Source organism: Actinomyces stomatis, assembly GCF_031292835.1.
Classification (GTDB): Bacteria; Actinomycetota; Actinomycetes; order Actinomycetales; family Actinomycetaceae; genus Actinomyces; species Actinomyces stomatis.
Window position 1 is genome coordinate 1 of record NZ_JASPEP010000022.1, and the last position, 45,917, is coordinate 45,917.

The 45,917-nt window shown below is 70.1% G+C and carries 41 protein-coding genes; 14 read left to right on the forward strand and 27 right to left on the reverse strand.

The annotated features are described in order from the left end of the window. The 3 genes from RIV12_RS10445 to RIV12_RS10455 form a co-directional block, all read right to left on the reverse strand. Positions 1 to 1,430 (reverse strand): DEAD/DEAH box helicase (locus RIV12_RS10445; protein WP_309323666.1); only part of this gene is annotated, 1,430 nt, incomplete at its 3' end. A gap of 180 nt (positions 1,431 to 1,610) precedes the next feature. Beyond that, positions 1,611 to 2,546, reverse strand: a complete 936-nt coding sequence (locus RIV12_RS10450) for an EamA family transporter (protein ID WP_309323668.1) — start codon at positions 2,544 to 2,546, stop codon at positions 1,611 to 1,613. Positions 2,547 to 2,637: 91 nt separating this feature from the next. Continuing rightward, entirely contained in the window at positions 2,638 to 3,444 is an 807-nt protein-coding gene (locus RIV12_RS10455) for an isoprenyl transferase (RefSeq protein ID WP_309323670.1), read from the reverse strand. Positions 3,445 to 3,814: 370 nt separating this feature from the next. On the opposite strand from RIV12_RS10455, the gene trhA reads away from it, so the two are divergent. The 6 genes from trhA (at position 3,815) to RIV12_RS10485 (ending at position 8,842) form a co-directional block, all read left to right on the forward strand. Next, a complete protein-coding gene (gene trhA / locus RIV12_RS10460) occupies positions 3,815 to 4,525 on the forward strand; it encodes a PAQR family membrane homeostasis protein TrhA (RefSeq protein WP_309323672.1) in 711 nt (236 codons plus the stop codon). A 333-nt stretch (positions 4,526 to 4,858) separates the two neighbouring features. Next, positions 4,859 to 5,344, forward strand: a complete 486-nt coding sequence (locus RIV12_RS10465; RefSeq protein ID WP_309323674.1) for a GreA/GreB family elongation factor — start codon at positions 4,859 to 4,861, stop codon at positions 5,342 to 5,344. 307 nt (positions 5,345 to 5,651) lie between these two features. Then, positions 5,652 to 6,917, forward strand: a complete 1,266-nt coding sequence (locus tag RIV12_RS10470) for a hypothetical protein (protein WP_309323676.1) — start codon at positions 5,652 to 5,654, stop codon at positions 6,915 to 6,917. A gap of 113 nt (positions 6,918 to 7,030) precedes the next feature. Further along, positions 7,031 to 7,153, forward strand: coding sequence for a hypothetical protein (locus RIV12_RS10475; protein ID WP_309323678.1), 123 nt, complete (start codon positions 7,031 to 7,033; stop codon positions 7,151 to 7,153). Between the two features lie 90 nt (positions 7,154 to 7,243). Further along, entirely contained in the window at positions 7,244 to 7,960 is a 717-nt protein-coding gene (msrA, locus tag RIV12_RS10480; RefSeq protein ID WP_309323680.1) for a peptide-methionine (S)-S-oxide reductase MsrA, read from the forward strand. Between the two features lie 153 nt (positions 7,961 to 8,113). Then, the gene (locus RIV12_RS10485; RefSeq protein ID WP_075418814.1) at positions 8,114 to 8,842 is read left to right on the forward strand and encodes a hypothetical protein; all 729 of its coding nucleotides are present in this window, start codon (positions 8,114 to 8,116) and stop codon (positions 8,840 to 8,842) included. A 102-nt stretch (positions 8,843 to 8,944) separates the two neighbouring features. On the opposite strand, the gene RIV12_RS10490 is transcribed toward RIV12_RS10485, so the two are convergent. The 5 genes from RIV12_RS10490 to RIV12_RS10510 form a co-directional block, all read right to left on the reverse strand. Beyond that, positions 8,945 to 9,895 (reverse strand): hypothetical protein, encoded by a 951-nt coding sequence (locus RIV12_RS10490; protein WP_309323682.1) that lies wholly within the window; start codon positions 9,893 to 9,895, stop codon positions 8,945 to 8,947. 214 nt (positions 9,896 to 10,109) lie between these two features. Next, a complete protein-coding gene (locus RIV12_RS10495; protein ID WP_309323684.1) occupies positions 10,110 to 12,074 on the reverse strand; it encodes a P-loop domain-containing protein in 1,965 nt (654 codons plus the stop codon). Between the two features lie 144 nt (positions 12,075 to 12,218). Next, positions 12,219 to 12,773 (reverse strand): NADPH-dependent FMN reductase, encoded by a 555-nt coding sequence (locus RIV12_RS10500; RefSeq protein ID WP_075418817.1) that lies wholly within the window; start codon positions 12,771 to 12,773, stop codon positions 12,219 to 12,221. A 212-nt stretch (positions 12,774 to 12,985) separates the two neighbouring features. Next, complete coding sequence (gene ilvA / locus RIV12_RS10505) at positions 12,986 to 14,605, reverse strand: threonine ammonia-lyase, biosynthetic (protein WP_309323686.1); 1,620 nt, start codon at positions 14,603 to 14,605, stop codon at positions 12,986 to 12,988. Then, complete coding sequence (locus RIV12_RS10510; protein ID WP_309323688.1) at positions 14,586 to 15,485, reverse strand: LysR family transcriptional regulator; 900 nt, start codon at positions 15,483 to 15,485, stop codon at positions 14,586 to 14,588. Before RIV12_RS10510 ends, ilvA begins: the two co-directional genes overlap by 20 nt. Before the next feature lie 79 nt (positions 15,486 to 15,564). Here RIV12_RS10510 and RIV12_RS10515 point away from each other — a divergent pair, with 79 nt between their 5' ends. Beyond that, entirely contained in the window at positions 15,565 to 16,590 is a 1,026-nt protein-coding gene (locus RIV12_RS10515) for an aldo/keto reductase (protein ID WP_309323690.1), read from the forward strand. 191 nt (positions 16,591 to 16,781) lie between these two features. After that, positions 16,782 to 17,315, forward strand: coding sequence for a DUF4242 domain-containing protein (locus tag RIV12_RS10520; protein WP_309323692.1), 534 nt, complete (start codon positions 16,782 to 16,784; stop codon positions 17,313 to 17,315). Positions 17,316 to 17,441: 126 nt separating this feature from the next. Here RIV12_RS10520 and RIV12_RS10525 read toward each other — a convergent pair whose 3' ends face one another. The 8 genes from RIV12_RS10525 to RIV12_RS10560 form a co-directional block, all read right to left on the reverse strand. Continuing rightward, entirely contained in the window at positions 17,442 to 19,187 is a 1,746-nt protein-coding gene (locus RIV12_RS10525) for an ABC transporter permease subunit (RefSeq protein ID WP_309323693.1), read from the reverse strand. Next, positions 19,184 to 20,737 (reverse strand): ABC transporter substrate-binding protein, encoded by a 1,554-nt coding sequence (locus tag RIV12_RS10530; protein WP_309323694.1) that lies wholly within the window; start codon positions 20,735 to 20,737, stop codon positions 19,184 to 19,186. Before RIV12_RS10530 ends, RIV12_RS10525 begins: the two co-directional genes overlap by 4 nt. A 62-nt stretch (positions 20,738 to 20,799) precedes the next feature. Then, complete coding sequence (locus tag RIV12_RS10535) at positions 20,800 to 21,714, reverse strand: ABC transporter ATP-binding protein (RefSeq protein ID WP_309323696.1); 915 nt, start codon at positions 21,712 to 21,714, stop codon at positions 20,800 to 20,802. After that, complete coding sequence (locus tag RIV12_RS10540) at positions 21,711 to 22,562, reverse strand: ATP-binding cassette domain-containing protein (RefSeq protein ID WP_309323698.1); 852 nt, start codon at positions 22,560 to 22,562, stop codon at positions 21,711 to 21,713. Before RIV12_RS10540 ends, RIV12_RS10535 begins: the two co-directional genes overlap by 4 nt. 80 nt (positions 22,563 to 22,642) lie before the next feature. Further along, entirely contained in the window at positions 22,643 to 24,529 is a 1,887-nt protein-coding gene (gene ilvD / locus RIV12_RS10545; RefSeq protein ID WP_309323700.1) for a dihydroxy-acid dehydratase, read from the reverse strand. Between the two features lie 237 nt (positions 24,530 to 24,766). Then, the gene (locus RIV12_RS10550; protein ID WP_309323702.1) at positions 24,767 to 25,279 is read right to left on the reverse strand and encodes a YjdF family protein; all 513 of its coding nucleotides are present in this window, start codon (positions 25,277 to 25,279) and stop codon (positions 24,767 to 24,769) included. Positions 25,280 to 25,626: 347 nt separating this feature from the next. Then, positions 25,627 to 26,034 (reverse strand): FKBP-type peptidyl-prolyl cis-trans isomerase, encoded by a 408-nt coding sequence (locus RIV12_RS10555; RefSeq protein WP_309323703.1) that lies wholly within the window; start codon positions 26,032 to 26,034, stop codon positions 25,627 to 25,629. A 263-nt stretch (positions 26,035 to 26,297) separates the two neighbouring features. Beyond that, positions 26,298 to 27,251 (reverse strand): Bax inhibitor-1/YccA family protein, encoded by a 954-nt coding sequence (locus RIV12_RS10560; RefSeq protein WP_309323705.1) that lies wholly within the window; start codon positions 27,249 to 27,251, stop codon positions 26,298 to 26,300. A 439-nt stretch (positions 27,252 to 27,690) separates the two neighbouring features. On the opposite strand from RIV12_RS10560, the gene RIV12_RS10565 reads away from it, so the two are divergent. The 4 genes from RIV12_RS10565 to RIV12_RS10580 all read left to right on the forward strand — a co-directional run bounded on the left by RIV12_RS10565 (position 27,691) and on the right by RIV12_RS10580 (position 32,384). Next, positions 27,691 to 28,647, forward strand: coding sequence for an ABC transporter ATP-binding protein (locus RIV12_RS10565; protein WP_309323707.1), 957 nt, complete (start codon positions 27,691 to 27,693; stop codon positions 28,645 to 28,647). A 69-nt stretch (positions 28,648 to 28,716) separates the two neighbouring features. Then, on the forward strand, positions 28,717 to 29,604 hold the full coding sequence (locus RIV12_RS10570; RefSeq protein WP_309323709.1) for an ABC transporter permease: 888 nt from the start codon (positions 28,717 to 28,719) through the stop codon (positions 29,602 to 29,604). Between the two features lie 39 nt (positions 29,605 to 29,643). After that, entirely contained in the window at positions 29,644 to 31,665 is a 2,022-nt protein-coding gene (locus RIV12_RS10575) for a sensor histidine kinase (RefSeq protein ID WP_309323712.1), read from the forward strand. Beyond that, positions 31,647 to 32,384, forward strand: coding sequence for a response regulator (locus RIV12_RS10580; RefSeq protein WP_309323714.1), 738 nt, complete (start codon positions 31,647 to 31,649; stop codon positions 32,382 to 32,384). Before RIV12_RS10575 ends, RIV12_RS10580 begins: the two co-directional genes overlap by 19 nt. Before the next feature lie 135 nt (positions 32,385 to 32,519). On the opposite strand, the gene pth is transcribed toward RIV12_RS10580, so the two are convergent. The 3 genes from pth to RIV12_RS10595 all read right to left on the reverse strand — a co-directional run bounded on the left by pth (position 32,520) and on the right by RIV12_RS10595 (position 34,776). Beyond that, on the reverse strand, positions 32,520 to 33,122 hold the full coding sequence (pth, locus tag RIV12_RS10585) for an aminoacyl-tRNA hydrolase (RefSeq protein ID WP_075418832.1): 603 nt from the start codon (positions 33,120 to 33,122) through the stop codon (positions 32,520 to 32,522). A 99-nt stretch (positions 33,123 to 33,221) separates the two neighbouring features. Continuing rightward, complete coding sequence (locus RIV12_RS10590) at positions 33,222 to 33,833, reverse strand: 50S ribosomal protein L25/general stress protein Ctc (RefSeq protein WP_309323735.1); 612 nt, start codon at positions 33,831 to 33,833, stop codon at positions 33,222 to 33,224. A gap of 355 nt (positions 33,834 to 34,188) precedes the next feature. Further along, entirely contained in the window at positions 34,189 to 34,776 is a 588-nt protein-coding gene (locus RIV12_RS10595; RefSeq protein ID WP_309323716.1) for a hypothetical protein, read from the reverse strand. A gap of 261 nt (positions 34,777 to 35,037) precedes the next feature. Here RIV12_RS10595 and RIV12_RS10600 point away from each other — a divergent pair, with 261 nt between their 5' ends. After that, positions 35,038 to 35,535, forward strand: coding sequence for an NTP pyrophosphohydrolase (locus tag RIV12_RS10600; RefSeq protein ID WP_309323718.1), 498 nt, complete (start codon positions 35,038 to 35,040; stop codon positions 35,533 to 35,535). A gap of 85 nt (positions 35,536 to 35,620) precedes the next feature. On the opposite strand, the gene RIV12_RS10605 is transcribed toward RIV12_RS10600, so the two are convergent. Beyond that, positions 35,621 to 36,253 carry a TetR/AcrR family transcriptional regulator gene (locus RIV12_RS10605; protein ID WP_309323720.1) on the reverse strand — a complete coding sequence of 211 codons (633 nt, stop codon included), beginning with the start codon at positions 36,251 to 36,253 and terminating at the stop codon, positions 35,621 to 35,623. Positions 36,254 to 36,347: 94 nt separating this feature from the next. Here RIV12_RS10605 and RIV12_RS10610 point away from each other — a divergent pair, with 94 nt between their 5' ends. Further along, positions 36,348 to 37,565, forward strand: coding sequence for an alpha/beta fold hydrolase (locus RIV12_RS10610; RefSeq protein WP_309323722.1), 1,218 nt, complete (start codon positions 36,348 to 36,350; stop codon positions 37,563 to 37,565). Between the two features lie 103 nt (positions 37,566 to 37,668). Here RIV12_RS10610 and RIV12_RS10615 read toward each other — a convergent pair whose 3' ends face one another. The 7 genes from RIV12_RS10615 to mfd all read right to left on the reverse strand — a co-directional run. Then, a complete protein-coding gene (locus RIV12_RS10615) occupies positions 37,669 to 38,559 on the reverse strand; it encodes a type I 3-dehydroquinate dehydratase (RefSeq protein WP_309323724.1) in 891 nt (296 codons plus the stop codon). Next, the gene (locus tag RIV12_RS10620; RefSeq protein WP_309323726.1) at positions 38,556 to 39,593 is read right to left on the reverse strand and encodes a Ppx/GppA phosphatase family protein; all 1,038 of its coding nucleotides are present in this window, start codon (positions 39,591 to 39,593) and stop codon (positions 38,556 to 38,558) included. The genes RIV12_RS10615 and RIV12_RS10620 overlap by 4 nt, the downstream gene beginning before the upstream one ends. A 199-nt stretch (positions 39,594 to 39,792) precedes the next feature. Continuing rightward, positions 39,793 to 40,314 (reverse strand): DUF501 domain-containing protein, encoded by a 522-nt coding sequence (locus RIV12_RS10625; protein WP_075418838.1) that lies wholly within the window; start codon positions 40,312 to 40,314, stop codon positions 39,793 to 39,795. Then, entirely contained in the window at positions 40,311 to 41,003 is a 693-nt protein-coding gene (locus RIV12_RS10630) for an FtsB family cell division protein (protein ID WP_309323729.1), read from the reverse strand. The genes RIV12_RS10625 and RIV12_RS10630 overlap by 4 nt, the downstream gene beginning before the upstream one ends. Before the next feature lie 301 nt (positions 41,004 to 41,304). Continuing rightward, entirely contained in the window at positions 41,305 to 42,591 is a 1,287-nt protein-coding gene (gene eno / locus RIV12_RS10635; protein ID WP_075418840.1) for a phosphopyruvate hydratase, read from the reverse strand. 212 nt (positions 42,592 to 42,803) lie between these two features. Then, on the reverse strand, positions 42,804 to 43,679 hold the full coding sequence (locus tag RIV12_RS10640; protein ID WP_309323731.1) for a hypothetical protein: 876 nt from the start codon (positions 43,677 to 43,679) through the stop codon (positions 42,804 to 42,806). A 78-nt stretch (positions 43,680 to 43,757) separates the two neighbouring features. Beyond that, on the reverse strand, positions 43,758 to 45,917 hold a 2,160-nt coding region (mfd, locus tag RIV12_RS10645), incomplete at its 5' end, for a transcription-repair coupling factor (protein ID WP_309323733.1).

The window sequence follows — 45,917 nt, forward strand, 5'->3', positions numbered from 1 at the left end:
GCGTTCCCGCCGCGCCCACCGCGCGCTCCCCCGCCGCGACCTCCACGGCCGGCGTGACCGGACCGACCGCGCCCCGCTTCTCCGTGACCGTGTCCCGGCCGCCCGGTGGAGGCCCGTCCACTGGGGCTGCCGCCCTTGATGGCCACGCCCTCGGGCATGTCCTCCAGCGCGACGGCCTCGGCGACCTGCCCCACAAGGGTGTCCACGGCGGCGTCGTCGGGCCGGATGCGCTCGATGTCCGCACGAATCCGCGCCTTCTTGAGCAGGACCTGAACATCGTGCTTCTGCTCGGGCAGGACGAGGGTGATGACGCTGCCGGCGGCCCCGGCGCGGGCGGTGCGGCCCGAGCGGTGCAGGTAGGCCTTGTGCTCGGCGGGCGGGTCGACGTGGACCACGAGCTCGACGCCGGAGACGTCGATCCCCCGGGCGGCGATGTCGGTGGCGACCATGACGTGGACCTGCCCCGCGGAGAAGGCCCGCATGGCGCGCTCGCGCGCCTTCTGGCTCATGTTGCCCTGCAGCTCGACGGCGGGGATCCCGGCCTGGACGAGCTTGCGGGCCAGGCGCCGGGCGAGGTGCTTGGTGCGGGTGAACAGGATGCGCTGCCCCTCCCCGGAGGCCAGGCGCCGCACGATGCCGTCCTTGGCGGTCTTGTCCGCGACCATCCACACGCGGTGGGTCATGGCGTCCACGGGCGAGGTCGAGGGGTCCACGGAGTGCTGCAGCGGGTTGTGAAGGAACTCCTTGACCAGGGTGTCCACGCCGTTGTCCAGGGTGGCGGAGAACAGCAGGCGCTGGCCGCGCTGCGGGGTGGCGCGCAGGATGCGGCGGACATTGGGCAGGAAGCCGAGGTCGGCCATGTGGTCGGCCTCGTCCAGGACGGTGATCTCGACCTCGTCGAGGCTGACGAGCCCCTGCCCCATGAGGTCCAGGAGCCGGCCGGGACAGGCGACGACGACGTCAACGCCCGCCTTGAGGGCCTTCTCCTGGGGCTTGGCGGAGACCCCGCCGAAGATGGTGGTCACATCCATGTCGACGACGCGGGCCAGTGGCTCGATGACCTCGGCGATCTGGAGGGCGAGCTCGCGGGTGGGCGCCAGGACCAGGCCGATGGGGTGGCCGGGACGGGCCTTGTCCTGCTGCGCCAGGCGCTGAACCAGCGGCAGGCTGAAGGCCAGGGTCTTGCCCGAGCCGGTGCGGCCGCGGCCGAGCACGTCGCGCCCGGCGAGGGTGTCGGGCAGGGTGGCGGCCTGGATGGGGAAGGGCGCGGTGAAACCGCGGGCGTCGAGGTCGGCGGCGAGGTCGGAGTCCACGCCGAGGTCGGCGAAGGTGGTCTCACCCGCGGCCGGAGTCTTTCCAGAGGCGAAGCGGTGTGAGGCGGAGGTGCGGTGTGCGGCCACGAGGATCCTGTCGGTTGGGACCGCGAGCACGCCGGCGCGTGTCGCTGGCAGCGTGCGCGTCGGTGCGTGAGGTGCCGGCGTATGCGGTTCGACGGCGCAGGGCGTCAGGTGAGTCGACGCGCGCCGGGACCGGGGCACCAGCCAGGCCGGGCGGTGCCCGGACCAGGGAGCCATCCTGCCCGAGATCCCACCACGCCCCAAGGACCCCGCTCACACGCGCGTGGGGCGCGGCGCGCGGCCGTCCGCGCTGGCCAGGGCAACGGCCACCGACACCAGCCCGAGGCCGGCGACCTCCCAGCCGCTGGGCAGCTGGCCCAGCACCGCCACTCCCACCAGCATCGACGTCGCCGGCATGAGCGAGGACAGGAGCGCGAAGGTATCCGCCCCAAGACGTTTGAGCACCACTTGATCGAGTCCGTAGGGCACCGCGGTCGACAGCAGCCCAACCCCCAGTGCAATCGCTGCTGCCCTCACCGATGTCAGGGCAGCAGCCGCCGTGCCGACGGCGAAGGGAGCGTAGACCAGCGCTCCGGACACCATGCCCACAGCGAGCGAGTCGACTCCGGCCCCGGACGAGGCCACTCGCCGCCCCAGAAGGATGTATCCCGCCCAGGCCGCACCGGCCGCCAGCGCGAGCACGACCCCCGCCCTCTGACCCGGCTCACTCAGGTCGACGCCGAGCCCGGAGATGCACACGACTCCCAGGAGCGCCAGCAACGCGGCCAAGCGCGGTCGCCACCCGCGCCCCGTGAGGGCAGCGACGGCGACCGGCCCGAGGAACTCCAGGGAGACGACCGTCCCCAGCGGGAGCAGTGAGATCGCCGCATAGAAGATGACGTTCATGGTGGCTGTGGCCGCCCCGAAGGCGGCCGCCAGCACCAGAGCCTGACGCGTCCAGCTCCGGCGCCACGGTCGTCGGAGCGCCAGGAGCACGACGGCGCCCACCACCAGGCGCCACCAGGCCACTGCCGTCGAGGGCATGAGCGAGAACAGTGAGACGGCCAGGCCCGCTCCGAGGTACTGGGAGAAGGCGGAGGCGACGAAGACCAGCGGCGCCGGGACCCTTCCCGCCACCGCTCTGCCCACAGCACGTGCGCCTGCGCTGCTGCCCAGGCCGCGGGGCGGGTGGGATTCACCGCTCGTCACGCCCGTATTGTCACCTGCGCTGCAGCTCCTTCACACGCCCCCCTCCACGGTTTCAGCGCGGCGCACCCGGCACGGGGGTCGGCCGGCCCGACTACCTGCCCAGGCGGCGCTCCCGGCTGGCGAAGTCGCGCAGCGCCCGTAGGAAGTCCACGCGCCGGAAGGCCGGCCAGTTGACCTCGCAGAAGTAGTACTCGGAGTGCACCGACTGCCACAGCAGGAACCCGGAGAGCCGCTGCTCGCCCGAGGTGCGGATGACCAGGTCGGGGTCGGGCTGGCCCTTGGTGTAGAGATGCTCGGTGATGTCCTCCTCACTGAGTGAGGCGGCCACCTCCTCCAGGCTCGCCCCGGCGGCGGCCCGCTCGCGCAGCAGCTCGCGCACGGCGTCGGCGATCTCCTGACGGCCCCCGTAGCCGACGGCGATGTTGACCTGCATGCGCCGGTCCTCCCCCGCAGCCTTTCCGGCGCCCTCGCCCGCCTCGGCGACCTCGGGCCTGGACTTCGCGACGGCGGCGCGCAGGCGCTCGGCCAGCGGCTCGGGCAGAAGGTCAACGGCGCCCACGAGCCGCAGGCTCCAGCGACCGGTCTCGGCGAGCTCGTCGACGGCGTGGGCGATGATGTCCAGCAGGGGTGAGAGCTCGGCCGGGTCGCGGGAGAGGTTGTCGGTGCTCAGCAGCCACAGGGTGACGACCTGGACCCCCATCTGCTCGGCCCACCCGAGGAACTCCTCGATCTTGTCCGCGCCGCGCTTGTGGCCCTGCGCGGCCCCGAACCCCATGGACTTGGCCCAGCGCCGGTTGCCGTCGAGGATGACACCCACGTGGTGGGGCACCGTGGCCGGGTCGATGCGCGCAGCCAGCCGGCGCTCGTAGATGTCGTAGAGGAGGTTGTCGCCTGCCATGCCGTATTCCTCAGGGCTCCTCGGTGGGGTTGATGGGGGTGGACGGGGCCCGACGGCTCGGGGCCACCTCCAACGCTATCGCGCGACACCCCTCCTGCGCTGGACGAGCCTGCTAACAGCCGGATCAAATCCGGCCATCAGGTTCGCCCAGGGTTGCCGGGGCACAACAGAGGCATGCGAGGACACGCGACCGCACCGGCTCGGACGACGACGTCCGAGGGACCTGCTGACACACGCGACCGTGGCGCCCCCGTCACATCGTCGCCCGGACCGCTACCACCGAAACCTACGCTCACGTAACCTACGGAGTCGTAAGGTTCAGGATCGACCCCGAGCTCAGCCCACACCACCCAGAAGGACGCTCACGCCCATGTCACCGACATCGCCATCGACGCCACCGGCCTCGCGCCGCTCCGCGTCCACGAGCGCCAAGGGCGTCATGGCCGCCGTCAAGCCCAGGCTGCGCGGATGGATCCACGCCGGCACAGCGCCACTGGCCCTGGCGGCCTGCATCGTGCTGACGGTGCTGGCGCCGGGAGCGGGCCTGAAGTGGGCCTGCGCCATCTACCTGACGTGCTCGCTGCTGCTGTTCGCCAACTCCGGCGTCTACCACATCGGCACCGGGCACTGGCCCGCGAAGGTGGCGGCCACGCTGCGGCGGATCGACCACGCGAACATCTACCTGCTCATCGCCGGCACCTACACGCCCCTGTCGGCGGCGCTGCTGCCGACGCGCACGGCCACCCTGGTCCTGGGGATCGTGTGGGCGGGGGCAGCGATCGGCACGGCCACGAACCTGCTGTGGATGCACGCTCCGCGCTGGTTCACCACCGCCCTCTACGTCATCCTGGGCTGGGTGGCGGTCTGGTTCCTGCCGCAGTTCTGGCGGGCGGGCGGCCCCGCGATCGTGTGGCTGCTGGTGGCCGGCGGCGTGACCTACACGCTGGGCGCCGTCGTCTACGCCCGTAAGACGCCCGATCCCTTGCCGCACTGGTTCGGCTTCCACGAGATCTTCCACGTGTGCACCGTGGCCGCATGGGCCTGCCAGTGCGTGGCCTGCTTCCTGGCGGTTCTGCGCTAGAGGGGACAGGCCGGTCGGGAGGCGGCCGCCGAGTCCACCAGGTCTAGCGCACGGGCCGCCACGCCGTCGAGCCTCCCACTTTGCCCGCTGAGTCTCCCGGCCCCCACGACGACGTCGATCAGGCGGGCCGGCACGGATTCGCCCGCCTCGCCGCCCGACCGCAGCCCCGGAATATTCCAGCACCTTTCGCCAACTACACAGCATCCCCTCAGGCTGCGGCGTAGACTCGCGCTTCAAACCCGGTCGGCCCTACGAGGAGCCGCCGGGTGTCGTCGTCGCAAGGTGACCCGAACGGCTGCCGAGCGACCAGCACCAGTCATCCAAGGAGGACCCATGTCCGAGCAGTCACAGGGCACCTGGCTCACCCAGGAGGCCTACGACCGGCTGTCCGCCGAGCTCGAGCACCGCAAGACGACCGAGCGCAAGGAGATCGCCCAGCGCGTGGAGGCGGCCCGCCAGGAGGGTGACCTGCGGGAGAACGCCGGCTACCACGCCGCCCGCGAGGAGGCGGGGCTCAACGAAGCACGCATCATCCAGCTCGAGGAGACCCTGGAGAACGCCCAGATCGGCGAGGCGGCCGACGACGGCTCGGTCTCGGCAGGCACCATCGTCACCGCGAAGGTGGCCGGCAAGGAGCAGGTCTTCGCCCTCGGCGGCCAGGAGATCACCGAGGACGTGCCCGACGGCGTCAAGGTCTTCTCCCCCGACGCCCCGCTGGGCCAGGCCCTCATGGGGCACCGCGCGGGCGACACCGTCTCCTACGAGGCCCCCACGGGCCGGGAGATCAAGGCCGAGATCGTCAAGGTCGAGCGGGTCTGAGCCTCTTTTCCACTGAGCCGGGCATTTCTCGCGTCGCCCCACCGTTGGGCATCGCGAGAAATGCCCGGCTCATCACTTCATCCCCTCAGGTCACCCCGAAAGACCAATCCGGTAAATTACCGAGGCCTCTTTCCAGGAATCGAAGGTAAGGCGCGACACCCCCCTGAAAGCCAACCAAAACGCCAGACCCCCCATACCCACACAAGCGCCCTTAGGGTGGTATGACACAAAACTAAGCCACCTAACATTTAACCGATTTCAGCAGATCACACCCATAATCACCTTAACGTGCTATGAGAGTCATGCAATGCCTATTGTAGAATATACAAGCGACAGAAATCTACCTCACATCAATAGTCATGGAGCTGAAGACTTCTCACCTCTCGACGTCCTCCTGCATTCAATAGCAGTTGGAAATCCCAGTATTTTCGCAGCTCACAATTATTCACGTCCATTTGAAAACATATTGCTGCGCATTGCATACATCTACAACGGAATAGATTTACGAAATCAGAATTCGAACTCATGGTTTCGACAGAATTCATACTTTCCAGCACTCGACGGCAGTGAAAAAACACCGATTAGTTACACTCTCGGCATGACACAATGCTCAATGATGGCAGAGCGTCTATTTAATGCTGCGGTTACCGTTCATCTAGATGCTGTGCACAATTTACTGACCGGGACTGGCATCCCTAGGGGTTGTGCACGACCCGATCTCTTAGCTTACACAACGACCCCCAGAAGCCCTCACGACCCTTGCAAACTCATCATGGAAGCAAAGGGACGTAGTGGGGGATACAGTTCTACAGATATCACAGAGGCAAGCAGACAGTTTTCTAGCATCCCGCAGACTATCGCCAAGATTGCAGGCAATGCACAGGAAGTGATATCCATTTCACACTTTGCATACACCAAATTATTTTGGAGGAACCACTTAACAGCACCCCACGTCAGCCGCAGCAACCCCGGCGGTCCTAACGGTCCCAGCAACCCCGGCGGTCCTGGAGGTCCCGGCAATCCTCGTAACCCCGGCGGTCCTAACGGTCCCAGCAACCCCGGCGGTCCTGGAGGTCCCGGCAATCCTCGTAACCCCGGCGGTCCTGGCGGTTCCAGCGGCCCCGGCAAGCCCGGTGGCCCCAGCAGCCCCAGCGACCCCCGCAACAACCTACCCTCATCTTCCAGACTGGACAGAACTAGCGACAGGAATATCTATCAAGACGACCCGGAGTTTGGCGGCTTATTACTTATTGCACAACTACTTCCATTCTCTCACACCATCTCAAATTCCTCGCCCGAACGACAGCACTCACTGTCAAACACCCCCTATATCACCGGATCAATAATCCCTGGGACAGACTACTACGTAGGACTTCCGGCGGAGCTGAACGCTCTTCTGAAGACGATCGACGGCCCGTTAGAACACCTCAAGGCGCGCGAAAAGCTCACAACCAGAGCTTGGAGTATCCTACAAAACACCCACATGGGCGAGGCTAAGTCAATCATTGAAGCAAGAGGTTATGACGCAACCGCCACGAGATCGGGGTTAATTTTCGCCCAAGCATCATCTTGAAATAGCCACCCCCTGTTTAAGCAATAATTTTCGCGGTTGAGATAGTGCAGGGGGCTGACAAATTGATGGAGACGCGCTAGCCCTGGATCACTGGAATCCGTACCGTTCAGGAGATGATTTTATTACGTCAGGCTACGACCGACGGCGGGTTCCAGAGCTTCCTCAACTGGCGCGAGCGGGCCTTCACCCACCTGGGGCCGAACAGTTCCGGGCCGGACTCCTCGCCGAGTTCCTGATCGACACCCGCTCCCACCTCCGCCCCAACCGCTCCTCGCGGTCAGTGAAGCGCGGGCGGGAATAGGGACCTCGCGCAGTACCGTGTCCTCATGTTCAACGCCCTTCGTCACTCACTCAGCGGGTCGGCGCCGGCCGGCCGCGAGGCACCGGTCCTGCCCGTTCCCGGAGACCACCCGGTGCTGGGAACGCCCCTGGACGGACCGTGGCCCGAGGGCAGTCGGGTCCTCTACCTGGCGGCCGGTTGCTTCTGGGGCGTGGAGCGGATCCTGTGGCGCCAGGACGGCGTCGTCTCGACGTCGGTCGGCTACATGGGCGGCCAGACACCCAACCCCACGTACCAGGAGGTGTGCACCGGGGCGACCGGTCACGCCGAGACGGTGCGCGTCGTCTACGACCCCACCGTCTGTGGCGAGGGCGGGGAGACCCTGCTGCGGACCTTCTGGGAGAACCACGACTCCACACACCTGAACCGTCACGGCAACGACGTCGGCACCCAGTACCGCTCGGCGGTGTGGACGACCACACCCGCCCAGCACGAGGCGGCCGTGCGGATTCGCGAGGCCTTCCAGGGCGAGCTGACCCGGCTGGGCCTGGGCACCTGTGTGACCACCATTGAGGACGCGGCGGACGCTCCGGCCGAGTTCGGCGGCCCCTACTACCTGGCTGAGGACTACCACCAGGCCTACCTGCACAAGAACCCGAACGGCTACTGCAACCACGGCCCCAACGGGGTGACCTGCCCGGTCGGCATCACGGACCTGCCCGCCCAGACCGACGTCCTGGCCCCAGAAGACGCGCCGTCCTGACAGCGTCACCCCAGCCTTTCAAGCGTCAATCATCAGCGTTCTCACACGTTGCCTTGAGACGCTGTCCCCCGGCCGCCGGCCAGCACTCCCAGCCTTGAGCGCCCGCGACCGCCTGACCTGTTTTCCCTGCGCACCACAGGAGGCTCAACCCCGATGAGCAGCCAGCAGACGAGCACCCCGTCGGACCGGTCTCCGGCAGAGGTGGACTCGGAGATCCACTGGTCTGAGGACAGGGACTTCCAGTGGCGCGCCGCGACCGAGCTGCTCATCGCCATGGGGGTTCCGCGCTCCACCGCCCGTCTCACCGGCGACCTGCGCACCTCCATCGCGCACCTGGAGGAGGTCGACGCGCGCCTGCCCCGCGACGGCAAGCCCCTGCCGGAGGCCGACCGCCTCACCCGCAACAATGCCGTGGACGACGTCGCCCGGGTCATCCTGCCGCTGGCGCACGCCGCCCTGGAGCGGATCCGGGCCGAGGAGCTGCGCACTGAGGTCGTCGGCGTCGACTACGACGCCCTGTGCGACGCCGTCGAGCAGCTCGAGGCCACCTACCGCGCCGGCTGGTGGCGCGCGGCCGAGAGGGAGGGCGCCGACTTCTTCCTGCGTGAGGTTGAAGCCCTCAACCGCCTCAACGTCGCGCCAGTCCGGGCCAACTGGCGCGACGCCGGCAAGATCGTGAGCATCCTGCGCCAGATGCCCGTCTCGACACTGCGTCGCGTGGCCCGAACGAGCAACCCCATGGCGCTGCGACTCATGGTGCTGTTCAACCTCCAGGCCGGCTACCGCGACGGCCGCTTCGACAAGACCATCTCGATCCCCCGCCTCATCCACACCCGCACCAGCGAGTACCGCACCGAGTACCGCACCGGCTCAGCCGCCTAACGCGAGCCACGCAGCCACCACCAGCTCACTCACCAACAAAAACTTCAGAATCGACGCGGCTCCGGGTCTTTTTTGAAGTTTTGGTCGAAGTGAGGGAGGGGCTCACCAGCGTCGGCCAGTGGGCCTGACTCCCGCAGCGGCCAGTCGCCGCAGCATCTGCGCACCGGTATCGCCCCAGGCCTGCGCCCACGTCCAGCGGGCCACGGTCAGACCCGAGGCCCGCAGCGCGTCCTCCCGGAGCTTCTCACGCCACACAACATCCTCCGGGTCCTGCCCGAAGGAGGCCGACCGGTACTTGACCCGACCATCGAACTCGCCGGCCACCTCGAGGTCCGGCCAGTAGTAGTCCAGGATGTAGAGCTCCTGCCCGACCCGCACACTCACCTGCAGCTCCGGCTTGGGAAGACGGTGCTCCCACATGCGGACACGGGACATGGACTCGCCCGGCGACTCGGAGCGGCCGTCGGCCAGGCGCATGGCCTGCCGAGCGCGGGGGCCACCACGGGCCGTCGCAGGCAGACGCTCCAGCGCCTCCTCCAGGGAGTCCGCGGAGCACAGTCCGTTGTGCAGGGCCGCGTCCATGGCGGCAACCCCCGCCATCACTCCACGCCACCGAGCCAGGTCAATAAGCGAGTCCGGCAGCGCGACGGCGAGATGCCCGCCCACCCTGACGACCTCAGTGCCGCGGCGCCGGACGTGGCGCCTCAGCAAGGAGGTCCGCACCCGCCCGGGACGCCCATCCACGACCTCCACCCTGCGCAGGACCGCCCCCACCAGCGGCAGCCCATAGGCGGCGACGGCGGAGGCGCCAGCCAGCACCAGGTCCTCGCCGTACTTCCGGTGCGCCGCCTCGAGCAGCAGCTCGTAGCGCTCCATCCACGGAGCCTCCTGCCAGGCCGAGCGGAGCGCGTAGACGCCCGCGGCGACTCGCAACCAGTCGTGACTGAGATCCGGGCGCGCGCACGCGGCGCCGTCGAGGCCGGTCTCGTTCCACAGGAGCGGATGCAGAGCGCCGCCGTCGGACATGGGAAGGGAGGAGATCGAGGTGGTCATCCCCCTATGCTGCCCGCGGCACTCCGACGCTCACCCGGAGCACTTGCCTTCCTGTGGAAACAGGAGGTCGACGGCGCCCTTGTGGACACCGGCCTCGTGGATCACTTCGACCGAATCTTCAGAAGCGACCCGGAGCCGCGTCGTTTGTGAAGTTTTTGTTGAAGTGCGGGTGGGAGGCCAGCGGTCAGTGCTCGCCCCGTCAGTGCTCGCTCCGTCAGTCCTCGCCGGGCCGGCCGGCCAGCTCGAGCTTGCGGTAGCGGCTGACGGCCGCCCCGACGTCGACCATGCGGGGGCGCACGAGGAAGGCGGGGCGCTCGCGCTCGTCGGTCAGGGCGTCCAGGCCCTCCTCATCGAGCAGGGCCTCGAGGTCGTCCAGGCACTCGCGCAACGGGGAGACCCCGTCAAAGCGCTGCTCCAGCAGGGCGCGCAGGGCGTGGGCGATGGCCTCGGCCTGCCCGGAGTCGGAGACGCCGCCGACGTCGGAGATGTCGATCTCCTCCCGGTCCAGGACGAGGGTGGAGGTGCCCTGGGCGCGGGTGCGCACCGGTCCACGGCGGGTGCGCGGCGGGGCGGGCTCGGGGACGCGCTGCCCAGGCGCGGCGAAGTCCTCCAGGCCGGTCAGGGGCCGGGGCTGGTCGGCCACGACCCGGCGGGCCTCCTCGGTAACGTCGCGCAGGTGGTAGGCGTCCATGAGCAGGACCCGGTCGGCCACGTCCAGGTAGTCCCCGGAGCCGCCCATGACCATGACCGTGGAGACGCCCCGCCGGCGGAACAGCGCGGTGATGCGGTCCACCAGGGGCGTGATGGGCTCGCGCTCGGCGGCCACCAGCTCACGCATGCGCGAGTCGCGGATGAGCAGGTTCGTGGCGGAGGTGTCCTCATCCAGCAGCAGTGCGGTGGAGCCGGCCTCGACGGCCTCGATGATGGAGGCGGCCTGGGAGGTGGATCCCGAGGCGTTGCGGGTGGTGAAGGAGGCGGTGTCGCGCCCGGCCGGCAGGTGGGAGATGAAGGGGGTCAGGTCGACGCCGGTCACGGCGCGCCCGTCGGCGGCCCGCACCTTGACGGCGTCGGGGACCGTGGCGACGAGCTCGCGCCCGTCCCCGGGCACGTGCGGGTAGACGCCGCGCTCGATGGCGCTCAGCAGTGTGGACTTGCCGTGGTAGCCGCCTCCGACGATGACGTTGACGCCCGCCTCGACGACGGTGCCGCGCACCGTCCCGACGTGCGGGAGCTCCACTGTGGCGGCCATGGACTCGGGGGCCTCGAGGGGGACGCCGCCGTCCAGGGGCTCGTCGCTCACCCCGGAGCGGCGCGGCAGGACGGAGCCGTCGGCGAGGAAGGACACCCAGCCGTTGCGGGCCACCGTCGCGCTCAGGGCCCGGTGGTCCTCGAGGGTGGCGATGTGGCGCACGAGCCGGTCGCCCCGCTCGCCGGTGAGGTCCATGGCCTCCTCCAGCTCGCGCACGAGGTCGCGCCCCACGATCCGGGAGGCCTCGTGACCCTGGATGGAGCGGCCCTGGGCGGGCAGGGCCAGACGGGCACGGACCTCCAGGATCCAGCCGGCCCCCTCCTTCTTCTCGTCGGGGCGCACGACGATGCTGGAGCGCTGCAGGATCTCCTGGCCCGGAGAGGCGATGGACAGCGCCGTGCCGCGGAATCCGGCGTGCAGCTCGCGGGTGAGGAAATCGCCCACGGCCAGGCGCCGGTCGACGTCGGCCAGCAGGTCGGCCTCATCGAGCAGCTCCAGTCCGTGCAGGTCGGTGGGCACGTCCACGTGAATGCGCGTGGGCGGGGCGTAGGGGTCGGCCTGGACGCGGTCGATGTGCAGGAACCAGCCGGCGGGTGCCCGGTAGCGTCCGACGATCGCCTTGTAGGCGGCGTAGGAGCGTCCATCGAGTGCGTGGAGGTGGCCGACGAGGTCGGCCAGGAGGCCGTCGCGGGGCTCGTCGTCGTAGACGCGGCGCGAGCGGCCGCGCTCGCCATCCCGGTAGCCGCGGTCTCCTCGGTAGCCGCGGTCACCTCCGCGACCGCCACCCGAGCCGCCCCGGTAACCATGGTCGCCACCACGGTAACCGCGGTCGCCTCTGTCACCACCGCCGGAGCCTCCCCGGTAGCCGCGCTCGCCGTGTCCGCCTCTGTCGTCCCGGCGGGAACCGCCTCGCTCGCTGCGCTCAGTCATGGGGAAACCCTACCCACCCGCCGAAGCGCGCCCCGGCAACCGCAGCACGAACGACGTCGCCGCCGGGGCACCCGCAGGTACCGCCGACGGCGACGTGGTGGATTGGCGTCCTCCGACTCAGCCGGACAGCCGGGTCCCGAGTCCTCAGCGCAGGGAGGCCAGGGCGTCGGAGTGGGCGACGACGTCGCGCACCATGGCCGGCACCTCGGCGTCGTGGAAGGAGGCCGGCGAGAAAGCGCCGTCGGCGAAGTCGGTGTTGAGCGACAGGAACACGTTGGAGGCCACGACGGTGGCACCCATGCCCTGGAGGATCTGCTGAAGGTGGCTGACGGCGCGGATACCGACGCTGTAGGAGTAGCCGACCACGCCCACGCCCTTGTTGGCCACGGCGCCGGGCTGGAGGAAGTCGATGGCGTTCTTCAGCGCGCCGGGGATGGAGAAGTTGTACTCGGGGGTGACGAAGATCAGCCCGTCGAAGGACTTCAGGGCCGCGTCGAAGGCGGCGCCGGCCGGGTCGCTGGGGACGGCCATGCGCGGGGGGAGCTCCTCGGCGAACAGGGGCAGGTTGAAGGAGGCGATGTCGACGATCTCGGCCTCGACGCCCTCGATCTTGTTGGCCTGGTCAACCACCCACTGGGCAATGGAGCCACCCACACGGTTGGGGCGAACGGAACCGACGACGACGGCAAGACGGGTCATTTTATTTCTCCTGGTCGAGATGAGCCGGGTCGGGGGCAGCGTCAGGCGGAGACTCCTATGGCATGCCCGGCCGCGACAAATGGTGTGCCGATAACCTTATGGGAGTTTCAACAGAAACAGCGAGCCCTTATTGCATGATACCTGCCACAACACATCTCGACCCTTTCCCACCTTTCCGGTGAGGACGGGTGGAGCCATAGGTTTTTCACGGATTATCGAGCCAGGAAGAAGCGGAAGGCGGGGTCGGTGGTCTCCTCGTTGTAGGAGTAGCCGAGCCGGTCCATGTGCTCGGTCAGCTCGACGTCGTCAGGCCCGGCCGCGAAGGCGCACAGGATGCGGCCGTAGTCGGCGCCGTCGGTGCGGTAGTGGAACAGGGTGATGTTCCAGCGGGTGCCCAGCACCTCCAGGAAGTGGGCCAGCGCCCCGGGGGACTCGGGGAAGAGGAAGGAGAAGAGCCGCTCGGGCACGCCCGGGGTGGCACGCCCGCCGATCATGGAGCGCACGTGGACCTTGGCGAGCTCGTCGTCGGTGAGGTCGATGACGTCATAGCCGGCCTCCTCCAGGTCCGCCACGATCTCGGCGCGCTCCTGGCGGCGGGCAATGCGCACGCCCACGAAGATGCGGGCGGGGTCGGTGTCGGTGCGGGCCGCGGAGAGGCGGTAGTTGAACTCGGTGACCGAGCGGGCCCCCAGGACCGAGGCGAAGCGCAGGAAGGATCCCTGCTCCTCGGGAATGGTGACCCCGAGGATGGCCTCGCGCTGCTCACCGATCTCACTGCGCTCGGAGATGTAGCGCAGCTGGTGGAAGTTGAGGTTGGCGCCGGACAGGACGAAGGCGAGGCGCTCGCCGGACAGGTGGTGCTCGGCGACGTAGCGCTTGAGGCCCGCCAGGGCCAGGGCCCCGGAGGGCTCGGAGATGGCGCGCACGTCGTCGAAGATGTCGCGCACGGCGGCGGAGGTCTCGTCGGAGGAAACGGTGACGACGTCGTCGAGCAGGGCCCGGCACATACGGAAGGTCTCCTCGCCGATGCGGCGCACGGCCACTCCTTCGGCGAACAGGCCCACGTGGTGCAGGGTGATGGGCTCGCCGCCCAGCAGGGCGGCCTTGAGGCAGGCCGACTCCTCATGCTCGACGCCGATGACCTTGATCCCGGGCATGAGCTGCTTGATGAGGACGGCGACGCCGGCCGCCAGTCCGCCGCCCCCCACGGGTACGAAGACGCGGTCGAGGTGGGCGTCCTGCTGGATGAGTTCCAGGCCGATGGTGCCCTGGCCGGCAATGACGCAGGGGTCGTCGAAGGGGGCGATGTAGGAGTGGCCCTCGACCTCGGCCAGGCGGGTGGCCTCGGCCTTGGCGGCGTCGAAGTTGTCCCCGTGGAGGCGGACCTCGCCGCCCAGGGCGCGAACGGCGTCGACCTTGATCTGGGGGGTGACGGTGGGCATGACGATGATGGCGCTCACCCCCAGCAGGGCGGCGGAGCGGGCCACGCCCTGGGCGTGGTTGCCGGCCGAGGCGGTGACGACGCCGCGCTCGCGCTCGGCCGGGCTCAGGGAGCGCATGGCGTTGTAGGCGCCGCGGATCTTGAAGGAGTGGACGGCCTGGAGGTCCTCGCGCTTGACCTCGACGGTGTTGCCCAGGCGGGCCGACAGGGTCGGCATCTCCTGCAGGGGCGTGTGCTCAGCCGCCTCGTAGACGGGGGCCTTGAGGATCTCCCGCAGGTAGCGGGCGCTGTCCCAGGCCGGGGTTCCGTTGCTGCTGACGCTGTCGAGCTCATTCACGAGTGACAGCGTAACGGGCAGGCCGCAGTCAAGCTCAAGCCGGCGCTGGCGCATCTGCCGCACGTGAGGCAGAACGCGCAGCCGTCAGCTCATCGACGAATCGGGCGATGGGCGGGGCCGCGTCCGACGCCGATATCGCGGCGATCGGCGGATGCGGAGGAAGCCCCGGGATGTCATAGACCTGAACGTCCGGCCCCTCCTTCTCCACAGCCGACTGCGCGATCAGCGCGCACCCCAGGCCGGCCGCCACCATCTCACGGATACTGGCCGGACTGTGCGTCTCGAACTCCACCCGCGGCACCGCATCGACCGCGCTGAATGCTGTGTTCAGCAAACGCCGCAGTCCACTGTCCGAGGACAGGCACACGAACGGTTCGTCCGCCACATCGGCCAACGACCTCACTCGTCGAGCAGTCGATAACGGGCTGATGAGGACCAGCCGTTCGTCCGCGATCTCGGTGCGACGAGTTCCTTCCTGCTCCCACTGCTCCACCACAGGGCCGACGACGACATCGACCCGTCCTCGATGGAGCTCTTCGAGCAGGTCGGCGATGAGCCCGGTACGCAGCGACACCGTGACTCCCGGATACCTGAGCCGGAACCGGCCGATCGTACTCACGAGGTCGAACCCGCCCAGGAGCGACGTCGCAGCCACTCGGACGTGCCCCACGGACACGGACCGGAAGGCGCGCACGGCCCGCTCCCCCTCATCAAGACTCGCCAGGGCTCGACGCACGTATGGCAGGAAGGACTCTCCCGCGGCACTGAGGGACACCGGCCGGGCGCGGTGCAGCAGCGTCACTCCCAGCTCCAGCTCCAACCGCTTGATATGGGCGGAGACGACCGGCTGAGCCAGGTGGAGGTCGGTAGCCGCCCTGGTGAACCCACCGCACCGCACAATCGCCTCAAATGACCGCAGATATCGCAGTTCCACCTCGCCATATTAAATCGATATGGTAAGTATGTGAACTCAGTCTTGGACGTATAGAAGTCCAGATACCTACCGTTCAGGTATGACATTCATCAAATCCGCAGACACCACAACCCACCATCTGGGCGCCCTGGAAACCTCCGCGCTGGGACTCGGCTGCATGGGCCTGTCCCAGGGGTACGGTCCAGCCGACGACGAGGAGTCCCTGGCCGCCATCCATGCAGCCCTCGATTCCGGCATCACGATGCTCGACACCGCCATGAGCTACGGGCAGGGCCACAATGAGGAGATCGTCGGCCGAGCCGTCTCCACCAGCGGCATCGCACGCGACAGTCTTCAGATCGCCACGAAGCTCGGTATCGTCCGGCGCGAGGGCGGGGTCCAGCTGGATGCTCATCCCAGCCGCATCGCCTCCTACTGCGACGCATCGTTGCGCCGGCTGGGACTGGAGACCATCGACCTGTACTACCTGCACCGCGTGGACCCGCAGGTTCCGATCGAGGAGTCCATCGCAGCCATGGCTGACCTGGTCGCTCAAGGCAAGGTCCGCCATCTCGGGGTATCAGAGGTGACGCCCGAGGAGCTCAGGCGCGCTCACGCCGTTCACCCCATCGCAGCAGTGCAGATGGAGTGGTCGCTCATGTGGCGCGAGCCGGAGCTCAGCATCGTGCCCGCTGCCCGGAACCTCGGAGTCGGCCTGGTGCCGTACAGCCCTCTGGGCCGCGGGCTGCTCAGCGGGCGAATCGATGCCACCACCGTTGCCGACAGCCCCTTCCGGGTGAACGACCCCAGGTTCAACGGCGGTCATCTCAGTGCCAACCTGACTCAGGTCGAGGCCCTCACTCACCTCGCAAGGTCCTGGGACATGACGACGGCCCAGGTCGCCCTCGCGTGGCTACTGTCCCAGGGCGGCGACGTCGTCCCCATCCCTGGAACGCGTAGATCGGACCGGGTGAGGGAGAACGCCTCAGCCATGTCCTCCAGGCTCACAGCGGAGGACTTGGAGATGCTGAACTCGGCCGTTCCAGCCGACGCGTGGGAAGGTGACCGAAGGTCCTTCGCCGTCCCCGTCACGGCTCGGTCGACACCTCACCTGGGCGAGAGATGAGGACGCACGGTGACTATTCATCCGTCGCCCTTCGTGCCCCGAGACGGCGCTGAGTGGCGACGCGTCCGCACGCGGTGCTCAACCCCGCGGCGTGTCCGCAGAGCGAGCAGGTCCTTGGTCCACCGGAGCCGGCGGGAATAATTCGGATGGACCGAAAGGTTGGTACGCACACCCTACGGAAAGGAGCCGCCATGTCGCTCCAGCTCTTCGAGCTCGTCCCCACCACCCCGTCGCGTGAGGCCGCCGAGGCCCTCATCGCCCAGGTCTCTCAGGCCGTTGAGGCCGCCGGCGCCTCCGTCCTGGAGTCGCAGGTCACCGCCAGCCACGAACGCATCTTCACCATCGTCGAGCTCGCCTCCGACGACGTCACCGGCCTGACCGAGGCCGTCCGGTCCGCTGCTGCCGACGCCGAGGTCACCGGCCCCGACGAGGTCCGCCTCGTGGGCGCCGAGCTGGAGGACGTGCGCGCCCTGGCCCGCAAGGCCGACTACCTCGTGGAGTGGGACATCCCCGAGGAGATCTCCATGGAGACCTACCTGGCACGCAAGAAGGCCAACTCCCCCAAGTACGCCCAGGTGCCGGAGGTGAGCTTCCTGCGCACCTACGTGCGTGAGGACACGGTCAAGTGCCTGTGCTTCTACGACGCCCCCGACGAGGAGGCCGTGGTGCGCGCCCGCGAGGCCGTCTCCACCCCGATCGACCGCCTCCACGCCCTGGAGGGCTGAGGTCCCGATCAACCGATGAGGCGGGCGCCAACCCATAGCGCGGTTGGCGCCCGCCTCATGTCCTGTTCCCGACGGCGCAGCCCCTTCGCGCCTCGCCGGAGCCGCTGCCGCGAGGTCCCAGGGGTCTCAGCGCCGCATGCTGCGGGAGGCGGCGACCGACGTGATCGACAGGACCACGAGGGCGGCGGCGGGCGTGGCCACGGCCCAGGGGGCCCGTTCGATGTAGGGCAGTGCGTCGGACAGGACCAGTCCCCACTCCGGTGCCGGGCTCTGGGCACCCAGGCCCAGGAATCCCAGGGCCGCCAGGGCGAGGGCCTTGCCGGGCAGCCTCAGGGCCGCGTGGCGCGCCAGGGGGCCGACGACGGCGGGCAGGACCCGGGTCAGGGTGATCCGCACACGCCCCTCCCCCAGGACCGGGGCGAGGAGGACGTCGGGACGTTGCCGGTTCTCGGCGACGAGCCCGGCGGCGTGGGAGGCCAGGGGTGCCCAGCCGACGCCGGCCACGGCGATGGCGGCTCCCGTGGCACTGGGCCCGGAGACGCCGGCGACGATGAGGCCGGCCAGGATCGGCGGGGCGGCGTTGGCGACTTCGATGAATCCCGTGGCCGCCCGCGGCGCCAGCCCCACCAGGATGGCGATGACGAAGCAGACCACCGTGACGATGACGGCGCCGCTCACCGTGGACACGGCCCCGTGAGCCACCCGTGCCAGCACGTCGCGCCCGAGCGAGTCGGCGCCCAGTGGGAGAGCGGCACTGGGCTGTACGAGCTTGTCCGCGACGACGGCGTAGGGGTCGCGCCGAATCCCGACGGCCATCATGAGGGCCAGCAGGGCGGCACCGCTGACGGCGATGACGCGGGCAGCCCGCCCCGAGTGCTCCACCGGGGGCGGTGCCGTGAGTCCGCCCGCCCCAGCGGCCCGCCCCATGAGGAGGCGTCGGACCGCTCCGGCGATGACGCCGGTGGTCAGCGCCAGGGCGAGCAGCAGCAGAATCTGGGCCTGGAGGGCCGGCACGTCCTGGGCGGAGGCGGCGTCCAGGAGCTCGCGCCCCAGCCCGGGGATGGCGAAGATCTTCTCCACGGCGACCGCGCCGCCGGTCAGGGCGACGACGACAAGCGCCACCTGCCCGGTCAGTGGCGCCAGGGCCCGCCGCAGGACGGCTCCGGCCAGGGTTCGGCCGCGGATGCCGGCGGTGGACCAGGTGGCCACCCACCGTTCGGAGAAGGTGGCGGTGACGGCGTCGGAGACGAGTCCACCGAGGTAGCCGCCGGTGGGCAGGCCCAGGCTGAGGGCCGGCATGATGACCTTCTCGGGGCTGCCCCACCCGAAGGGCGGCAGGATCCTGAGGTAGACGGCCAGGACGAGCATGAGGATCGGGGCCAGGAGGTACTCGGGCAGGGAGATGAGGACCGCGGAGGCGGCGCCGCCGCGAGGCCGGGGGCGCCCTCGCAGCCCGTCGCGCAGCGCGGGCAGGACCAGGGCGGCGGCCACGACGACCCCGACGCCGAGCGCGGCAGCCATGAGGCTCAGGGAGACCCCGAAGGCGTCCACGGCATCCGGGCCGACGTCGGCCCCCGAGACCCAGGAGCGGCCCAGGTCGCCGCGGGCCACTCCGGCCAACCAGTGGCCGATGACGTGGAGGGGGCCGCCGTCGATCCCGATGCTCTTGCGGATGGATGCCAGGACCTCCGGTGTGGGCTCCCGGTCGGAGGAGGTGGCGCGCAGGATCGTCAGGGCCGGGTCCTTGCCCGAGAGCCATGGCAGCATGCCCACCAGACCCACGAGGCAGGCCAGGGCGAGCAGGCGCGAGATGCCGGTGACGAGGTCGCCCGTTCGCAGGCGCCCGGCGAGCCGAGTGAGCACGCCGCTCACTTCTTCACGGTCGTGGCCGAGGTGATGAGGGCGCGCTCGCCCGGGTCGCGCTGGGCGCCGGTGACTCCGGCGGCCTCGCCCTGGATGAGGCGCTCGTGGGCCAGCGGGATGGCGGCGCCGGAGGCGAGGATGGCCTGCTCGGCGGCCATGATGGCCTTGTGGCGCTCGTCGCCGGGTTGCGTGGCGGCGGCCTGGGAGATGGCGGCGTCGACCTTCTCGTCGTGCAGGCCGCTCATGGAGTAGGAGCCGGAGGAGGAGAAGTCGGCGGTCATGTAGGCGACGGCGTCGCCGGAGTCCAGGACGGTGGAGCGCGACACGAGGACGGCGTGGAACTTGCCGGCCAGGGCCTCGGACTCGATCTGGTTGTACTCGCGCACGTCCTGGGTGACCTTGAAGCCGGTGGCCTCGAGCTGCTGGGCCAGGAGGGGGACCATCTCTCCGAGCTCGGGGCGGTCGGTGTAGGAGGCCAGGGTGATGGCGGTGCCGGCGGGGACGGTCCCGGCGGCGGTGGCGCCGGGGACCTTGCCGGTGGCGGCCGCACCCGAGGCTCCGGGGTAGGTCTCCTTCTTCCAGGCGCGCAGCTCGGCGGCCCAGGGCACGGCCGGTCCCAGGAGTCCGACGGGGGAGTCGGCGTGGCCCTCGAAGACGGTCTTGATGAGGGCGGCAGGGTCGACGGCGTTGCGGGCGGCGGCGCGCAGGGCGGGGTCGGCGAAGGGGCCGGAGCGGGTGTTGAGGTAGAGGGTGGGGGTGCGCGGGGTGGCTACCTCGTGGAGAAGGTTCTTGTCGATGTTGCCAACCTGGGCGATGGGGACGGCTTCGACGATGTCAGCGGTGTCGGTGCGCAGGGCGTTGGCGCGGGCGGCGCCGTCGGGAACGTAGGTGACGTCGATGCCGGGGGCGGTGGCCTTCGTGCCCCAGTACTTGTCGTTGCGTTCCAGGGTGGCACCGGAGGAGCCGTTGGCCTGCTTGAGGATGAAGGCGCCGGTGCCGTGGCCGACGGGGTCGATGGCGCCGTCGGCGGAACTGGGGTAGGCGGCCGGGGACAGGATGACGAGCTGGGGGCTGGAGAGGCGCTGCGGCATGAGGGGGTCGGGGGCCGCGGTCGTCAGAAGGAGGTCCTTGCCGTCGGCCTTCGCGGTGAGCTTGACTCCATCCAGGACGCGCGGCGGCTTGGCCGCGGTGGCGGCGAAGGTGAGGGCGGCGGCCGCGTTCTCGGCGCTCAGGGCGGTGCCGTCGTGGAAGGTGACGCCCTCGCGCAGGGTGAGTCGCCAGGTGGTCTCGCCCTCACGCTTCCAGGCGGTGGCGAGCAGCTCCTGGGCATCGCCGTCGGCGTTGAGCGCGGTGAGGCTCTCGGCGCAGGACCACCGGGTGAGCTTGAGGCCGTCGGTGAGTGGGTTGAGCTTGCTCTCGGGGGCATGGAACATGGCCAGGCGGATGCGACCGTCGCCCGAGGAGCTGCGCGAGCAGGAGGCGATGGCGGCGGCGCCTGCTCCGACGCCGAGGGCGGCGAGGACCTGGCGGCGGGTGACGGCGGGGGCGGGCAGGGACATGGGTGCTCCTTCGGGCCTGGGTCGGGGTGTCAGCTGTCGGGGTGTCATCGGTCGGGAGGTCGTCAGTCGGTGGCGGCGGTCGGCAGGGTGGGGACGGCGTCGCGCAGGGCGCGGGTGGCCGTGTGCGTGGGCTTAGTGAGGAGGCGGCGCATGGGGGCGTCCTCGACGATGGAGCCCTCGTCCATGACCAGGGCCCGCTGGCAGACGCGGGCGACGGCGGCCAGGTCGTGCGACACCACCAGCAGGGCTGGGGCGGGCACGGCGCCGGAACCAGCTGGGGCGGGCACGGCGCCGGAACCAGCTGGGGCGGGCTCCGGCTCGCCACTCACGCCGGACTTGGCGGGGGGCTCCTGCTCATCGCTGGTGGTGGCGTCGGGGTCGGCCTCGATGGCCGCAAGCAGGTCGAGGGTCTGGCGGCGCAGGGCGGGGTCGAGCCCGGAGACCGGCTCGTCGAGCAGGAGGTAGCGCGGGGACAGGGCCAGGGCCCGGGCGATGGAGACCCGCTGCGCCTGGCCGCCGGAGATCTCGTGGGGCCGGCTCTCCCATATCTCGCGGCGAATCTCGAGGCTCTCCAGCACCCGCCGGGCCCGACTGGTGGCCTCCTCACGGTCGCGCACCACCCCCAGGGTGCGCAGCGGGGTGGCCACCTGCGCCAGCACTGAGCGGCGCGGGTGGAGGGTGGCGGCGGCGTCCTGGGGCACGTACTGCACCGCCCGCCGGAAGGCCCGCAGCGCTCGGGCTCCGCCTCGGCGCACGGGTTCGCCGTCGAGCAGGATCTCGCCGGCGTCTTCCGACCCCGGGGAGTCGAGCAGCAGCAGGGCGCGCAGCAGCGTCGTCTTGCCGCATCCTGAGCGTCCGATGAGGGCCACGTTCTCCCCCGGCTCCAGGCGCAGGTCCACGCCGCGCAGCACCTCTCGCCGCTCGCCGCCCGCCCCCGGGTGGGAGCGCCTGAGGCCACGGGTCTCAAGTCCGCTCATGCGGCGGCTCCCGCTGCGGCCAGGGCCCCGTCGATGGTTTCCTCGGCGCCGGCCTCGCACATGGCGGCCGTGACCGGATGCTCGGGGCGGGTCAGGACGGAGCGGGTCTGCCCCGACTCGATGATGGCGCCGTCGTGGAGGACGGCGATGTTCTCGCAGATGGCGGCGGCGGGCAGGTCGTGGGTGATGAGGAGCAGGGCGGGGGCCTGGGGCAGGCTGGTCAGGGAGCTCAGGAGCCCGAGGATCTCGGCGCGGGCGACGACGTCGAGGGCGGTGGTGGGCTCGTCGGCGATGATGAGGGCGGGTTCGGCGGCCAGGGCCAGGGCCAGGCTGACGCGTTGGCGCTGGCCTCCGGAGAGGCGCCCGGGGACGCGGTCGGCGAAGGACTCGTCGAGCCCGACGGCGTAGAGGTAGTCGGTGGCTCGCTCATCTGCCTCGTCCCGGCTGCGTCCGGCGGCCTGGGAGGCCAGGGCGATCTGGCGGCCGACCGCGATGAGCGGGTGCAGGGCGGTGGAGTGGTCCTGCGGGACCAGGGCGATCCGGCTGCCCCGGGGGCGCCGGGCGGCGGGCAGACCCAGCAGGTTGACGCCGCCGGCCTCGCCTGCCGCATCGGAGCTCGCACTCGGGTCGCTGCCTGCGTCAGCGTCATCGGGCTCAACGGTCAGGGAGCCGGCGACCCCCAGCGAGGCCGGGAGGGTGCCCGCGAGCGCGGCGCAGGTGAGGGACTTGCCGGCCCCAGAGGCGCCGACCAGGGCGGTCCGGCTTGCGGGGGCCAGGCGGAGGGCGACGCCGTTGACCAACGTCGTGCCGCCGGAGCGCACCACCAACGAACTGAGAACGATTGTCACACGCAAACACTAAATGCGAACGACATGTTTTTCAAATATGTGGTTTGTCAGCCCGGACGGTCACCACCGCCCCCTTTGAGCTACTTGATCCCGAGGCGCTTGAGGTCGCGCACGGCGCCCAGGTCGGCGCTGGTGGCGAGCATGGCGTAGGCGCGCAGCGCTGCGGAGACCTTACGGGGGCGGTCCACGTGCGGGGTCCAGGCGGCCTCACCGCGGGCCTCCTCCTCGGCGCGGCGGCGCTCGATCTCCTCCTCGCTCAGGCGCACGGAGATGGAGCGGCCCGGGATGTCGATGTCGATGACGTCGCCGCTGCGCACCAGGCCGATGAGCCCCCCGGCTGCCGCCTCCGGGGAGACGTGGCCGATGCTCAGCCCGGAGGTGCCCCCGGAGAAGCGCCCGTCGGTGAGCAGGGCGCACTCCTTGCCCAGGTGCATGGACTTGATGTAGGTGGTCGGGTAGAGCATCTCCTGCATGCCGGGGCCGCCGCGCGGTCCCTCGTGGCTGATGATGACGACGTCGCCGGAGGTCACCTGCTTGCCGAGGATCCCGGCGACGGCGTCCTCCTGGGACTCGAAGACGACGGCGGGCCCGGAGAAGGTCAGGATCGACTCGTCCACGCCGGCGGTCTTGACGATGCAGCCCTTCTCGGCAATGTTGCCGAAGAGGACGGCCAGGCCGCCGTCGGCGGAGTAGGCGTGCTCGATGTCGCGGATGCAGCCGGCGGCGCGGTCGGTGTCGAGGGACTCCCAGCGGGAGGCCTGGGAGAACATCTCGGTGGTGCGCACGCCGGCGGGGGCGGCGAGGTAGCCGGTGCGGATCTCCTCGCTGACCTGGGAGCCGGGAACGCCGTCGGGGCCGGGGCGGGCGATGTCGTAGGCGGCGAGCTCCTCACCCAGGGTGGTGCCCAGGACGTTGGAGGTGGTGGTCTCCAGCAGGCCGCCGCGGTCGAGCTCGCCGAGGATGCCGATGATGCCGCCGGCGCGGTGGACGTCCTCGATGTGGTAGAGGTTCGTCGAGGGCGCGACCTTGGCCAGGTGGGGGACCTTGCGCGAGAGGCGGTCGATGTCGGCCATGGTGAAGTCAACCTCGGCCTCCTGGGCGGCGGCCAGCAGATGCAGGACGGTGTTGGTGGAGCCGCCCATAGCGATGTCCAGGCTCATGGCGTTCTCGAAGGCCGCCTTGGTGGCGATGGAACGCGGCAGGACGGAGGCGTCGTCGTGCTCGTAGTAGGCCCGGGTGATCTCGACGATCTGGTGGCCGACGCGCTTGAAGAGTTCGCCACGGTCGGCGTGGGTGGCCAGCAGGGTGCCGTTCATGGGCAGGGCCAGGCCGAGGGCCTCGGTGAGGCAGTTCATGGAGTTGGCGGTGAACATGCCCGAGCAGGAGCCGCAGGTGGGGCAGGCCAGGCGCTCGATGGCGCTGATGGTCTCGTCGGCCACGGTGGGGTCGGCGGCGTCCATCATGGCGTCGATGAGGTCGAGCTTGCGGGTGGTGCCGTCGGCGGCGGTCATCTTGCCCGACTCCATGGGGCCGCCGGAGATGAAGATGGCCGGGATGTTGAGGCGCATGGCGGCCATGAGCATGCCCGGGGTGATCTTGTCGCAGTTGGAGATGCACACGAGGGCGTCGGCGCAGTGGGCGCTGACCATGTACTCCACGGAGTCGGCGATGAGGTCGCGGCTGGGCAGCGAGTAGAGCATGCCGTCGTGGCCCATGGCGATGCCGTCGTCGACGGCGATGGTGTTGAACTCCTTGGCCAGGCCGCCGGCGGCCTCGATCTCGGTGGCCACGAGGCGCCCGACGTCGCGCAGGCCCACGTGCCCGGGGACGAACTGGGTGAAGGAGTTCGCGATGGCGATGATCGGTTTGCCGAAGTCGGAGTCCTTGACGCCGGTGGCGCGCCACAGTGCACGGGCGCCCGCCATGTTGCGGCCGTGGGTGGAGGTGGCACTGCGGTACTGCGGCATGAGCGATTCCTTCTGGGGCAGACGGACTGGAACGGCGTCGCAAGGAGCCGGCCTCAGGGGGATGGCCAGCGCTTCACGACGCCGTGTTGCCATAGCGTAGCCCTCGTTGGCTCCGGGCGCCGCGCCGCTTCCTGTCCCTGAGACACGCTAAGGCCGACCCGGCGCGGTCACGGGCCTCCGTCCTGCGCCCCAAGGGGCCGCCCTCACCGCCGCGATTTGCGGAACAGCGGGCTTGCGTCATCGGCCGCGGTGGCGACGCTTGGCCCGCTCCCGACGACGGGCCCACTCCTCGTCCGCCTTCTGGCGACGACGACGACTCCGGTCACGGGAGGTACGGGTCGCGGTCTCCTCTCGGGCAGCGGCCAAGGCCGCCTGCGCAGCGGTGGATGGGCGCGCCCGAGCTGCCTCCTTGGCGGCCTGCCGGGCGGCGCGCTTGGGGTTGGGGCGGGGAGTCGACGACAAGCCCACCGGCCTGGACGCCGGTACCGGAGGAGAAGCCGCAGCCCGGTCGATGAGGGCCCCGCCGTGAGTCAGAAGGAAGTCGTAGAGCTCGACGTCGCTGGGCTCAGCCCCGAAGACGTGCCGTGCCGCCCGCACCGTGATGGCACGACTGATCGCGTCGCCGCTATGGCGGAGTTCATGGTGCTCGAGGACGCCGACCCAGAAGCGGCCGTCGAAGTAGAGGGTGAACTGGGCTGAGATGCAGGCGAGGACGGTGGACCGGCTGTCAGAGGCGGACATGTTCGACATGGGACTCCTTCGGGTGCGAGTGATCGCACCCGGCGCAGCAGGAGTCCCCGTGGCGACCGATGAACGGTGTCCCCGAGGTGACGAACGCCTGGTTGTCGCTTGCCCACGACGAGTTCGGGGCGGATGCAGGGCCTGTGGCCCGACGGCGTCATCCGGACTTCCTCCGGACCGTGCAGTTCGTGCTACCGGGTGTGGCGCGAGCGCGCCGCCCCCAGGCTAGCGCAGTGATCGCAACCCCGGGGCGCCGTACGCAGACGCGCGTTCGTACCGTAGGGCTCCGGGACGCACCCCTGAGGTACGTCTGGCGCCTACCGTACGAACGCGCGGACAGTGCCGGAGAGCTCGGCTCAGATGACGCCGAGGATCTCCGTGACGAAGACGAGGGTGTCGCCGCCGCGGATGCCGGCCTGCGGGACGCCGCGGTCGCCGTAGCCGAGCTCGGAGGGGATGGACAGCAGGAGGCGCGAGCCCACGCGCTGGCCCACGAGGCCGTCGTCCCAGCCGCGGATGACCATGCCGACACCGACCTGGAAGTTCAGCGGCTGGCCGCGGTCGTAGGAGTTGTCGAAGACGTCGCCACCCCAGATCTGGCCCAGGTAGTTGGCCACGATCGTGTCGCCGGCCTCGACCACCTTGCCGTCGCCGGCGTCGAGCACCTGGACCTGCAGCCCCTCGGGGGCCTCGGGCCCGGGGAAGGTGAGCGTGGGCTTCGTGCCCTTGGCGCCCTCGACGGAGGGCATGTTGGTGTTGATCATGCGGTGAGCCTACGCGAGGGCCCCGGTTCGACGCCGCAGCGGGCCTCGGCCCAGCGCGAACCCGGCGAGCGGGTCACGCAGTCCCGGGCGCTCAGGCGTTCGGGGCAGCGCCGGACATGCCTGGCAGCGTCTGGGACCGGAAGAGGCCCAATGCCGCCACGTACACGGCTGGGGCCGGGACGCATCACCTGCGTCCCGGCCCCAGCCGAGGTAGTGGCGTGAGGCCGGATCGGACGAACCGGTCCCGGCCCCGCGCCGTGAGCTCAGTCGCGGAAGTAGCTCAGCAGGCGCAGGAACTCCACGTAGAGCCACACGAGGGTGACGACCAGGCCGAAGGCCCCCGCCCAGGCGTAGCGTCGGGGCAGCCCGTTGCGGACCCCGTTCTCAATGAACTCGAAGTCCATGGCCAGGAAGTGGGCGGCAAGAATGACCCCGAGGATTCCCAGCGGAATGCCCAGTGGGATCCCCATGATGGTCAGGGAGCGCAGGCCCCAGGCGCCAGTGGTCGCGCCAGTCATCTGGAGGACGACGTTGATGAGGCTGAAGATCATGTAGCCGAAGGTGGCCACGACCACCACCTTGCGCAACCTGCCCTGGACCCGGAAGCCACCAAAGGAGTAGGCCACGAGCATGACGCCGAAGGTGGCCAGTGTTGCGAGCACGGCCTGGACGACGATGCCCTCGTAGCGGGCCTCCATGAAGCCGGAGATGCTGCCCAGCAGCAGTCCCTCGAAGGCCGCGTAGACCAGGATGAGGGCCGGGGAGGGCTCCCGCTTGTAGGTGTTGACCAGGCCGAGGATGAAGCTGCCGACAAGGCCGCCGAACATCGCCAGGAAGCTCAGCCCGGCGACCGCCTCATCGGTGCTGGTCGCCAGGTTCCAGGACAGGGCGCCCATGGCCAGGATGACGGCGAACATACCGGCGGTGCGGATGATGACGTCGTCGTAGGTCATGCGGCGCATGACCGCGTTGGTGGCCGACGGCGCCTGGTACTGGGCCTCCAGGCCGGCCATCTGCTCGGGACTCACCTGGCCGTACTGGTTGGCGGTCTGACCGTACTGCCCGTACTGGCCGTAGCCGGCCGCCTGCTGGCCGTACTGGCCGGCCTGGTAGCCGGGCATCGTGGGGTAGCCGTTGGGCGTCTGAGCCGGGGCGCTCCCAGGTGCCTGGCCGCCGGTCTGGAAGGCGGCGCTTCGGTCGAAGAAGGGGTTGGACATGTTCCTCTCATCCTCTCTGAGGGGGCTGGGACCGTCGGCCCGGAGAGGCCGCCGCTCGCAGTGCGGTCCGGCCGTCGAGGGCCGGCACCGGAAACTGCGCACATTATGCGCATCCCCAGCACGGTCAGGGGAACCCATTTCCCTCACAACGTAGTCCTCAGGGGAGAGCTCCCCACTCATGTGACGAGCGCCGTCGCCTCCTCGGCCACCTCCCACGTCTCCCCTCGACCGATCGGTTCTCATCCTCCAGGAGGACCCTCCTCCCCCTGTCGGCCCCGCCCCAGCCGGCCCGGAGTTCGTCACCTCGGCCGATTCGCCCACGACGGCGCGCTCCTAGGCTGAAGCCATCCGGTTGCTCCTTAGGAGAAACCCCCGAAAAACCACGGCGAACCACCCACCCATCCCCCTCGTCAGAGGCCCACGTCGAAGAGAGAACATCATGATCGAGGCAGTCAATCTCACCAAGCGCTACGGCAGTAAGACGGCGGTGGACAACATCTCCTTCACCGTCGAGCCCGGCACCGTCACCGGCTTCCTGGGCCCCAACGGGGCGGGCAAGTCCACCACGATGCGCATGATCATGGGCCTGGACAAGCCCACCAGCGGCAAGGTCACTATCAACGGGCGCCCCTACCGGCAGCTGTCGGCCCCCCTGTGCGAGGTCGGAGCCCTGCTGGACGCCAAGGGCCTGCACGGCTCACGCAGCGCCCGCAGTCACCTGCGCCAGCTGGCCACCTCCAACGGCATCTCCGCCAAGCGGGTCGACGAGGTCCTGGAGATCACCGGCCTGACCTCGGTGGCCAAGAAGCGCGTCAAGGGCTTCTCCCTGGGCATGGGACAGCGCCTGGGCATGGCAGCAGCCCTGCTGGGCGACCCCGGCGTGCTCCTGTTCGACGAGCCCGTCAACGGCCTGGACCCCGAGGGCGTCAAGTGGGTGCGTGAGACCTGCCGCCGTCTGGCCGGCGAGGGCCGCACCGTGTTCATCTCCTCCCATCTCATGAGTGAGATGGCGCAGACCGCGGACCATCTCCTGGTCATCGGCCGCGGCCGGATCCTGACGGCCGGCCCGGTCGAGGACGTCATCGCCTCGGCCACCACCGACCGGGTGCGCGTGGCCTCCCCTCAGGCCACACAGCTCGCCGAGCTGATGGCCTCCCGCAACCTGGCCGCCCGGCCCGTGGCCCCCAACGTCCTGGAGACCACCGCAACCACCGCCGCGACCATCGGTGAGCTGGCCGCCCAGGGCGGCATCGTCCTGCACGAGCTCACCACCATCCGCGCCAGCCTCGAAGAGGCCTACATGAGCCTGACCAGCGACTCCGTGGAGTACCGCACCGACCCCGCGTCCCAGGCCCAGATGCAGCAGGCCGTTCCTCAGGGCTCCGCCCGGGGCTGAGGTGCGCCTCCTCGGCGCACCGCGCCCGCCATCAGCAGCTCCATCCGTCTCACTCCGGAAGGCCCAGCCATGAGTACCCACATCCCAGCACATGCCTCAGCCGCCCCCACAGCCCAAGCCCCGGCGCGCACCGCCGTCGGGACCGCCCCTCGCCCAGCCGGCCCACGCATCCGGGGCCGCCAGACCATCCTGCACTCCTTACGTGCGGAGTGGATCAAGTTCTGGTCCCTGCGCTCGACCTGGATCACCTCCTTCATCACCATCACCCTGACCGTCCTGTTCGGCGCCGGCCTCACCGCCGCCTTCGGACGGTCGGAGCAGTACCAGGACATGGCCAAGGACATGATCACCTCCGGTCTGACATTCGGGCAGGTCGTGGTCGCGGTCCTGGGGGCCCTCATCATCACCGGGGAGTACTCCTCCGGTCAGATCCGATCCTCCCTGGCCGCCGTCCCCAGGCGCGGCCGGCTCCTGCTGTCCAAGGCCGTGGTCCTCAGCGTTGTCGCCTTCCTGCTGGGCTCGGTGTCCGTGTTCCTGTCCTGGGCGATCTCCAAGCCCTTCATCGGAGAGCACGCCGGTTCCCTCACCGACTCGCAGTACGCCGGCCACATCTGGGGCTCGGGCCTGGTCTTCGCCGCCATCGCCCTGATGGCCCTGGGCATCGGCTTCCTGCTGCGCTCCACCGCCGGCACCATCACCGTGATCGTCTCCCTCCTGTTCATCATCACCACTCCCCTCCAGCTCGCGGCCGGCAAGTGGGAATGGATCTACAAGATCATCGGCTGCCTGCCCAGCACCGTCTCCGAAGCCGTCTCCGACCCGTTCCAGCGCATCACCGAGTGGGGTGGGCAGGGCGCCCAGTTCCTCACCCACGGCCAGGCCATCGCGGTCTTCGCCGCCTGGGCGCTCATCCCGCTCATCGTGGCCTGGTTCGTCTTCTCCCGGCGCGACGCCTGAGCCCGGCGGGCCTCAGCCGTCAGCCGGAGGTGATGCCCCATGTCAGCCTCCACTCCCTCCCACCCGGCCTCCGGCCCCTCCTCACCTCGAGACGGCACCGGCACCCCGTCTGGCTCCTCCGCCGCTGACTCCCCCGGCAGTGCAGCCGCATCGGCCGCCGAGAGCCGGGCGGGCGCAGGGCTGCACGCGGTTCTGACCAACCCTGTTCTCCTGCGGACCCTCATCCGTTCCCTACCGACGACGCCCTTCCCCGATCCGACGATCCCCGCCTCCGACGATGGCAGGAAGAGTCCCCATCTTCGGGGGCGGGCCTCTCAGCCGCACAAGTCGACGTCGATCACGACCCCCTGGAATGACACACTGAGCCCTATGTCCAGCCAGCTGCCCAGCCCCCAGCCCGGCCGTGCCGCCACCACCATGCCCGACGAGGACGACCTGGAGCTCCAGACCGAGTCACGGGGCCTGCTGCGCGCGATCAGGCAGTGGTACTACCGCCATCCGACGATCATCGACATCTCCATCGCTGCCGGCGTCGTTACATACGCCTTCTTCGCGGGTGTCACGTTTCTTCTGCGGCCAAGCAGCCTGGTAAAGGCCCATCCCATCCTGCCTTTGGCGTTGATCGCGATCGCACTGTTGGGGATCGCGCTGGCACTTCGCCGACGCGCCCCTCTGTGGAGCTGGGCCGCCATACTCCTGGTCCCGGAGGTCTATCAGTTCGCAATCCAGCGGGCCTTCCATCTCACGATGGAGCAGCTGCTGTACGCGGCCATCGGTGTCAGCGGCATGGGGTTGATATCACTCCCCTTCGCCCTGGGCGCCATCGCCTCGCACCGCAGGCCGGCCGCCGCATGGACCGCGGGGGGCATCTCCCTGGTGGTTCTCATGCTGGACCTCAGCCTGACAACTCCTGGTCTGTCGGTTGGGGAGCTCCTGCGCAACATCGCCTTGCTGGTTCTCCTCATCCTGATCGGCATCGTGATCGGTTTCAATACCCGCTCCGCCCGCCTGCGACTCAAGGCCATAGAGCTCCGCTCGGCCCGGATGGCCCTGGCGAGCGAGCAGGCGGCGCTGCTGGCGGCCGCCGAGGAGCGCAGTCGCATCGCCCGGGAGATGCACGACGTCGTCGCCCACTCCCTGGCCGTCATGATCACCATGGCCGACGGCGCCGCCGCCACCGTGGAGCGCAATCCGGCCACGGCCAAGCAGGCCATGGAGACCCTGGCCGAGGCCGGACGCAGTGCCCTGGCCGACACCCGCCGCCTCGTGGGGGTCCTGCGGGAGGACCCCTCAGTCGCCGCGGGGCACTCCCCCACCTCGGAGGACTCGTCGGGCTCCGCCTCCTCATCCGGCGCGCAGGACGCGGCACCGCTCCCCGACCAGTCCTCCTCCACCCACCTCCCCCACTGGAACCTGAAAGGCAGGACGGCGGGAGCCTCGCAGTCCCCGGAGCCCCCAGCACCCCCTGAGAGCTCACCGTCGTCGGCCCACCAGCACGAGGTCCGAGACCTGCCGGTGCCCGAGTTCGCACCCCTGGGGACAGTGACGCCGGTCGAGCCCAGTGCCCCCATCGCCAGTCTGCGCCAGCAGGCCACCGATGGCGCGGGCGACCAGTCCCAGGGCGACCTGCCCCTGGCTCCTTCCCCGGAGCAGGCCGACATCACCGAGCTGGTCAAGCGCTTCGTGGCTGCGGGGGTGCCCGTCAGCTACCGGTGGGTGGGGGCGGCACTGCCGGAGGACAAGGCCCTCCAGCTCACCGTGTTCCGCATCGCTCAGGAGGCGCTGACCAACGTGCTGCGCTACGCCCCGACGACGCCGTCCGTCAGCGTCGACGTCGAACGGCACATCGGCACCGTGGTCCTCACCGTGGACAACGAGGCAGCCCCCGGCACACGTCCGATGCACGGATCCGGCAAGGGTCTGATCGGCATGCGGGAACGCGCATCGGTCTATGGTGGGACCGTACAGGCCGGCCCGACCCCCACGGGTTGGCGAGTCCGTGCAGTCCTGCGCTGGGACGAGCATGACGAAGGGACTTTCTCATGGCAGACGCCCCTATGAGCAGTGGCGAGCCCCTCCAGCCCGACGAGTCGGAGCGCCCCGGCGAGGTCAGGGGGCCGATCAGCGTCGTGCTCGCCGACGACCAGGCGCTCATGCGCATGGGCTTCCGCATGGTGCTGGAGGCCGAGGAGGACATCACCGTCGTCGGCGAGGCCTCCGACGGGACCTCCGCCCTGGCCCAGGCCAAGGCCCTGCACCCCGACGTCATCCTCATGGACGTGCGCATGCCGGGCATGAACGGCATCGAGGCCACCGAGCTCATCGCCCGGGACTGCCCGGGCACGCGCGTGCTCATCCTGACCACCTTCGACCTGGACGAGTACGCCTTCGCCGGGCTGCGCGCCGGGGCCTCCGGCTTCCTGCTCAAGGACACCCGGCCCACCGAGCTCGCCGAGGCGATCCGCACCGTGGCCTCCGGGGAAGCAGTCGTCTCACCGCGCATCACCCAACGGATGCTGGAGATGTTCGCCGCCTCGCTGCCGAGCTCGAACGCGCCGGCACAGCCCTCATCGGACCCGCGGATCGACTCGCTGACCCCACGCGAGAAGGAGATCCTCGTGCTCATGAGTCAGGGCATGTCGAACGCGGAGATCGCCGCGCACCTCGTCGTCTCAGCCACCACCGTCAAGACCCACGTGGGCAATGTGCTCGCCAAGCTCGACGTGCGCGACCGGGTCCAGGCCGTCGTCGTCGCCTACGAGACCGGCCTCATGGCCTGATGACCGTCCACCGGGATCGGGTGGGACAGGTGCTCGACGGAGTGGACGGGCCTGGCGGGAGCGCAGTGAGGAACGAACAGCGCGGATGGTTGCCAAGAGCATCTGTCCCACGCGGCCCGATGAGGCGTCCGCACGTCAGCGGGGGGCGTGGAGGCGCTGCTGGGCGTCGTCGAAGCCGAGGGTGACGACCTGCTCGACGGCGTCGGCGGCCTGTTCCAGGGTGACGCCGAGGTCGGCGCGCTCGCGGCCGGGGAAGTCGGACAGGACGAAGTCGGAGGGGTCCTGGCGGCCCGGCGGGCGGCCGATGCCCACGCGCAGGCGCGCGTAGTCCTTGGTGGACACGGACTTGCTGATGGAGCGCAGGCCGTTGTGACCACCCTCGCCGCCGCCGCGCTTGAGGCGCAGCTCGTGGGCAGGCAGGTCGAGTTCGTCGTGGATGACGAGCAGGCGGCTGGCAGGGTCGATGCCGTAGTAGGAAACGAGCCCGGCCACGGGGCCGCCGGAGAGGTTCATGAGCACCGAGGGCTCGGCCAGGATGACACGGGGGCCGGGGGCTCCGCCGGGCATCATGCCCAGTCGCCCCTCGGCCACGCGGGCGCGAGCCTTCTTGTGCTGGGAGAACCGGGACCCGGTGCGCTCGGCCAGGACGTCGAGCACCATGTAGCCGACGTTGTGGCGGTTGCGGGCGTACCGGGTCCCGGGGTTCCCCAGCCCGACGACGAGCCAGGCCTCACTCATGCACTCTGCCCCGGGGTGAGCCCGGCGCGGGCGGCACGGGTGGTGCGGGAGGCGCCTGCCGGCGCGTCGTCATGGCGGGACATGTCAGTCACGCGCGATTCACTCGGCCTCGGACTCGGCGTCACCCTCGGCGGGGACGACCTCGGGGACCTCGGAGGCGACGGCGTGCTCGTTGGCCACGTTGACCACGGCGGTCTCGGCGTCGGAGACGGCCTCGACGCCCTTGGGCAGGGTGATGTCGGCGATGGTCAGGACGGTGCCGGCGGCGACGTCGGTGATGTCGACCTCGATGGCCTCGGGCACGGAGACGGCCGGGGCGGAGACCATGACGGTGACAGCCTCGATCATGTGCATGGTGCCGGGGGCGGCCTCACCGATGACGGTGACCGGGACCTCGACGTCGACGCGCTCGTTGCGGTTCACCAGGAGGAAGTCGACGTGCTGCACGCCGAGGCGGATGGGGTGGCGCTGCACGTCCTTGGCCAGGGCCAGAAGGGTCTCGCCGCCGGCGATGTCCAGCTCGACCAGGGCGTTGTCGTTGCTGCGCAGGGCCAGGCGGGTGGCGTGCTCCTCGAGCAGGAGGTGGCGGGGCTCGGTGCCGTGGCCGTAGACGACGACGGGGACCTGGCCGGCGCGGCGGGCCTGACGGGCGGAGCCCTTGCCGAAGTCGGTGCGGTCCTGGGCCTTGAGGGTGATGGCGTTGTTGGCCATGTGGCTCTCCTTGCGGATGAGGCGGGGCCCGGTGCCCCGCGGCTGATGGTGGTCCGGCTGGGCGCGACGACGCGCAGTACCGCCAGGTACCACCACGTCGATCACGGATGCGCGCCTTGCTGGCGCGTCCCTCGCCGGGGCAACGTGGGCAAGACTACGGCATGGGCAGGCCGGGCGAACAGCCGCGCAGCCGGTGAGGCGCCCCACCTGGGGCCCGTCGCGGAGCTGGTACGCACGCTGAGCCCTTGTCAGACCGGACCGGCTCGCGCGTTCGTACCTTAGGTCGCGCGGTCGAGGGTTAAAGGTACGAACGCGCGCCCTACCCTACGAACGCGCGGATGCATCGGCCGGAGGTTCAGAATATGTGCTCGTTGGCCATGAGGATCAGGAGGTTGGCGTCGGCGCAGACCGCCGCCTGATCCACCCCGACACCGTCTGATCCATGGGCGTTCGGATCGTCTCGCATCATGTGCTTGACATCGAGGATCTCATCGGCCTTCTCCTTCGGGACCGTGGTGAAGACCTTGCCCACGGGGACGTACTGGCGAAGGTCCGGGTAGATGCCCGGGAGCGGATCGGCCTTTCCGGTCGAGGCCTCGGCGAGCGCCCGGGTGCTGGCAGGCTCGAGTGCCAGCACCCCGTGTATCCATATCGGGCGGTCCGGCGCGGGCAGGAGTTCGCGTTCCTCCTGCCAGTACTGCGCCACCCAGTGGGCCGAGGAGATGGTGATGCCCGGCATGCGCCTGTCGAGGCGTCCCAGATCGGTCCGGATCTCCAGCTTGTCGGGGACGTACTCGGTGAAGCTCGCGAAACGGCCATCCGACGTCGGCGTCGAACCCGACCGCGACCGGTCCTCCTGCGCTGAGGCACAACCGCCCAGCACCAGCGCCGCCCCGCCGACAAGACTCATGCCGACGACGCCGCGCCGCCCGTAGTCGGCCATGCTCGCCCCTCCTTCATTCCCGGTTCCGCCCGCGATCCGACCTGTCACAAGGCGCCGCGGGTGCAGCGAAGCCTACTCACGCGGTGCGACGAGGGCCCGTGATCACGGCGGTCGGCGGCGGGCACTTGTCCCCATGCCCCGGTCACGGGAGCACGCACGGAGCGCGGAACTGAGATCATCCGGAGGACAACGGCCACGAACCCACCAGCGCCGCCTCGCACTATTGGTGGCCCCCCTTCATCGACTACCAGAAAGCAGACCATGAGGTACTTCGCCGAGTACATCGTCGGCAGGAACGGCCCCATCGACGTCTTCCTGCAGCCCCAGACCCCGCAGCTCATTGCCGATGAGGTAGCCCGTAAGCTCACCTCACCCAACTACCTGGACGGCAAGAGGCACTTCGCCGTCGTGGTGTGGGCACTGCCCGACGGAATGACGCATATGGACGACGTCCCGGAGTCCTCCCCGGCGCGAGCCACCTTCATCCAGTGCGGCGGCTCCTCGGCAGCCATGAGCGTTGAGATCCGCGTGACCCACGAGGACGACTCCTACGAGCACTACGCCGTGGCCCGTGAGCCCGTCGCCGCCCCCGGAACGTGGACCACGATCACCTGGGACAACGGGGGTCCAGAGCCCTTCTCCCTGCGTCTGCACCCCGAGGAGGTCTTCACAGGTGAGCAGGCTGCACCCGTCTTCCGCGCCTACATCGAGGACGGGGCCCTTCCACCGGCCGGGCTCCTGCGCAGGCTCGACATCTAGCTCCCACCGAGCCCCTCATCCTCGTTACTGACAGCTCAATCACACTCCCCCACGAGTCGGCGGTCTTCCGCGCAAACGCCCGAACCTACAGTCCTGCGGCCGCGAGTGCGCGGCGCACAATGCGCCGAGCGGCGGCATCGTCAACCTCCTCGCGCCGGAAGAGAGTGAGAAAGTAAGTCTGCGCAGCAATCATCTCACCAATGGAGGCGACGACGGAGTGGTCGACGTCGTCAGCCACTTCTCCACGGGCGGCGGCACGAGCGAAGACCGGCTCGAAGCGCCGGAGGCGGGTGGCCCAGAACTGCGGCCAGTCGGAGAGGCGCTCTAGAACCTCCGGGGGCACGTGGATGAGGGCGCGAGCCATGGCGATCCCGAGATCCGTGCGCAGGAAGGCGGACACAGACACCGCTGTGGCGCACAGGTCACCCTCGAGGGAACCGGTGTCGGCCACATCGATGGCGCCCAGGCTGAGGTCCTGGGCGGCGTCGAGGATGAGAGCGTCAACGCCACGCCAGCGACGGTAGATCGAGGAGGCGTTGACCCCGGAGCGCGCGGCGACCTCGGCGATGGTGACCGCCTGGACCCCACCCTCTTCAAGCAGCTCGACGACGGCGTCCAGCAGTGCTCGACGCACGCGTGCGGAACGGCCGCCGGGACGGGGGCGCACCACGTTCTTGACGCACACCTCCGTCGCCTCACCTCCGCTACTCGGCTTCATGTCGCCAGCCTAGAGCAGCGGGTTGCCTCGACGGCGGATCGCACACTACAGTCCTAAACGCAACTTTCTTGCTTTTATAGATCAAGGGGCCCTCATGGACGTCACGTACGCACTCGACCTGGATGCACCCGCTATCGGCTTCCGCCGCCTGAGCAGCAACAGCTTCCTCAACCTGCAGGCCAACCGGTGGCTCGTCACTGAGCGGGCGGTCGCCGACTTCCTGCCGGTGGTGCCGCGCACCACCCGGATCGCCGACTGGGTGCGGACCTACCTGGACCTCGCCGATCGGGTCCGGGAGCAGGAGCACGATCTGGAGGCGGCCTTCTTCGCCCGCGGGGCGGAGTTCTTCATGCAACCCGGTAACCCGCTCAAGGCACCGACTCGTCGGAGGTTCGTCTCCTCTCTGCGACGCTGCTTCGCGCTGGAGCCCGAGCTCATCCCCTTCGAGGGCGGGTTCCTGCCCGCCTATGAGCTGACGGACCCCGACGCCGCACAGCCTCCACGAAGTACGTGGGTCGTCCTCGGCGGCTTCGACTCCTATATCGAGGAGACCTTCCCTGTCCTGGCCGCTGTGGCGAAGCGCGGACGGAGAGTCATCGCCTTCGAGGGCCCTGGCCAGGGCGGCACTCTGGAGGCCGATCTGGAGGCAGGTAAGTTGCCCGGACTCAGGACGGGACAGAGGCTCACCATGCGCACCAACTGGGCGGCGCCGGTCTCAGCGGTCCTGGACCACTTCGACATCGAGGAGACCACGCTCGTCGGCATGTCGCTGGGAGGCGGGCTCGTCATGCACGCCGCCGCCGGTGAGCCGCGAGTCAGGCGCGTCGTCGCCTTCGACGTGCTCGACGACTTCCTGGAGGTCCTCGTCTCCCAGGCGTTTCCGCCGGCTCTGGCGCGCGGTGCCGGGCGGTCTCTCGCACACCTCGAGCCGCTCATCACCCGGACTCCCACGAAGGTTCTCAACCGGGTACTGACCGAGCAGGCCCGCCGCAGCCCGGTGACCTGGTGGGGCATGTGGCAGGGCATGCACGTCACGGGGACGCACTCGCCCGCTGAGTTCCTGCGCGCTGCGGCCGCCTTCTCCACAGCTGGCGTCTCCCCCAGGATCGCCGGGGACGTCCTGCTCATGCAGGGTGCCGAGGACGAGTTCGTGCCGCACCACCAAATGATTCGTCAGGCCGAGCGCCTCACCGCCGCCCGCTCGGTAACCACCCGCACCTTCACCAGGGCCGAGAGCGCGGCGAGCCACTGCCAGACCGGCAACACCGGTCTCATGGCCCGCACGATCCTGGCCTGGGAGGAGGGTCTGTGAGGCACCGCCGGCTCCACGCGTTCGTACCGTAGGGGTCGCGGTCGTACCCTTTACCCCTCGAACGCACGACCTACCCTACGAACTCGCGGGCACGGAACATCGCTCAGGCCCGCAGGAGCTCCAGGCAGCGGCGCACGTCCTGGATCGGCATCTGGCCGGGGGCGGAGGCCCGGGCCTCTCCCTGCTCGTCGGGGACGACGGCGAAGGTCAGCGCCGACCCGAAGGCCGGCGCCACGCGGCTGACCGCCCCGAGCGCCCCCATGGACATGGCGGCCACGGGCACACCCGGGCCGGTGCCCTCTCCCCTGCCCGCCGTGGCCCGCGCGCACACGCCCAGGAGGCGGGCGACGTCGGCGGCGCTGGTGGGCCATACGGCGATCTTGGCCAGGTCGGCCCCCTCGTCGGCCATGCGGGCCAGTACCTTCTCAAGCACCTCATCGGGCGGGGTGGCCTCGAAGTCGTGGAAGGAGGCGACGACGTCGATCCCCAGCTCATGGGCCTGCTCGCAGACCCGCCTCAGGCAGCCGCGCTGGACCTCGACGTCGATGGCGGCCGGGCGACACTCGGGCGCCCAGTCGGCGAGCCCGTCGAGGACGGAGCGCAGGAGGGCGCCGTAGGCGGCGTCGTCCAGGTGGGCCCGGCCCCCCTCGGCGGCGGTGCGGCAGGTGAGCAGCAGGGGGGCTCCGTCGGCAGCGTTGACAGCATCACCCAGACCCCGCAGGCACTCCAGGGTCTGGGCCGCGGCGGTGGCCGCGTCCAGCGGATCGGAGGCGGGCGGCTGCGCACCGGTGGCCTTGGCGGAGGCGACCAGGGCGTCGACCTCCTCAAGCAGGTCGACGCGCAGCTCGAGGACGTCGGCACCGGCGTCGATGGCGCTGCGGGCCTGGGCCCGCGCGTGGGCGACGGTCGGCCCGGTCAGGGAGACGGCCACCGCGGGCAGGCCACCGGGGCCGGGGATGCGGCGCCCGCCCCAGGTCAGCGACGTCGCGCTCACGCCCGGGCCTCTTCGGTCGGCGCCTGCTCGGGCACGAGCGACAGGGCGATGCCGTCGAGGATGTCGTAGAGGCTGGTGGTGACCCGTTCCAGCGGCCGCCCGGCGGCGGTGGTCCGCTCCACCACGCGGGAGACGACCTCGCTCCATACGACGGCGCCGGCGGCGATGACGTCGCGGCGGCCGGGGGCCAGGTATCCCCAGGAGGCGCGCTGCTCGGCCGTGGAGTGGATGATCGCCTCGCAGGAGGCCAGGACCGTCTCAGGGCTCAGATCGGCGCCGTTCAGGGCCTGCGGGTCGAAGGCCTGAAGGTCCAGGGCGTGGGCGGTGACGGTGGTGATGGTGCCGGCCAGGCCGACCAGCCGCCCGGGGGCGGACAGGTCGACGACCCGCTCGGCCTCGTCGAGCAGGCCGCGCACCTCCGCCCGGGCGGCGGCCTCGGACTCGGGGGTGACGCCGCCTGCCAGGAAGCGTTCGGTGATGCGCACGCTGCCGGTGTCCAGGCTGATGGCGGCGCTGGGCTCGTCCACGCCCAGGACCAGCTCGGTGGAGCCGCCCCCGAGATCGACGACGAGTCGAGGCGCCGGCGCGCACTCGCCCTGTCCCTGGCCCGGTGCCTCGGCGCCCTCTCCCCCGCGGGCGCCCAGCAGGGAGCCGGTGAAGGACAGGCGGGCCTCCTCCTGGCCGCTGACGACCTCGGGCTCGATGCCCAGCAGGCGGCTCACCCCGGCCACGAAGTCCTCTCGGTTGCGGGCGTCACGGGTGGCGGAGGTGGCCACGAAGCGCCGCACGTCTCTCCCGGGGGCGACGCCCAGCTCGGTGCAGTCGGCGGCGTAGGAGGCCACGGCGGCCAGGGTGCGTTCGAGGGCCTCGGGGTCGAGCAGGCCGGTGCGGTCCACGCCCTGGCCCAGGCGCACGATCTCGTTGCGGCGGCGCAGCACCTCCAGGCGGGGGCGGCCGGAGTGGTCGCGGTCGGCCTCGGCGATGAGGAGGCGGATGGTGTTGGTGCCGCAGTCGATTGCGGCGACGCGGGTCATGGCGGCGGCCTCCTGGGCTGGGTCGGCAAGGTGAGAGCAGGACGGGTGAAAGTGCGGTCGTGCCTGAGGGCTCCTGGACGTACCTTAAGGGGCCGCCCCCAGGGCCGTCAGGCACGGCCACGAGGGGGCCGCAGCCGCCCCCGGCACGCGATCGCGCCCCAGGCGATCGCGGCTCTTGTGACCAGGACGTCCCTGCTGTTCAGCAGAAGCAGCGCTCAGGATCCCACAGTCCGCGCTCGCGCAGAGCCTCCAGCGTGCGGTCGCCGATGGGGTTGACGCCGGCCCCGGCGGCCAAGGTGTGCCCGAGCAGGGCGTGGAGGCACTTGACGCGCGTGGGCATGCCACCGGCGGAGACTCCCTCGATCTCGGCGACCTGCCCGAGCTCGGCGCGACGGGCCAGGTAGTCGGCGTGGGCGGCGGCGTAGGCGGCGGCCAGGTCGGCGTCGGCGGCCAGGTCGGCGTTGAAGGTCTCCATGAGGTGCTCTGCCTCCAGGGTGGAGCAGCCCTTCACGGCGGCCGGGTGGGTGAGGTAGTAGCTGGTCGGGAAGGGGGTGCCGTCGTCGAGGCGCGGGGCGGTGCGCACCACGGTGGGGCGCCCGCACACGCAGCGGGCCGCGATGGCGACGACTCCGCGCGGCACCCGCCCCAGCTGGTCGGCCAGGGCCTCGAGATCGGCCGACGACACCGACTCCTTCGCCTGCGTCTCAGGGGTGGGGCTCACGGGGTCTCCTTCGTCTGCGGGGTGGCGGCCGGTTTCGGCGTGGTCTTGGGCGGATCCGACGGCGCCTGGTTGGGCTCTCCGGTCGGCAGATCCTTCTGGGTGGGGTTGAGGGTCTTGCCGTCCGCGCTGCCGTTCGATCCTGCCGGTGCGGCGTTGCCGGCCTGGCCGGCGGCCCGCGAGGAGTCTCGGAGCTTCTGGTACCAGGGGGCGTCCTGGGAGGATGCGGTGGCCCCGCCGCCGGCCTCAGTCTGTTTCATGGAGTCCGCGCCGACGACGACGTAGCTGGTGTCGCCGGGCATGACGTAGCCGAGGCGCTCACGCACCTGGGACCGCACGTAGGTGTCGTCCTTCCACTGGGCCAGCTCGTTCTCCAGGGTGGTGGAGGTGTCGGAGGCCGCCTTGATCCTGTCGACGACGGCGTCGTACTGGGCCTGCTGGGACAGGTAGGCGCGCAGTGAGGTGAAGATGACGACGAAGGCCAGCAGGCACACGACCGCCAGGATGACGACCCTGGGCGGCAGGGCGCGCTCGGGCGCCGTCGTCGGCAGGCCCCGGGACTGGGAGTCGGACGAGCCGGAACCTGATCCGGTCGCGGATACCGCCCGCTCGGCCGGGACCTGACGGGGCCGGGCGCCGCCGGCAACGCGACGCGTCCCGGACTGGCTGGAGGAGGGGCGGCGTGGAGTCATACCGGCATCCTGCCTCACCGGGGCGCACGTGATAGCGCACCCCACCGGGCGCGTTGCTCACGGTTCGGTCATGAATCGCCCCTGGTGGGCGCATACCGGGCCTCGAGGACTGCACCCCGGGAAGCAGCCCGCGAGCACTGGACTGCTTCCGCGTGGCCGCGAATGCGGCGACACGGACGCAGACGACACTTCGGGGCAGGCGGGAGAACCCGTCTGCCCCGAAGCGGTGGTGTGCGTCGTCGAGTCGTGGCTGAGCCGTCGCGTCAGTCAGCGGCTCGACGTCGGCAGGTCGCCGTCAGGCTCAGGCCTGGAAGCGGGGGAAGGCGCCGGCGCCGGCGTAGACCGCGGCGTCGCCGAGGGCCTCCTCGATGCGCAGGAGCTGGTTGTACTTGTTGACGCGCTCGCCGCGGGCGGGGGCGCCGGTCTTGATCTGGCCGGAGTTGGTGGCCACGGCCAGGTCGGCGATGGTGACGTCCTCGGTCTCACCGGAGCGGTGGGAGGTCATGGACTTGTAGCCGGCGCGGTGGGCCATCTCGACGGCCTCGAGGGTCTCGGTCAGGGAGCCGATCTGGTTGACCTTGACCAGCAGGGCGTTGGCGGCGCCGAGCTTGATGCCCTTGGCGAGGCGCTCGGGGTTGGTGACGAAGAAGTCGTCGCCGACGAGCTGGACCTTGTCGCCGATCTTGTCGGTCAGGGCCTTCCAGTCGTCCCACTCGTCCTCGGAGAGCGGGTCCTCGATGGAGACGATCGGGAAGTCCTTCACGAGCTTCTCGTAGTAGTCGACCATGAAGGCGTTGTCACGGGCCTCGCCCTCGAACTGGTAGGTCTTGGCCTTCTCGTCGAAGAACTCCGAGGAGGCGACGTCCATGGCCAGGGCCACGTCCTTGCCGGGCTTGTAGCCGGCCTTCTCAATGGCCTCGACGATGAGCTCGAGGGCCTCGCGGTTGGAGTCGAGGTTGGGGGCGAAGCCACCCTCGTCACCCAGGCCGGTAGACAGGCCGCGCTCCTTCACGACCGCCTTGAGGGCGTGGTAGACCTCGGCCCCCATGCGCAGCGCCTCACGGAAGGTGGGGGCGCCGATGGGGGCGATCATGAACTCCTGGATGTCCACGTTGGAGTCGGCGTGGGAGCCGCCGTTGAGGATGTTCATCATGGGCACGGGCAGGACGTGGGCGTTGGGGCCGCCGACGTACTGGAACAGGTCCAGGCCGGCGGACTCGGCGGAGGCCTGGGCGGCGGCCAGGGAGACGCCGAGGATGGCGTTGGCGCCGAGCTTGCCCTTGTTGGGGGTGCCGTCGAGCTCGATCATGAGCTGGTCGAGGCCGCGCTGGTCAGCGGCGTCGAAACCGATGATCTCGGGGGCGATGACGTCGTTGACGTTGTCGACGGCCTTCTCCACGCCCTTGGCGCCGTAGCGGTCCTTGTCACCGTCGCGCAGCTCAACGGCCTCGAAGGCACCGGTGGAGGCGCCCGAGGGGACGGCGGCGCGAGCAGAGGCACCGTCCTCCAGGAGGATCTCGACCTCAAGGGTCGGGTTGCCACGGGAGTCGAGGATCTCGCGGGCGTGAACGTTCTCGATGAGGGCCACTTGGTGCTCCTTGCTGAGGGGATCGTGATGAGGTCGTCGGCGTCGGGCACGCTCGCGCGCGACTGCCGAATGCAGGATCAGCCTAGCGGGCCGACATCCCCACCACGAGGGCCATGGTCCTGAGGAATGCACAGTGTTCACGCCCGGCGAGAAACACTGGACGACGGCGACCCCTCGGTTCCGCCGTCGTCCTGGTGGCCCTGACGGACCTCCTACTGGCCGTTGGTCTCGGCCTGGTCGGCGCCCTGGCCGTTCTCGCCCGCTGCGCCGTCGGCCTGACCGGTGTCGCCCTGTCCGTCGGTCTGGCCGGAGTCGGCGGGCTGCTGACCGCCCTGCTGGGGTGCCTGCTGCTGGGGCTGCTGGCCGCCACCCTGCTGTGGGGCCTGTTGCTGGGGCTGCTGGCCACCTTGCTGGGGTGCCTGCTGCTGTTGCTGGGGCTGCTGCTGGGGCGCCTGCTGCAGGCCGCCTCCGAGGGGGCTGTTGGCGGACTCAAGGCTGGGATCGGTCTGGGTCCACCAGACCGGGCGCTCCGTGGGGTAGCGCGGGGAGAGGTCGCCGTCGAGCGTGCCGTAGACCTTCCTCAGGTCGGCGAAGACGGGCTGAGCCTGCTGCGACTGCTGGTGGAGCTTCTCGAACTGGCTGCCCATGACCTTCGCCCGCAGGTAGGTGATCGTTGTCGCCTTGCGGGGCTCGAAGCCCAGCTGCTCCTTGGCCAGCTGCACGATCTGCGCATCAGTGATGGTCAGGCCGTGGGCCTGGGCGACCTCAGACAGGATGGGCGCCTCGATGAGGGAACTGGCGATCTCGGAGCGCTTCGCACCCAGACGCTCCTGGCCCGTCTGGGCGGGAGCGGAGGCCATCTCCTTGGCCACGACGTCGATGTCCTTCTCACTGACGACGACGGAGTGCCTGGCCCCGTCCAGGCCGGTGTAGTGCATGTCGGCCGCCTGACCGGGGTGGTCGGAGCAGCCGGCGAGCGCCCCGACGGCGAGGAGGAGTGCAGCGCTGGCGGCGAGGACGCGCGTGCGTGCGGCAAGGCTTCGGGTCACGGTCTGCTCCTGGAGGGGGACGACGCCGGAGGGCGACATGGTGTCACGATATTTCTGCCCCTGACCCTACCGTTCCGCCTGCGACGACGCACGCAGCCGGCACTCCGATACCCGCCGTCAGCGGCGCTTGCGGTAGGTGGTGGCCTCGGTCTCGTAGGCGGTATCGCCCTCGACGACGGCGTGCAGGAGCACCTCGGCCCACCGCACGACCTCCTCGCCGGACAGCGCCGCCCCGCCCATGCGGTTGGTGCCCGGCGCGGGCACCACGATGGTGCGCGTGGCGGGCTTCAGCACGGTTCCCGGGTAAAGGCGGGTGACCTTCATGCGCGCCGACTCGGGCAGGTCCACCGGGGCGAAGCGCACCGACTTGCCCTGAGCCACGATCTCGCGCACCCCCAGCTGGGCGGCCAGGGCCCGCAGCCGCGCCAGCGCCGCCAGGCGGACGGTCGCCTCGGGCACGGGCCCGTAGCGGTCGGCCAGCTCCTCCAGGACGTCGTCGACCTGCTCGCCCGAGCGCGCCGCCGCGAACTTCGTGTACGCCTCCAGGCGCAGGCGCTCGTGGGGGATGTAGTCCTCGGGGACGGTGGCGTCCACGGGCAGCTCGATGCGCAGCTCGACGTCCTCGTCGTCGCCCTCCTCGAAGCCGACGGCGTCGGCCCCGGCCTTCCCGGAGCGGGCCAGGGCCTTCTTGTAGGCGGCCACGGCCTCGGAGACCATCCGCACGTACAGGTCGAAGCCGACCCCGGCGATGTGCCCGGACTGCTCGCCACCGAGCAGGTTGCCCGAGCCGCGGATCTCCAGGTCCTTCATGGCCACCTGCATCCCGGCCCCCAGATCGGTGTTGGTGGCAATGGTGCGCAGGCGCTCCAGGGCCGTCTCGGTCAGCGGCTTGTCCGAGGGGTAGAGGAAGTAGGCGTAGGCCCGTTCCCGGCCGCGCCCCACGCGGCCGCGCAGCTGGTGGAGCTGGGACAGGCCCATGCGGTCGGCGCGGTCGACGATGAGGGTGTTGGCGTTGGACACGTCCAGCCCGGTCTCCACGATCGTGGTGCACACGAGCACGTCGGTCTCCTTGCGCCAGAAGGAGTCGATGACGGCCTCGAGCTGGTGCTCGTTCATCTGCCCGTGGGCGGTGGCCACGCGCGCCTCGGGCACCAGCTCGGCCAGGCGCGCGGCGGTGGCGTCGATGTCCTCGACCCGGTTGTGGACGAAGAACACCTGCCCCTCGCGCAGGAGCTCGCGGCGGATCGCGGCGGAGACCTGCTTGGTCTCGTAGGCGCCCACGTAGGTGAGGATCGGGTGGCGGTCCTCGGGCGGCGTCGCCAGGGTGGACATCTCGCGCAGGCCGGTGACCGCCATCTCCAGGGTCCGCGGGATCGGGGTGGCGGACATGGACAGGACGTCCACGTTGGTGCGCAGCGCCTTGAGGGTCTCCTTGTGCTCCACCCCGAAGCGCTGCTCCTCGTCGATGATGACCAGGCCCAGGTCCTTGAACTTCACCTGGCCGGTGATGAGGCGGTGGGTGCCGACGACGACATCCACCGTCCCCTTCTCCAGGCCTTCGAGCACCTTGGCGGACTCGGTGGCGTCCTGGAAGCGGGACAGGGCCCCCACGGTCACCGGGAAACCGGCGTAGCGCTCGGTGAAGGTCTCGGCGTGCTGGCTCACCAGCAGGGTCGTGGGCACCAGGACCGCCACCTGCTTGCCGTCCTGGACGGCCTTGAAGGCGGCACGTACGGCGATCTCGGTCTTGCCGTAGCCGACGTCGCCGCACACGAGCCGGTCCATCGGCTGGGCCTTCTCCATGTCGGCCTTGACCTCGTCGATGGTGGAGAGCTGGTCGGGGGTCTCGGTGTAGGGGAATGCCTCCTCCAGCTCGGTCTGCCAGGGGGTGTCGGGGCTGAAGGCGTGGCCGGTGGTGGCGGCGCGGGCGGCGTAGAGGCGCACGAGCTCTCCGGCGATCTCGCGCACGGCCTTGCGGGCCTTGGACTTGGTCTTGGCCCAGTCGGCGCCGCCCATCTTGCTCAGGGCGGGGCTGTCGCCGCCGACGTACTTGGTGACCTGGTCCAGGGCGTCGGTGGGCACCAGGAGACGGTCGCCGGGCTGGCCGCGCTTGGAGGGGGCGTACTCGATGACGAGGTACTCGCGGGTGGCCGACGAGCGGGCCCCGCCCACGGTGCGCCGGCTCAGCTCGATGAAGCGCCCCACCCCGTGCTGGGCGTGGACCACGAGGTCCCCGGCGTGCAGGGACAGGGGGTCCACGGAGCGGCGGGCGCGGCG

What these genes read in the sequence shown, in the direction of transcription:
- RIV12_RS10455 (WP_309323670.1), bottom strand. Translation starts at nt 3,444, where the DNA reads ATGGCAGGCGACAACCTCCTCTACGACATCTACGAGCGCCGGCTGGCT.
- trhA (WP_309323672.1), top strand. Translation starts at nt 3,815, where the DNA reads ATGTCACCGACATCGCCATCGACGCCACCGGCCTCGCGCCGCTCCGCG.
- RIV12_RS10465 (WP_309323674.1), top strand. Translation starts at nt 4,859, where the DNA reads ATGTCCGAGCAGTCACAGGGCACCTGGCTCACCCAGGAGGCCTACGAC.
- RIV12_RS10470 (WP_309323676.1), top strand. Translation starts at nt 5,652, where the DNA reads ATGCCTATTGTAGAATATACAAGCGACAGAAATCTACCTCACATCAAT.
- RIV12_RS10475 (WP_309323678.1), top strand. Translation starts at nt 7,031, where the DNA reads ATGATTTTATTACGTCAGGCTACGACCGACGGCGGGTTCCAGAGCTTC.
- msrA (WP_309323680.1), top strand. Translation starts at nt 7,244, where the DNA reads ATGTTCAACGCCCTTCGTCACTCACTCAGCGGGTCGGCGCCGGCCGGC.
- RIV12_RS10485 (WP_075418814.1), top strand. Translation starts at nt 8,114, where the DNA reads ATGAGCAGCCAGCAGACGAGCACCCCGTCGGACCGGTCTCCGGCAGAG.
- RIV12_RS10490 (WP_309323682.1), bottom strand. Translation starts at nt 9,895, where the DNA reads ATGACCACCTCGATCTCCTCCCTTCCCATGTCCGACGGCGGCGCTCTG.
- RIV12_RS10495 (WP_309323684.1), bottom strand. Translation starts at nt 12,074, where the DNA reads ATGACTGAGCGCAGCGAGCGAGGCGGTTCCCGCCGGGACGACAGAGGC.
- RIV12_RS10500 (WP_075418817.1), bottom strand. Translation starts at nt 12,773, where the DNA reads ATGACCCGTCTTGCCGTCGTCGTCGGTTCCGTTCGCCCCAACCGTGTG.
- ilvA (WP_309323686.1), bottom strand. Translation starts at nt 14,605, where the DNA reads ATGCGCCAGCGCCGGCTTGAGCTTGACTGCGGCCTGCCCGTTACGCTG.
- RIV12_RS10515 (WP_309323690.1), top strand. Translation starts at nt 15,565, where the DNA reads ATGACATTCATCAAATCCGCAGACACCACAACCCACCATCTGGGCGCC.
- RIV12_RS10520 (WP_309323692.1), top strand. Translation starts at nt 16,782, where the DNA reads ATGTCGCTCCAGCTCTTCGAGCTCGTCCCCACCACCCCGTCGCGTGAG.
- RIV12_RS10530 (WP_309323694.1), bottom strand. Translation starts at nt 20,737, where the DNA reads ATGTCCCTGCCCGCCCCCGCCGTCACCCGCCGCCAGGTCCTCGCCGCC.
- RIV12_RS10535 (WP_309323696.1), bottom strand. Translation starts at nt 21,714, where the DNA reads ATGAGCGGACTTGAGACCCGTGGCCTCAGGCGCTCCCACCCGGGGGCG.
- ilvD (WP_309323700.1), bottom strand. Translation starts at nt 24,529, where the DNA reads ATGCCGCAGTACCGCAGTGCCACCTCCACCCACGGCCGCAACATGGCG.
- RIV12_RS10550 (WP_309323702.1), bottom strand. Translation starts at nt 25,279, where the DNA reads ATGTCGAACATGTCCGCCTCTGACAGCCGGTCCACCGTCCTCGCCTGC.
- RIV12_RS10555 (WP_309323703.1), bottom strand. Translation starts at nt 26,034, where the DNA reads ATGATCAACACCAACATGCCCTCCGTCGAGGGCGCCAAGGGCACGAAG.
- RIV12_RS10560 (WP_309323705.1), bottom strand. Translation starts at nt 27,251, where the DNA reads ATGTCCAACCCCTTCTTCGACCGAAGCGCCGCCTTCCAGACCGGCGGC.
- RIV12_RS10565 (WP_309323707.1), top strand. Translation starts at nt 27,691, where the DNA reads ATGATCGAGGCAGTCAATCTCACCAAGCGCTACGGCAGTAAGACGGCG.
- RIV12_RS10570 (WP_309323709.1), top strand. Translation starts at nt 28,717, where the DNA reads ATGAGTACCCACATCCCAGCACATGCCTCAGCCGCCCCCACAGCCCAA.
- RIV12_RS10575 (WP_309323712.1), top strand. Translation starts at nt 29,644, where the DNA reads ATGTCAGCCTCCACTCCCTCCCACCCGGCCTCCGGCCCCTCCTCACCT.
- RIV12_RS10580 (WP_309323714.1), top strand. Translation starts at nt 31,647, where the DNA reads ATGGCAGACGCCCCTATGAGCAGTGGCGAGCCCCTCCAGCCCGACGAG.
- pth (WP_075418832.1), bottom strand. Translation starts at nt 33,122, where the DNA reads ATGAGTGAGGCCTGGCTCGTCGTCGGGCTGGGGAACCCCGGGACCCGG.
- RIV12_RS10590 (WP_309323735.1), bottom strand. Translation starts at nt 33,833, where the DNA reads ATGGCCAACAACGCCATCACCCTCAAGGCCCAGGACCGCACCGACTTC.
- RIV12_RS10595 (WP_309323716.1), bottom strand. Translation starts at nt 34,776, where the DNA reads ATGGCCGACTACGGGCGGCGCGGCGTCGTCGGCATGAGTCTTGTCGGC.
- RIV12_RS10600 (WP_309323718.1), top strand. Translation starts at nt 35,038, where the DNA reads ATGAGGTACTTCGCCGAGTACATCGTCGGCAGGAACGGCCCCATCGAC.
- RIV12_RS10605 (WP_309323720.1), bottom strand. Translation starts at nt 36,253, where the DNA reads ATGAAGCCGAGTAGCGGAGGTGAGGCGACGGAGGTGTGCGTCAAGAAC.
- RIV12_RS10610 (WP_309323722.1), top strand. Translation starts at nt 36,348, where the DNA reads ATGGACGTCACGTACGCACTCGACCTGGATGCACCCGCTATCGGCTTC.
- RIV12_RS10620 (WP_309323726.1), bottom strand. Translation starts at nt 39,593, where the DNA reads ATGACCCGCGTCGCCGCAATCGACTGCGGCACCAACACCATCCGCCTC.
- RIV12_RS10630 (WP_309323729.1), bottom strand. Translation starts at nt 41,003, where the DNA reads ATGACTCCACGCCGCCCCTCCTCCAGCCAGTCCGGGACGCGTCGCGTT.
- RIV12_RS10640 (WP_309323731.1), bottom strand. Translation starts at nt 43,679, where the DNA reads ATGTCGCCCTCCGGCGTCGTCCCCCTCCAGGAGCAGACCGTGACCCGA.